Origin of the sequence: Paenibacillus nanchangensis (assembly GCF_046543445.1) — a bacterium.
GTDB classification, from domain to species: domain Bacteria; phylum Bacillota; class Bacilli; order Paenibacillales; family Paenibacillaceae; genus Paenibacillus_AQ; species Paenibacillus_AQ nanchangensis.
The window spans coordinates 1-42561 of record NZ_JBHOFD010000047.1 but is presented as its reverse complement, the minus strand read 5'-3'; the positions used below and the strand labels follow the sequence as shown (position 1 = coordinate 42561).

Genomic DNA, 42561 nt, shown 5'->3' with positions numbered 1-42561 from the left:
TAACAGCGGCAGTCGAAGACATCGTTTATCAAGTCTTGGTCCGCCGCTGCTTTTATTAACTCAACTTTTGCAGCCTGAGATCGGGCAGCGAAGGCTAGATCGGCAGCGCAGGCTGAGATCGGCAGCAGCCTAAGATCGGCAGATACGCCTTGAGATCACTGGGCAAACCGGAGATCTAGTGCTGGAGTTGACATTGAATTAGGGTGAAGCATTTCTTCCCAACCTGAGTCACAATTTCGTTCAGCCGTTCTATGAGTTGTGCCAAGGCAACCGCCCAGTGTAGGGTGTTAACTTCATCGCGCCGTAAATAAAATAGCACGCCGAGCGGTGCGTTCGCCGCGGGCGATGCGGTGTTTTTCTATTTTTTCTAGACGATTACTTCAATGCGGTTAAATCCGCGCCAGGTCTGGAGCTTAGCTGATTTTCGCTCTGCTAAAGTTGAGTTATAATACATAGGAGGGTAATAACCAAATGAGACGTCAAGCAATTGAAGTTGTAATCGATGAACTAACTCATTGTTTAATCCACCGTGAATCTGGAGAAGAAATATTGGTAGATCGATACTTCGGAAAGGGTGAAGGGGAATGACAAATAAAAGCGATCAAATTGTTGATGCTTTTGAAAAGTTGTCAGAAGCGGGCAATGGTGTCCTTGCAGTCCCTCCTAAAAACGAGGACGATCGAATTGAACGCAATCGTCTTATGCAGGAGTATTTACGAAATCGCCATTCAAAAAAGTCGGAGCCGAAGTTATCCAAGTCGGCTTGGTTTTGATAATAACAAGGATGGTAGCAGAACCTGAACAGGAAAATAAACATAATAAACAAACCTTCTCAGAGTTTCCGGGAAGGTTTTTATTGTTGTATGCTCAGCATGGGCGTCCATCTCTAGAGCCGGCAGGAGTCATCAGAAGCCATAGTGCGCAAGCTGTTGCAACAGTTTACGGAAGGGCGGGTTACACGTAAAGAAAGGGGTGGTCCTCTGCCATGGATGGCATGAAGACCGCCCCTTATTTGTGGAAGCCAATCATAGAACTGGAGTAAAATCCAGCGATTATGGATACGATATCGTTGTGTCCCGCGGCCCTGCCAGGTTCGCTGAGAAACTTCACAGGATCTGAGGAAGCTGGTGCCCTTTATAAGGACAGCGCAAGCTTGCTTCCGCAGGATTCCCGTATAATCAGTTCCGGTTCCACAACAAATGAGCTGGTTTCGGACTGGTTATTCATCAGATCATACAGCATCAGCGCGGCGAGCCGGCCGATCCGCTCCTTGTTCTGACGGATGGTCGTCAGGGGCGGTGAGGTATATTTGCAAGCCTCGATATCGTCGCACCCGATCAGCGCGATGTCCTCCGGCACGGATAACGACGCTTCTTTGATAGCGCGGCTTGCCCCAATGGCCAGCTGATCGGAAGCGGCAAAAATGGCCCTTGGAAGGCTGCCGGAAGCGATCATACGCTGCATGGCTTCATAGCCGCTGGCTTCATAGAAGTCATGGCCGTTCACGAACCAGTTTTCGTTAATGGGGAGTCCAAAACCTTCAATCGCATCGCGGTAACCCGATTCACGCATATTGGAGATATCCGACTCCAGGGTGCTGCCGATGTAGCCGAGGTCGCGGTAACCCAGCAGGTAGAAGTGCTCTACCACCTTGGAGGACATTTTGTAGTTGTCGGACATGATATAACCCGAACTTCGGCCCGATAATTTCATATCCACGCCGATACAGGGGATGAGGCTGTTATCCAGCCGGCTGATCGACGGCTCCAGCTCCTGCCCGGAAATCAGCACGCAGCCGTCCACTTGAAAGTGAAGACAGCGGGCAAGATAGTCGTTGTCTCCAACCGACTCAAACTTCTCATTGGAGAAGAACACCAGGTCATATCCCAGCAGCCCCATTTGTTTTTTGAAGGAGTTCAATACTTCTACAAAAAAGGGATGGGTAAAGTCGACGTTCAGCTTCCCGGCAAAAATGACGCCGATCAAGTTGGACTGTTTCGTGGCCGGTGTCTTGGCGGAAGCGGAGGGAGTATAGCCGGTATCCTTCATGATTTGCAGCACGCGGCTTCGGGTCTCTTCCGAAATGTCACTGTAGTTGTTGATGATCTTCGATACTGTCGAAACAGAAACTCCAGCTATTTTCGCAATATCTTTGATGTTTCGCGCCATAATCCGCCCTCCTTTTGAAAAAACAGCTCCAAAACCGACAAAATCAGCGAAAAAGTCGTCTAGCGCTGCTGTTTATAAGGTGATAAATTTAAAATTAGCAAGTTGTCCGCAGGTTTTTATATCCTTTATCGAAACTTGTTTCGTCATTTATTTTATCTGTTTCGTTGTTTTCAGTCAATGACTTGAAACTGTTAAAATGCAGAAAACGCTGTTTTATTAAGGAATTCGGCACTTCCCCTCTCGTTTTTACGAAAATTATTTTACGAAAAAAGTCTTTACAAACGGAAGGAACGGTGTAATAATGGTCTCAACGAAACCGGTTTCTGTTTCAGTTTCGAAAAAAGAAAGCCCTTTTTTCGATCGAAACCCCGTTTTCGAAGAAATGAATTCTACCAATGAATGTAGGGGGTAACAACATGATGAAGAAGCTTTCTGCGGTACTGCTGAGCAGTGTAATGATGCTTGGACTTGCCGCGTGCGGAGGCGGAAATAACAGTGCAAACGGCGGGGAAGCCACCAATGCCGGAGGCAGCGGATTGGGCAGCGCCGGATCGGGAGAGAAAAAAGTAATCAAGATCCTGCACTGGAAACAAGAAAACATCAATAAAGCGATCCAAGAAATCAACAAGAAATTCGAAGAAAAATACCCGGAATATAAAGTGGAATATACAACAACCGGTCCTGACGACGAATTCAAGCAGGCGCAGCGCGCGAGAATTACGGCTGGCGACGTTGACGTGATAGCGGATCTGTCCGGTATGCGTCTGTCCCCGAAAGACTGGACGCCTGGCGCAAAAGTGCCGGACTGGCAGCAGTGGATTGACTCCGGCCTGATGGCGGATCTGTCCGGCCAAGCATTCGTGAAGAACTACAATGCGGGCGACATTGAAAAAGCCGGCACTTATAACGGAAAAGTGTATGCGATTCCGACCGGTAAAGTGGCCATGTCCGGATTTTTCTACAATAAAGAAATTTTCGAGCAAAACGGCCTGACGGTTCCGACAACCTGGACCGAGTTCCTCAAAACGATGGACACGCTGAAAGAAAAAGGCATCGTGCCAATCGTAGTAGCAGGTAAAGACGTATGGCCGCTGAAACTGCCGGTGTTTGGCCTCCAGGCAAAAATCCTGGCTGGCGGCGATCAGCAAAAATGGATCGAAGGCGTATGGAAAGGCACCAACAAATTCAACGATCCTGATGCGGTAGAAGTTCTCGACAAAATGAAGACGCTGCAGGACAACTACATCATCGACGGCTTCATGGGTATCGACTATGCAACGGCTCCTTCGATCTTCGCAACAGGCAAAGCGGCGATGATCGCAGACGGCACATGGGACGCACCGACGATTTCCGCGGCAAATCCGGACCTGAAATACGGCTACTTCCCGATTCCGGCTACCGAAGATGCTGCGAAGAACAAATCGCTTGTCGGTAAATACGATGTTACCTGGTATGTAGCAGAAAAAGGCCCGAACAAAGAAGGCGCCCTGAAATGGCTGGAGTTCTTCTCCGAGCCGGAAAACTACACGGCCTATGTAAAAGCAGCGGGCTTCTTCCCGACACAGGACAACATCACAACGGAAAGCGAATTCATCGACAAAGAGCTGGCTCCTTACATGACGGACGATTTTGAACTGGCATACGAAATTCTGATGATCAACCGTGAGAACGTCGGCGAGCACATTGCTGCCGAAGGCGTACACACCGAATACCTGGCTCCGGGCGGCGAATTCCAGTCTTCGAAGGAACTGGCCGATGTACAGCAGAAAGAATGGGAAGCAGCGGCTCCAAAATAAGCTGCCTAACCAGCCTGATGCACCGTGCAGTGATAGGACTGAACTATTAATGACAGGAAAGAAGAGCTGGCGCGAAGGCGATTTGGAACTGTAGTAGCGAAGCGGTCGCCTCGTCCATAACTGTACTTCTTCCGTTCAGTCGATATAGAAATACACAGAGAAACAGTATAGAGAAGCAACAACATCAAAGGAACAAACCTACTGTACGGATTCGGGGTCTGCCCATGCAGGCCCCGATCATTTTGAATGAGGATTGGCGAGGTGAGAGAGTTGTATCCATTCGGAAAAGGCTTTGCGCGTTATATACCGTTTTTGCTGCTTCTGATTCCTGTTTTACTTTATGTAGTGTTTTATTTTGGGCCGTCTATCATGACGGTCGTGTATTCGTTTACCGATATTACAAACGTTCCAGGCAGTGCCATGAACTTTGTTGGCCTTGACAACTATCGCGATGTATTTTTCTCTGGAAATTCCGCCGAACGCTGGGATTCCATTATCCGGACTTTGTATTTCATGTTCATCGTAACGATCGTACAGAACGGAGTCGCTTTGCTGGTGGCGGTTATTATCAACCAGAAGCTGAAGGGCGATTATTTTTACCGTGCGGTATTTTTTCTGCCGGTCGTGCTCGGGGTTGCCGTTGTGGCGCTTGTCTGGAGCATGATGTTCGATCCGCTCAGCGGACCGGTGAACCAGCTGTATGCGCTGTTTGGATACAAAGACATGTTTTTTGGAAGCTTCACCCACGCATTTGGCTACATTATATTCGTGCAAATCTGGATGTACATGGGTTACTCCATGCTGATCTTCCTGGCTGGTCTCCAATCGGTGCCAAAAGATCTGTATGAAGCGGGTTATATTGACGGCACCACGAAATGGCAGTCGTTCAAAAACATCACGTTCCCGCTCATCGCGCCTTCGTTCACTGTTAACATGCTGCTGTCGATCATCGGGGCCATGTCCACCTTTGATATTATTTTGGCGACCACAGACGGCCGTTTCAACACCAGAACCATGGCATACGACGTCTACAAAGAGACGTTCCGCGGCAGTCTGGAAATGGGCCTGCCTTCGGCTCTGTCCGTCGTACAGTTCCTGATTATCCTTGTTTTTGTAATTGTAGCTGTGAAGCAAATGCGTAAGAGAGAGGTGGAGTATTAATGAAAGAGTCCAAATCCGCCAAAATTCTGTCTTACGTTACCGTAGCCGTACTGCTTGTGCTTTACATCGTACCGCTGCTGTTTGTGTTTAACGTCTCCTTCAAATCGTACACCGAATATTTGCTGAGCCCGATTGATCTCGTTAAAGATATCCAGTGGGCTAACTATAAGGAAGCCTGGGTACAGGGAAACTTCTCCAACTACTTCCTGAACAGCTTGCTGTACACAGGAGTTGCAACGGTGCTTACGCTGATCGTTTCGCTGTTTGGCGCGTTCCCGGTTGCCCGGAATTACGTCAAGTGGAGCGGATTTATTTATCTGTTCTTCCTGATGTCGCAGTTCCTTCCGAACCCGATGGTCGCCCAGTTTAAGCTCATGCTCACCATGAAGCAGGACCTCGGATTTATCGGTTATGACACCAAACTCGGTTACATCCTGCTGAAGACAAGCGGCACCGGCATTGTCTTTATGATGTTCGTCGGCTATATCAAATCCATCAGCCGGGAGCTGGACGAAGCGGCAGGTATGGACGGCTGCGGATACTTCCGTTATCTGATGCAGATTATCATGCCTCTGATGAAGCCGGTAATCGCCACAGGCGTCATTCTTACTGCGATCGGCATCTGGAACGACTTTGTCGGCCCGATCATGTATCTGCCGAGCGCGCAGAACTATCCGATCACCTTCGGTCTGAAAGAATTCCGCGGACAATACGGCAACAACTGGCCGATGCTTGCCTGCGGCATTATGATCGTATCCGCTCCGCTGATCGTACTGTATACCTTTATTCAAAAATACATTGTGGACGGCGCATTGGCGGGTGCGGTTAAAGCGTAAGCCAGGGAGGCTGAGAGCGTCCAAAGGATTGACTACAGAGAGAGTACGGAGAGGATGATGACCATTGGAACACAATCAAGCAAAAGGGTGGAAATTTACAGGGCCGGAAGGGGATTTCCGGCTGGAAAACCCCGACCGCAGCAGCTACCTGTATTTCCCCCTGGTGAATGAAGCCGGCATGATGTCCACGGTAACGCCCAAACTGCATGGCATGGCGACCTCGGGACATAATACGTTTTTGACGCCGCCGCTGTCCGTAGAGGACCTGCACGTCTCCCGCGCTTCACGCAATTTCTGGGTCCGCCTGGAGGATGGAAACGTCTGGTCGGCTGTGGGCGGTTCCGCCAAGCAAAACGCCGCACTGTACGGCGAAGAAGCGGATGTTTCGGCGGTTGAAGCGGGATTTTTATGGCATAAAGCCATTCGTGAGAACACTCAGCTGGGTCTTCGCGCGGAAGTGACCAGCTTTGTCCCCCACAGCGGCGATAAAGTAGAGCTTATGAAAATCGAGCTGACGAATACCGGCACATCCAGCCGGAAGCTGACGGCAACGGCTGCCGTTCCGATTTATGCCCGTTCTGCGGACGATCTGCGGGATCACCGGCATGTGACCTCGCTGCTGAACCGGATTTACACTACCGGCTACGGCGTGGAAGTGCAGCCTGCTCTGTCGTTCGACGAGCGCGGACATAAGGTCAACCACACGTCTTACGGCGTGTTTGGCGCTGGAGGTAACGGGGAGGCACCAGCCGGCTTGTTCCCTGTCCAGGAGGATTTTATCGGCGAAGGCGGCAGTCTGGACTGGCCGGAAGCGGTAGTGCTGAACGCCGCACCCGCGGCAGGCCGGGACGGCGCCATGTACGAAGCAGGTTATGAAGCGCTGGGCGGCATCCGGTTTGCGGACACAGAGCTTGCTCCGCAGGAGAGTGTATCCTATGTCCTGGTTCTCGCTATCGGCGGCGACCGGCTCGATGTGGACGGTCTCATGAACGCTTACGGTTCGGCCGCGAAGTTCGACGCGATGCTGGAACAAAACAAGGCGTTTTGGGCCGAAAAGGTGGGCACTGTATCATTTCATACCGGCGATGAGGATGCGGACCGCTGGATGAAATGGGTGACGCTGCAGCCGATTCTTCGCCGGCTGTACGGCAACTCGTTCCTGCCGTATCATGATTACGGCCGGGGCGGCCGGGGCTGGCGGGATTTATGGCAGGACTGTCTGGCACTGCTCATTATGGAGCCGGAGCAGGTACGCAGCCTGCTGCTGAACAATTATGCCGGCGTGCGGATTGACGGCAGCAACGCGACCATTATCGGCCAGAAGCCGGGCGAGTTCATTGCCGACCGCAACAACATTCCGCGGGTATGGATGGACCACGGCGCTTGGCCGTTCCTGACGACCATGCTATATTTGGATATGAGCGGCGATCTGGATTTCCTGCTGCAGGAGCAAAGCTATTTCCGCGACGTATTTATGAACCGCTGCAAAAAACGGGACCTTACCTGGGAGCCGGCCGCAGGCAGCCGTCTGCTGACAGCGGGAGGCGGCGAATACCGCGGAACGATTTTGGAGCATATTCTGCTGCAAAATCTGGTGCCGTTCTTCAACGTCGGCAAGCATAACAACATCCTGCTGGAAGGCGCCGACTGGAATGACGGACTTGATATGGGTCCCGACCAGGGCGAAAGCGTCGCGTTTACTTCTTTTTATGCCAGCAACCTGATGGATCTTTCCAAGCTGCTGCTGGATTTGAAGGCGCGCAAAGGCCTTACGCACATTGAGCTGGCGGAAGAAATGGCAGTTCTGTTTGATACGCTGACGGATGCCGCGGATTACGAGTCGGTGGAGAGCAAGCACGCTCTGCTGGAGCGCTACTACGCCGCTGCCCCGAACAAGGTGTCCGGTCAGACCATCAAGCTGGATATTGAACAGGCGGCCCGGGACCTGGCAGCAAAAGCCGAATGGATCATTCAGCATATGCGCAAGGCGGAATGGATTGAGGGCAAAGAAGGCGAAGGCTGGTTTAACGGTTACTACAACAATGATGGGGAACGCGTTGAAGGGGAAACGCCGGACGGCGTCCGGATGACGTTAACGGGCCAGGTCTTCCCGCTGATGGGCCATGTTGCCTCCGATGCACAGGTACCAGGCATTATTGCTTCCGTTGAGCGGCATCTGCTTGATCCTAAGATTGGTTACCGGCTCAACTCCAACTTTGGCGGCATTCAGCAAAATCTGGGCCGGGCATTTGGATTTGCTTTTGGCCACAAAGAAAACGGAGCCATGTTCAGCCACATGACGATCATGTACGGCAACGCCCTTTACAAGCGAGGGGCGGTCTCCGAAGGCCGCAAGGTACTGGAGTCGCTGTACCGTCTGAGCGCCGACTTCCCGCAAAGCCGTATTTATCCGGGCATTCCGGAGTACATTAACGAGCGCGGCCGCGGAATGTACACGTACCTGACCGGTTCGGCAAGCTGGCTGCTGCTGACGATGGTGACGGAGGTGTTTGGCGTCAAAGGCAAACTGGGTGACCTGTGCCTGATGCCGAAGCTGACAAAAGACCAGTTCGACAGCGAAGGTTCGGCAGCAATTCACACGCTGTTTGCAGGGCGCAAGCTGGATATCGTCTATTTAAACCGTGAACGTGCAGATTTCGGAGCTTATTCGGTCCGGTCCGTGACGATTAACGGGCAAGAGGCGGCCATTCAGCCTGTGGATGGCGGCGTGCTCGTGTCCCGCGAACTGCTGGAACAGCTGTCCGCCGAGGGCACACATCGAATTGAAGTGGTGCTGAACTAAACGACAGCACCTGACGCGTCCGCTCCGCCTGATGGCGGCGGACGCTTTTTGCTACCTATTACTCCCTATATAGACTGAATTATTGAATGACAGGAAATAAGGAGATGCCGCGGAGGCAATTTGGAGACGGAGGAGCGGCCGCGTTGCCTGGATTTCCGGAGATTTACGATCTATCCAGACTGAATTATTTATTCACAGGATGGTGGGGATGGCACGGAGGTAATTTGGAGATGGAGGAGCGAACGCGTTTGCCTTTATTTTCGGAGTTCTACCGCTAACTGAGGAATACCATTCAAGAACTCCGAAAATAACAGCAACCGGAAGTCCCAAATTGCCGCAGTGACAGCCCCGCTCTACCCGTACATCTTAAGTTCAGTCTATACTGAACACCATTGAACTCCGAAAATAACAGCAACCGAAGTCCAAATTGGCTGCAGTGGCAGCTCTGCCCCGCCTGTCCTTCTTAAGTTCAGTTTAAAGAGGGCAGAATAAGCAGCATCGTAAACCGGCGCAAAAAAGAATGCCGGCTGAACAGAACAGGAAAGGGAGTCGCAGATTATGGGTTACACGCTGTCTAACGGAGTCCTGACGGTCGAAATCAACGATGAAGAAGCGGCCAAGGGCACGCGTTTTGACCGGACGGGATTCATTACGCAGGTCACGCTTCATCCGGGCAATCACACGTTTTGTGTACCGGAAAGCTATACGGAAGGGGAAGGAACCGGAGGGTCCGGTCTGTGCAACGAGTTCGGCATTTCCCGGACAATCGGGTATGACGAAGCCGCGCCTGGCGAGTGGTTTCCCAAACTTGGGGTAGGGCTGCTGCAGCGTAAGGGAGAAGAACCGTATTTTTTTGCCGACCGCTATCCGGAACAACCGTTTCAAGTCCGCGTAAACGTCACGGCTGAAGAAGTGAACTATGAGGCGGAACCGGCGGACTGCCGGGGGTATTCGGCCAGGCTGCAAAAAACGATCCGTCTGTTGGAAAACCGGCTAATCATCAATTATACGCTGACCAATACAGGCGTTAAGCCGATCGAAACGGAAGAGTATGTGCATAACTTTGTCGGGATTAACGGGGCAAAAGTCGGCAAAACATACGAGCTTATGTTTCCCGGGCCAGCAGAGGTGTCTGCGCCCGAGTCTGCTTATACCGAGCAGCTGCTGCAAGCGGAGGATAACCGGATCAGCTGGACGGCCGAGCCGGACCGCCAGTTTTACTGCTTGCTTAAAGGCTGCGATGCGGAGGCGCAAGCTTACCGCTGGAAGCTGGTGCACAAACCAACCGGAGCTTCGGTAAGTGAAAGCGGCAGTTTCCCTGTGGCTAAAGCCGCGCTGTGGGGCGACCGCCATGTCATCTCGCCTGAAATCTTTATCCAGCTGTCTGTCCAGCCGGGGGAAAACGCAAGCTGGTGGCGGGAATACTGCTTTGAAGCATAAGAACGGATAAGACTCTGCCGTGCAATGTGAATAATTATACTTGCTGGTGTGGAGGATTATTGCTATCATAACAAACAAAGCATTTCGCATGAGGGTATTAATGCTTTCCCGTACCACAATCTCATAGGATTGGACTTGATGTCTGCTTGGAGGGGGAACGGGGAGCAATTTGGGGATTTGTGCCGAATGCCGAACTATTTATGAGGGCGAGAAAGGGTGGGGCAGTTTTGAGCAAGAGAGCGTATAACTTTAATGCGGGTCCGGCGGCGCTGCCGCTGACGGTGCTGGAACGGGCGCAGGCCGAGTTTGTTGATTTTCGGGAGACCGGGATGTCGATTATGGAAATGTCCCACCGCGGTGCCGTTTACGAATCCGTACACAATGAAGCGCAAGAGCGGCTGCTGTCGCTGCTTGGCAGTCCGAAAGGGTACAAGGTTCTCTTTATTCAAGGCGGCGCAAGCACCCAATTCGCAATGATTCCGATGAACCTGCTATCGGAAGGCAAGGTCGGCAGCTATGTCATGACGGGAAGCTGGGCGGACAAGGCGATCAAGGAAGCCAAGCTGCTTGGCGGCGCCCACGTGGCCGCCACCTCCGAGCCGAAATCGTTCCGGGCCATTCCGGAGCTGTCGGAGATTCAGCCTGCTGATAATGCCGCTTACCTGCATATTACGACCAATGAAACGATCGAAGGAACGCAATACGCCGAATTTCCGGATGCCGGATCGATCCCGCTGATCGCCGACATGTCCAGCGATATTTTGTGCCGTCCGGTCGACGTAAACCAGTTCGGCATGATCTATGCGGGGGCGCAAAAGAACCTCGGCCCGTCAGGTGTGACCGTAGTCATTGCCAGAGAAGAACTGGTTGCGGAATCGCCGTCCAATATTCCGACGATTTTGCGTTACAGCACGCATTATAAGAATAACTCTCTGTACAATACTCCGCCCTCTTACTCGATTTATATGGTCAACGAAGTGCTGAAATGGATTGAGGAGCAGGGAGGACTTGCCGGAGTTGAAGCCAAAAACCGGGAGAAGGCGGGCCTTCTGTATGACACCATCGACGGCAGCGGCGGGTTCTACCGCGGGGTAGCGGAAACCTCCAGCCGTTCCCTGATGAACGTTACGTTCCGTATGGAATCGGAGGAACTGGAGAAAAGCTTCATCAAGGCGGCCGAGCAGGAAGGCTTCGTGGGCTTGAAAGGCCACCGCAGCGTAGGCGGTCTGCGCGCATCCATTTATAACGCCGTGCCTTATGAAAGCTGTAAGGCGCTGGTCGATTTCATGCAGCATTTCCGGCAGACCCAAGGGTAATTTGCACACATACCGGCCTTCCGCTTGAAGCAGCGGAAGGCTTTTTTCGGCGTGGGGTACAATAATAATCAATACGCACAAGGAGCGAAATTATATTATGGCACTGCATATCGTATTAGTCGAGCCGGAGATTCCGGCAAACACGGGCAATATCGCGCGGACCTGCGCCGCGACAGGAACCCATCTGCATCTGGTCCGGCCTTTAGGCTTCCGGACCGACGACGCTACGCTTAAACGGGCCGGGCTGGATTACTGGCATGCCGTTCAGCTTGAATACCACGATTCGTTTGCCGAAGTCCGGGAGAAATACGCCGGGGGGCGTTTTTTTTATGCGACAACCAAAGCGGATAAACGGTATTGCGATTATACCTTTCAAGACGGCGATTTCCTGGTGTTTGGAAAAGAGACCAAAGGGCTATCCCCCGAAATCCTTGAAGCGGGGAAAGACACCCTCATGCGGATGCCGATGAGTGATAAGGTCCGGTCGTTAAACTTGTCTAATTCAGCAGCAATTATTGTGTATGAAGCGCTCCGGCAGCTCGATTTTCCCGAACTTGTCTAAAAAGAGACAAAAAATCGCAATAAAACAGCAGGTTTCGACAAAAAGGGTATCGAAAAGTAAAGAATATGCCGAAAGATAGAATATAGGGATGAATTCAGATTAACAGGAGAGGTGTCTTATCTTATGAAGCCTGCCGGCGTTGTACGAAAAGTAGATCAACTAGGGAGAATTGTTTTGCCTAAATCCTTACGTAAAAGGTACCAAATGAACGAGGGCGATCCCGTGGAGATTTTGGTTCAAGGAGACCATATCATTTTGGAGCGGTACCGCCCGAAATGCGTGTTCTGCGGCTCAATGGACGGAGTGAGCGAATACAAGGAGCGTTACATCTGCGCACAGTGTCTCGATGAAATGACGCGGCTCCAGCGTCACGCCTGATTCCGGTTTTGCCGCCGGAAGCGGCTCAAAGATCGGCCCCCATGCACCGCCGGAACTCCGGCGGTGTTTTTTTGTGAATTGATAGTTGACACGAAGCGGCATCCGTTTTATTATGAAATCGAAACGATTCGATTAAATCGCTTCCAAAGCAAGTTATTTGCCATATTCGGCCAATGGTAGCGATTACAATCATTAGAAACGATTCGATGGGGACTGTTAGAGACAGAAATAAGAGGGGAAAGGGGGCATCATATGGCTTATCTGTCTATCGAAACCGGATCGCCTACCCTGCGAATGACAACAAGCATCCATGCCATTACGCCCGACAATCCGGCAGAGGCCAATGGGGGTACACTGTACCTGCTGCATGGAGCGGGCGACAATGCCAGCACGTGGCAACGCTTAACCACCATCGAGCTGTACGCCCAAAGATACGGCTGCACGGTCATCATGCCTGAAGCTAACCGGAGCTATTATACCGACATGCGGTACGGTCTCGATTACTTCCGTTACATCACCGAAGAGCTGCCGGCCTTTTGCTCCCGTCAGCTGCGGATGTGCACCGATCCGTCCAAAACTTACGTGGCGGGTTTGTCTATGGGGGGGTACGGAGCGCTGAAGTGTGCGCTTACTTACCCGGAGCGTTACGCGAAAGCTGTTTCATTCTCAGGCGTGACCGATATCCGCCAGCGGCTGAGGGACCCGGACATGCCGGAAGAGATGCACAGCGAGATGAAGGGCGTCTTCGGAGAAAAGCTGGAGGTCACGCTGGATCAAGACCTTTACGCGCTGGCGGGAAAACGCTTAAAAGAAGGCGGGCCGCTCCCGGCCTTACTGTGCATCTGCGGTACAAGCGATCCGTTCATCGGTATGAACCGTGAATTTGCCGATTATATGCAGGGCACGCCGTACGATTTCCGGTTCGTCGAAGGGCCGGGAACCCATGAATGGCTCTTTTGGGAGGAGCATCTGAAGACGGCGTTTACGTTCCTGTACGAAAAGCAGACATAAGTAAAGTGAGGTGAATCCATTGAAAACCGCAGCCTCAAGGCTTAACAAGAAACCGAAAAGCTCCCTTGCACCCGGGTCGCTTTTCACAGAAATATGGAAAAATCGAATGATTTATACGCTGCTGATCCCTGGACTGATCTGGCTGATCCTGTTCGCTTATCTCCCGATGGGCGGCCTCTCGCTGGCTTTCAAGGATTACAAGGCGAATATGGGAATCTGGGGCAGCCCCTGGGTCGGAATGGAGAACTTTTCTTACGTCTTCCGCGACCCGGCTTTCGCCAATGCGGTCTGGCGGACGCTGTACATTAACTTTTTGAAGCTGCTGATCCAGTTCCCGTTCCCGATCTTACTAGCGCTGATGCTGAACGAACTGCGGATGCGCCGGGCATCGAAGCTGCTGCAAACGGTCTTTACGTTCCCGCACTTCCTGTCCTGGATTATCGTATCGGGGATCGTCATCAATGTGCTGTCGTATGACGGGCTGGTCAACAGCACCCTGGCGCTGCTCGGCCTGCCGACGATCAACTTCCTCGGCTCGGAAAGCACCTTTGTGCCGATGCTGCTGCTGACAGATATTTGGAAGTCAACCGGATGGGGCGCCATTATTTATTTGGCGGCAATCTCGGGGATCGACCAGGATCAATACGAATCGGCCCAGATTGACGGCGCTTCCCGGATGCAGCAAATGTTCCGGATTACGCTGCCGAATATTTTGCCGACAGTTACGGTTATGTTCATTTTGTCGGTCGGCGGTCTGATGTCCTCCGGTTTCGACCAGATCTTCAACCTTGCCAATGCGGCGACGCAAAACATATCCGAAGTGCTTGATGTGTACATCTACCGCATTACGTTCCAGTCCTCGACAGACTTCTCGTTCTCGACGGCCGTCAGCTTGTTCCGTTCCTTGGTGAACATGATCCTGCTGCTGGCTGCTGACAGAGCGGCCAAAATGATGGGCGGAGACGGTTTGTTCCGCTAAGAAAGGAGAGAGTTAGGATGCGCAAAAAATCTGGAACCAAATACCGTGTCGGTAAAATGACGGCGCTCGACTTCGTAATCTTCGCCGTGCTGCTGGTGATGGCGCTGCTGATTCTGGTTCCGTTCTGGAACGTAATTATGATCTCCTTTGCGTCCCAGAGGGAATACGCGGAAAATCCGCTGCTGATGTTCCCGAAAGAACCGACACTGGAATCCTATACAGCCTTGTTCCGGGACGGCAGTATCCTGACAGGGTACTGGAATACGCTTAAGCTGCTGATTGTGGGCCTGCCGCTGAGCTTGTTCCTGACGACCAGTATGGCCTACGGCCTCAGCCGGCATAAGTTCCCCGGTAAAAAGCTGATTTTCATGGTCGTGCTGTTCACCATGATCTTTAATGGAGGCATTGTCCCGCTGTACCTGGTCATGAAGTCGCTTCACCTTACCGGTACGCTGTGGTCGGTCATTTTTGCGGGCAGCTTCAGCGCCTTCAATATGATTTTGATGATGAATTACTTCCAGAGTCTCCCTGAGTCGCTGATGGAATCGGCCCGGCTTGACGGGGCGGGCGAGTGGCGGATTCTGTTCACCGTCGTTCTGCCGCTGGCGGCTCCGATTATGGCGACAATCACGTTATTCTACGGTGTCGCTTACTGGAACAGCTGGTATGACGCAATGATTTTCCTGCGAAAAGCGGAACAGCTCCCGCTGCAAAACGTGCTGAGGACCATCATTGTCGAAACCCAAACCAACTCCTCCAACGCGGCCAGCGTGGATGCACTCACCAAGACGACGTTCTCGATGGGCATGAAAATGGCGGCGGTCTTCGTCACCATGGTGCCGATTATGTGTTTCTTCCCGCTGCTGCAAAAGCATTTTGCCAAAGGGGTATTGACAGGGGCTATCAAGACCTGATGATACGCATAGATTTTGTCATAAAAATCTACTAATTCATGGGGGTAAATCATGAAAACGAACAGAAAGCTGACAGTTAAATCGGTGGCTGCGATGCTGATGGCGCTTATGCTGGTGCTGGTCACCGCATGCTCGTCGAACACGAATTCAAGCTCCGGCGGAGAGGGCGGTAACGCCAATGCTAATGCCAATGCCAAAGATGAAAACGGCAACTATAAAGAGAAGCTGAAAATCTCCGTTGCCAGCACCGTCGATCTTAAAGACGGCCAACTTGAAAATGAATTCCACAAGTATTGGACGGACAAATACAATATCGAATGGGATTACAACTTTATCGAGTGGGACTCCTGGGCTGAGAAACTCCGCCTGTGGATTAACTCCGGCGACCTGCCGGACGTAGCGACCTGGCAGTACGTGCACGGCGACGCAATGAATTACATCGATCAAGGCCTGCTCTACAAGCTGCCTGACGACTGGAAAGAACGCTGGCCAAATGTGGCGGCGGCTTACAAGCTGACCGGCCTTGGCGATGAACTGGAGAAGCTGACTGGCGGAACGTACGTCCTGCCTCGTCCGGTTTTCTATGAAAACAAACCTGCTGACCCGCTCCTTAACCAAATTGGCGTAATCGCTCTGCGTAAAGACTGGGCGAAGCAAGTTGGTTTTGAACTGAAGGATGTTTACACCACCAGCGAACTGATGGAATATGCCCGTCTTGTAAAAGAAAAAGACCCGGGTAAAGTGGGCAGCAAGCTGATCCCGATGGCTTACAATGCCGGGGACGCGCTGACAAACATCATTATGGCAAACAGCGAGCATTCCCGTGTGGAATCGGCCTTCTATAAAGGCGATGACGGCAAATACCACTGGGGACCGGCCGATCCTGAAACGCTGACGGGTCTGAAACTGATGCAGCAGTCTTATAAAGAAGGTCTGCTCAACCCCGAGTTCTATACCTGGAAGAGCAGCGAAGCCAGCGACAGCTTCCGCGTAAACGGCGTATCGGCAATTACAAGTCTCGGCGGCCTGGCTTCTTACAGACAAGACGTAGACAAAGCGATGAAAAAGAACCAAGGCGTAAACAGCGACGATCTTGTGCATACGGCAATTGTGCTTGGCGATGACGGCAAATACCGCAACCTGGAGCAAGCCAACTACTGGTCCGCGCTTATTTTCTCGCCGGATATCAGTAAAGAGAAGTTTGAACGGATTATGGATCTGATCGAGGAGTCCACCAGCAAAGAAGGCCAAATCATGCTGAACCTGGGCTTTGAAGGCAAGGACTGGAAATATGACGAAAACAACCAGCTGGTCAGCCTGCTGCCGGAAGGAACTTCGCTGGAAGACAAATATCCGGGCCGGTTTGAAGGACTGTATGTCCTTGGCGACGACTTCAGCTTGGTTAACCCGAACATCAAAAAAGAATACCGTGACCGTGCCGTGAAGCATTATCAAGATAAAGCGAAGCTGAGCAAAGAAGGCGGCGCGATGGCGGAATATGACTGGACCGTGCAGCTGTACGACTCCAGAGCCAAAAACCAGGCGAACTTCGACTACGCAAATGAATACACGAACCTGATCCTGCAAGACGGGGATCTTGAAGCCAACTGGAAAAAATGGGTGGAAAGCAAAATGGCGCTTGTACAGCCGGTGCTTGATGAACTGAACAAGCTGTAAGGCAATTAAACCACCACGTTAAAAAGAAACAGAGAAACCAAAGATACGGGCCGGATCGCTGGTGCCCGAAACGGGAAACCCGGTGTGCGTCAGGAGACGATCCGCACGCAGCCGGGTTTTCCCGTCAAATCGGGGAGCGGGCGATTACCGGCACAATCAGGAGTGGAGGGGATCCGTATGGACAACCGGCAGCTGGCCGACTTGGTCGGACGGATGACGCTGGAAGAAAAAATCGCCCAACTGCTGCAGCTTACCGGAGCGTTTTTTGAAGGCTCCAACGGCGAAGGCGAAATTACGGGCCCGATGGAAGAGCTGGGTGTGACGGAGGAGACCGTACGGGCGAGCGGTTCCGTGCTGGGTCTCGCAGGAGCACAATCCATTATAGATGTACAAACTGCTTATTTAGAAAAAAACCGGCTTGGCATCCCGCTGCTGTTTATGGCGGATGTGGTGCATGGATTCAAGACGATTTTTCCGATTCCGCTGGCCATTGGCTGCTCTTGGGATCTGGAGCTGGCGGAACAAAGCGCGAAAATCGCCGCCAGGGAGTCTGCGGTGTCGGGCATTCATGTCACTTTTGCGCCGATGGTGGACCTTGTGCGTGATCCCCGCTGGGGACGCGTGATGGAGTCCACAGGCGAAGATCCTTACTTGAACAGCTTGTTCGCCAGAGCATTCGTGCGCGGCTATCAAGGTTCCGACCTCAAAGAGGAACGGGAACGGCTGGCCGCCTGTGTTAAGCATTTCGCCGCTTACGGCGCGGCCGAAGGAGGCAGGGATTACAACACCGTCGAGCTGTCCGAGCGGACGCTGCGCGAAACGTACCTGCCGGCTTACAAGGCGGCGCTGGAGGAAGGCTGCGCGATGGTGATGACGTCTTTTAATATTGTGGACGGCATTCCCGCTACCGGCAACGAAAAGCTGCTGCGGGGCATCCTGCGCGGCGAATGGAATTTCGACGGCGTGGTTATTTCCGACTGGGCGTCCGTCCGGGAGATGATTGCCCACGGCGCGGCCGAAGATGACCGGGAAGCGGCCTACCGCGCGATCCGCGCGGGTGTGGACATCGAAATGATGACCCCGTGTTATACCGGCCATCTGGCCGGGCTGGTGGAAGACGGCAGTGTGGCGGAGCAAAGGATTGACGAAGCGGTGCTGCGGATTCTGCAGCTGAAGGAGCGGCTCGGATTGTTTGAGCAGCCGCTGCGGGGGGCCGATCCGGCCCGGGAACGCGAAGTCATCTTCTGCGAAGCGCACCGGCAGAAGGCGTACGAGCTGGCGGCGGCATCCTGCGTGCTGCTGAAAAACGAAGGCGGCACGCTTCCGCTGAAGCAGGACCAGCGGGTTGCGCTGATCGGCCCGTTTGCGGACAGCCACGATCTGCTCGGCTGGTGGGCCTGCGCCGGCGTGAAGGAAGATGCGCCGACGCTTGCGGCCGCGATGCGGGAACGGCTCGGCGGGCGGCTTGCCGTCTGCGGCGGCTTCAGCATCGATACGCTGACGGAAGCCGACAAGCAGGCGGCGCTCAGCGCTGCAGCCGAAGCCGACATCGTCGTCCTCGCGCTGGGCGAGGCGTCGGAGATGAGCGGCGAAGGCGCTTCGCGGACGGATATCCGGCTGCCGCAGGCGCAGCTTGAGCTGGTCCGGCTGATAAAATCGGCCGGCAAGCCGGTTGCCGTCGTGCTGTTCAACGGCCGTCCGCTTGACCTTCATGGCGTCATCGGCGAGGCCGACGCGCTGCTGGAGGCCTGGTTCCCGGGCCATGAAGGCGGCGCGGCGGTGGCGGATCTGCTGACCGGCGCCGTAAACCCGTCGGGGCGGCTGACGATGTCTTTTCCGCACTCTGCCGGTCAAATTCCGGTGTATTACAACGGGTTCAGCACAGGCAGACCGCTGCAGCCCGGCGGCGAGGCGGAACGTTATGTATCCAAATACATCGATGCGCCTAACCAGCCGCTGCTGCCGTTCGGATACGGCCTCTCGTATACGAGCTTCGAGTACGGCGAGCCGGAGCTGTCCTCCGCGGAGATGAGTCCGGACCGTCCGCTGACGGTCCGAATCAGGGTGACTAACACAGGCGAACGGGCAGGCAAGGAGACCGTACAGCTGTATGTCCGCGATTTGTCGGGCGAAGTGGTGCGGCCGCTGCTGGAGCTGAAAGGGTATGTCCGGCTGAACCTTGCCCCTGGTGAAAGCGGGGAAGCCGTGTTCACTGTGACAGAGGAGCAGCTTCGCTACCATCACTCCGATTTGAGTTATATGAGCGATCCGGGGGCATTTGAGCTTCGGATTGGTCCAAACAGCGGTAATACGCAAAAGGCAAGATTTGTGCTCCGGCATTCCTGAATTTCCCGTTTCTGCGGAAGGATGCAGGATGCTAACTAAAGAAAAAGCGCCTGTTCCGTATGCTCATGTATAAGCTCCGGCTAGGCTCATGCACAAGCTTAAGCCCAGTCAACAAGCACAAGCATACAGCGTACGGGGCAGGGGATAACACAGCAGCCCGGCTGCCCAGAAGATACAACCGGCGCGGATCATCCGCGGTCCTGGTTGATTTTCCGGATAGGAGGAATGAAGAACCTTATGACAACTCTTGCGAATACACAATCCAAGCATGAAATTCGGGCCGGCGGACTGGCGTTTGCTTTCTGGAAGAGCGGTGACCTATATCAGGCTTCGGGCGGCACAACGATGCTGAATCAGCTGCTGACGAACCCGCTGGACGGATCGCTGAACAACCTGTATCTCCGCCTGCACGACAAAGCGGGAATCCGGCATTACCCGCTGCTGGGCGCGCGTTCGGACAGCAGCGTCCGATTTGCCGGCGGCCAAGGCGTAATTTGGGAGGGGCAAGCTGAAGGCCTGGCGTACCGGGTGGTATTTGCACCCACAAACCGTGATGTCTGGTTCTGGGATGTTACCGTGCGCGGCACTCATGCCGCCGTGGATATCGTCTATGGCCAGGATGTCGGAATCGCCGATCCCGGCGCGGTGCGGAGCAACGAGGCGTATCTGTCGCAGTACATCGACCACTCGGTGTACGAAGATCCAGCCAAAGGATATGTGGTCTGCTCCCGCCAAAACCAGCCGCAAGCCGGCGCGTTTCCTTATCTTCAGCAGGGCTCGCTGACCCGGGCGGCAGGTTACACCACGGACGGGTTCCAGTTCTTCGGCTTGTCGTACAAGGAAACGGATGTGCCGGCAGCGCTCCTGCAGGAGCATCTCCCAAGTGAAGTGTACCAATACGAATTTGCATATACCGCGCTGCAATCCGAGCGCACGCAGCTGGACGGCGAAGCCCGTTTCATCTTCTACGGCCTGTTCAAGCCGGATCACAGTAAGGCGGTTACTTCTCTGGAGTATGGCGCTGAGGTGGAAGCGGCTTGGGAAGACTATGAGCGTCTTCTGCCGGAACTGGTCCGCCAGGCCGGTGAGCCCGAGACCCGGGTGCGCCGCCGGGCGGAGTTCGGCCGGCCGCTGGTTTCACGGCCGATCAGCGAAGCGGAGCTGGAAGCCCGTTTCCCTGCCGGGCGCAGACACCAGGAGGAACGGGTCGACGGGAAGCTGGTTGCTTTTTTCACGGATACTTATGAGCATATTGTACTGAAAGAAAAAGAAATTCGGGTGGAGCGCCCGCACGGCCACATCCTGATGAGCGGCAACAACGTCGAGCTGGGCTCTCCGGTGATTACAACGACTTCCTATATGTACGGGGTTTTCAACTCGCACCTTGTCGTCGGCAACACCAACTTCAACAAGATGCTCAGCGTTGCCCGGAACCCGCTGAACATTCCGAAGACATCGGGACAAAGGATCTATGTGGAACAAAACGGTGAACTCCGCCTTTTGACCCTGCCTTCCGTCTATGAAATCGGTTTTAACTACGTTCGTTGGTATTATATAATGGAAGATGATACGATTATTGTCACAAATTTCACGTGCGCGGTCGCATCGGAAGTGCGGCTTCAGGTACGGAGCGAAAGCGGTAAAGCTTACCGTTATCTGGTGACCAGCCAGGTGACCATGAACGTAAACGAATATGAGCTGCCGTTCCATTTGACCCAGGAGGACGGCGGGCTGGTATTCCGGGCGGATGCGGGATCAATCAGCACCGGTGCCTATCCGAAGCTGGAATACCGGCTGCGGGTGGAAGGTGCGTCGATGCGTTCCGGAGACGAACGCGATTTGGCGGAAGGTGTGCGCCCAGGCGACGCTTCGCTCGTGACGCTCCAGCTTCAGCCGTCCCCCGAGTGGACGCTGATTGTGCAAGGCCAGCTGGAAGGAGAGACGCCGCCGGTTGTTGCCCGGACCGCCGAAGCCGAGATCGAGGCCTACCGGACCTTTTTTCGCGGCGTGATGAACGGTTTCCATCTGTCAAAAGCCGATGCCGCCGGTGGTGAAGCGCTGTTTAAAGTCAATGCGCTGGCCTGGTGGTATACGCATAACATGCTGGTTCACTACTCTGTTCCGCACGGATTGGAGCAGTATGGCGGCGCGGCCTGGGGGACGCGGGACGTCTGCCAGGGCCCGGTGGAATATTTTATGGCCACCCATAAGTATGAGCAGGTGCGCGATATCATCAAGATGGTATATGCCCACCAGTATGAGGATGATGGCAACTGGCCGCAGTGGTTTATGTTCGACCGGTATTTTGCAATTCAGCAGGAGGAAAGCCACGGCGACATTATCGTCTGGCCGCTGAAGGTACTGGCTGATTATCTGAGAACCACCCGGGATTTCAGCATTCTGGATGAGCAGGTGCCATACACGGTCAAACACAGCTTTGGCTTCACTGACAGCACAGCCAGTGTTCTGGACCATGCCAAAAAAGAACTGGACTATATCCGCAGCCATTTCCTGCACGACACCTACCTGTCGTCTTATGGCGACGGAGACTGGGATGACACGCTGCAGCCGGCGAATGCCCAGCTTAAGCAGTACATGATCAGCAGCTGGACGGTAGCTCTGACCTATCAGACGGTCAGCATGCTGGCGGAGGCGGTCCGCGAAGCGGACAGCGCGTTTGCGGAGGAACTGTCTGCGATTGCGGAAGGCATCCGCGGCGATTTTAACCGCTATATGCTGGCGACGGATGTCATCCCGGGCTTTGTCTACATGGAAGACCCGGCGGAGCCGAAGCTGATGCTGCATCCTTCCGAAAATGAGACGGGAATTCAATACCGGCTGCTGCCGATGACCCGCAGCATGATTGGCGAGCTGCTGACACCGGAACAGGCGGAGTCGCATCTGAAGCTGATTAAACGCGAATTCCTCTGCCCCGACGGCGTCCGTCTTATGAACCGGCCCGCCCAGTATGCGGGGGGCGTAAGCACCCACTTCAAGCGTGCGGAGCAGGCGGCAAATTTTGGACGGGAAATCGGCCTGCAGTATGTGCATGCCCACATCCGCTATGTGGAAGCGATGGCGAAGCTGGGCCTTGCCGAAGAAGCGTGGAACGGGCTTGGCGTAATCAATCCAGTCGGTATCCGCGAGGTGGTGCCAAGCGCAGAGCTGCGCCAAAGCAATGCGTATTTCAGCAGCTCGGACGGCAAATTCAGCACCCGTTACGAAGCGCAGGAACACTTCGGTGAGCTCCGCAGCGGCGAAGTGGCTGTAAAAGGCGGCTGGCGCATCTACTCCAGCGGCCCCGGAATCTATATGAACCAGCTGATCTCCAATGTACTTGGCATCCGCGAAATCAGCGGCGATCTGGTTCTGGATCCCGTGCTGCCCTCCGGCCTGGACGGAATGCGGTTCGAATTCGAATATGCCGGCAGACCGGTCACCTTTGTCTACAGACTCACAGGCGCTCCGGTATCAGAGGTCCGGGTAAACGGAACGCGGATGGAAAGCGAACGGCTGCCCAACCCTTACCGTGCAGGCGGAATCCGTCTGTCCCGGAACACACTGATTGAGCTGCTTGCGGCAGAAAATAATGAAATTGAAATTATGGCATAGCGTTTTAGCAGCTTAGAGATTGTCCTGCATTTTGCATCGGTCCCCGGGAGGAACTATTATCGCAGCCTGCTAGCGGCCCCGTCTGGCTTATAATTCCTATGTTCTAACTATATAAGCGGAGGATGAGGTGCCCTATAGGCTGCGCCTGGGCGCAAATGGAGCCGGATCATGCATAATGCTAGTTGCCTGCAAACGGAGGAGCGAAAATAAAGTGGTCAGTATCAAGGATATCGCCAAAAAAGCGGGGGTTTCCATTTCAACGGTTTCGTATGCGCTAAATGGCAGCGACAAAGTGACGGATGAGACTAGCTCCCGGATTTTGTCGATCGCCAAGGAGCTGAACTATATTCCGAATGCCGCCGCCAGACAGCTGAAAAAACGGGAGTCCAAAATTCTCGGCGTATTTCTCACGGATTTCCGCGGGGATGTATACGGGGATTTGCTCCATGGCATGAAAGAAGTCAGCAACTCGCTTGGCTATGATCTGATCGTCTGCAGCGGCAAGCAGTCCCACCGAATGCTGCCCGAGCGGATGATCGACGGAGCGGTCGTGCTGGATCAAATGTTTGAGAGCGAAGAGCTGCTGCAGTACGCGGACCGCGGGCACAAAATTGTGGTGCTCGACCGCGAGCTGGAGCATCCGAATATCAACCAGGTGCTGCTTGACAACAAAGCCGGCGCTTCGCTGGCAATGGAGCATTTAATCGAGCGCGGGCACCGCAAAATTTATGTCGTCACCGGGCCGGAAGGCTCGTTCGATTCCATCCAGCGGATGAAGGCGGTCCGCATGGTCGCTGAACGGACGAGCGGACTGGAATGGATCGAGATTCCCGGCAACTTCGAGAAAAGCGGGGGCGAACAGGCGGCTGACGTCATCATTGGCGAATACGAAGGTCCGGTCGCCGTGTTCTGCCTCAATGATGAGATGGCGATCGGTTTATGCAACCGTGTAGCCGAGACGAAATACCGCATCGGTGAAGACATTCACCTGATCGGCTTCGATAATATCGAGCTGGCGCGGTATGTTCAGCCTAGACTGGCGACCATCGACTATTCGAAGCGCAAATGGGGTGCGCTCGCCTCGGAGCAGCTGATCAAGATTATCGGCGGCGAGAACGTCGAGCATGAGCGGATTTACGTCACGCTGATTCCAGGCGAATCGGTTGGTGACGCCCCGCATTCGCAGTGAGCAGCATAGTGGCTGAGCGGCATAATGAAACGGAAACAGAGCCGTCCGCGTACGTAACCTGTACGCGGACGGCTTTTTGGTATAACCGGTAAGGCCCAGCTATTGAGGAGGGGCAGCAGGCGCATCAGCGGCTGGAGCCGGAGGCTCAAGGACTTCAGGGAGACTCGTGGTGATTCGGGGAGAACCAGGGAGACTCGAGGAGACGGAGGGAGATGCAGGGAGACTTAGAGAGATTCAAGAGACTCAGGGAGCTTCAAGGAGCCTCACGGGGACTCAGGGAGATTAATAAAGGAGTCTCAAGGGGACTTAGGGAGATTCAAGGGGACTCAGGGAGCTTCAGGGAGCCTCAAGGAGACCTATGGAGATTCAGGGAGCCCCAGGGAGACTCAAGGAGGTTCAGGGAGACTCTTGGAGATACAGGGGGCTCAGGGAGACTCGTGGAGATACAGGGGGCTCAGAGCCGCAGACAAGGAAAAAGCCTCCCTGCCAGGGAGGCTCGGCCCATTAAAGGCCCTTGGTCTTGTCGTCGTTATAAGCGGCGGTGAGAATGCCGGTCATGAAGAGCACCAGGACAAGTGTGACGATCCAAAATGTTAAGGAAAAAGACACGGGTAGCACCTCCTGGACAGGATAAGAATGCGTTTTCTTCCATTATACCCGCCGCTGGGAGGAAAATAAATTAAATTTAAAAGAATGCCGTAAGCTTATTTGAAAAACAGGAAATGGGTCGGCACCGGACGGAGCCGTCCGCCGGACGGCTTGTTGACAACCCGGCCGTTAACGATCAGCGACGAAGAGCCGCCGCCGTCCAGGTTGTAGGCGTCGAGTACGCCCATCAGGTACAGCTTGTTCTGCAGCTCCTCCAGCGTGGCGCCGGAGCTGCCGTTCTCATTATAACCATCCACTACGACAACCAGCATCTGGTCGTCTTTGTACCGGCTGATGACCGTGCGCGGCGCCCGCTTCGGAGACTGCTGCCACTTCTGCGGGATGGGCTGCTTTGCACCGTTCTTGAGCAGCACCGGCACAAAGGTGGCTCCAAACTGCGGCTCCAGCTGGTCCAGCTGGTACTTACTGAAAAACTTGCCGCCGATCAGCCTGCCGGATTTATTAAGTCCAACGAAGCTGAGGTCCTTGTAGCTCGACTCGAAGCCGGTGAGGTATTTGCCCCCGAGCACCGTGGTGCTGAGCGGATACCGCTTGCCTTCCTTGTCGGCAAAACCGCCGGCATTGATGCCCGCCACCGCGCCGTAGCGCATCACGGCCTGCATTGTGGTTTCGGATTCGCCGAACTTGTCCTTTCCGAGCGACATCGTCATAGCGGAAGGATCTTTCAGCCGGATTTTCATCGCGTATCCGCGGTAGGTGCCCGGATTGAGCTTAAACAGCTCGATTGTGATTCGGTCGCTCTGGATCCGCTCGTACGGAATGCCCAGCTTCGAAGTAATCCGGCGGTTATAGATGACGGCCGGACGGGCGACTTGAGCCTTAGCCGTCGCGACCAAGGTGTTCATCGCTGCGGTCGTCTCCCGGTACAGCTTGGCGCTGGTGCCGATGGAATCAATCGTTTCCGAGGCCAGCGACTGCGCGGCCGCAAGTCCCGCTCCAATCTTCGCAATCTGGGGCGAGGGCCCCCCCGCGGGCCGGTAATTCAGGGCCTCCAGGTTTACTTGAAGCGGAGGCCGGTAGAGCCATAGACAGAGCAGCATGCCGATAAAGGGGGCCGTTGCGATCATAAAAAAACGGTTCACTCTTTTGACAGGCGTCATCATTTGAGCAGGTTCATCTCTTTCTTCAGGGCGTCCAGCTGTTTCTTGACTTCGCTTAGCTGCGTATATAGCTGATTGCTGTTATCCGTCTTGGCGCTTTGGTTGTCCTTCGTGAAGGTTAACAGCTCATTAAATGTCTGTACTTTGGTTTGGAGCTCCTGGATTTCCGCGGAAAGTTCGGATAAACGCTGCTCATAATCGGTCTGGAGTACGGCAAGCTGCTGCTTGCTCTGGGCGGCAAGCTGGTTCAGCGTCTGCTGCTGCAGGTGGTTGGTATACAGGTAGGCGCCATACACGCCAAGGCCGATCACCACAAGCCAAAACAGCAAAAACCATTTCACGGAAGGAGCGCTCCGTGCCGGGGTCCGGCGGGAATACTGGGGAGACGTTTCCGTTGACGGCTGCATTTCAATCACCTCAAACTCTTTTTTATCAAGTTTCCATTCTATCAAACTTCCATAATTTTCGCAAAAGTGAAGAAACCGTGGTTGTTTTTGTAAAAAGTAATTGCATCCTGCAAAAGTCCTGCGATACAATTTCTATAGTTTGGAATTTACTTTTTTATAACGGACGTATACAAGGCGAAACGTTTTGGCTGCATCAGAGAGCAAGTATTTTCCTTGCATGCGTTTATAGGGAAACTGCTGCGGCAGTCTCTACTCTGGGTATATTTTATACATAGCAGGAGGTTCAAGAAGCAATGACGAAGGTTTGGCAGGTAGTTATTGTGGGATGCCACCCTACAAGCATGCTGGGTACGAAGCTGATACTGGAGGAGGAAGGAGAACTGGCGGTTGTCGGCATGGCGTCGAACTGGAGCGAAGGGACGGCGCTGGTCCGGGAGAAGATGCCGGAGCTGGTGCTGATGGATTACCGGATGCCGGAAGGAACCGTCGAAAGCGTGCTTGGCGAAATGAAGAAAAACGCGCCGTTTACGCATTTTGTCATCATGACGGACAATGACTCCATGGAACTTCTCCAGCCGCTTCTAGTATTGGGTGCGAGTGGAATTTTGTCCAAGCAGGTATCCCCGCATCAGCTGCTTCAGCTAATATCGGGACTTCGCGAAGGGTTTATTTCCCTGCCGCTGGAATGGCTGAACAAAGGCATGTGGCCGCTGGCCGCGCCGCGCGGAGGAGAAGGCATCTCGAAGCTGACGCCGACCGAGGTCTTCATTATGGAACGGATTGTGCAAGGTATTACGTATGACAAAATCGCCCAGGAGATTGAGGTCAGCCGGCGGTCGATCGATAATTATCTGCGGAAGATTTATGTCAAACTAAACGTTTCAACCCGGGCCCAGGCGATTGAGAAATTCGCGTTGTTTTCCCGCCAGGGCAAGCAGTTATACGCTTAAAAAAGCTTCCGAGTGCGGCATAAAGCCGGGCCGGGACGAATAGTCTGGGTACCAGGAAAGGGGGACGCCGCATGAAGTATCAATTTGCCTCCCGCGCGCATACGCTGCTGTCTTCTCCGATGCTGAGCATCCGGACGCAGCGGCGAAGACGTTCATTTATTTCGCTGGCGGAGGAGCTGCCGGCCGAAGAGCTGTTTCCGCTGCCGCTGCTGGCCGAGGCGGCTTCCACCGTTATCACCGATGACGCCGAAGCGCTGCAGTACGGCGATCCGGCCGGGTATGCGCCGCTCAGAGAGTGGCTGACGGAGGATTGGCTGAAGCGCAAGGGCGTGGCTGTCACGGGCTCCGGGCTGCTGCTGACGGCCGGCAGCCAGCAGGCGCTGGACCTGCTTGTCCGGGTCTATATCGACCCGGGGGACTGCGTGCTGGTGGAGGACCCTACCTCGCCCGGCTGCCTTCAGACGCTGCGGATGCAGGGGGCGCGGATCATTCCGGTCCAGGGCGATAAAGACGGGCTGCTGCCGGAGCATTTGCGGGAGCAGATCGGGCGGCACCGCCCGAAGATGCTGTTCTGCGCTCCCAGCTTCAGCAACCCGAGCGGTGTGCTCTGGAGCCTGGAACGCAGAAAGCAGGTGCTGGAGCTGTGTACGGAGGCGAATATACTGATCCTGGAGGATGATTCCTACGGGGATCTGCATTTCAGCCGTTCCGAAGTCCCCCCTCAGCGCCTGTACCCGCCGCTGTATGCGCTGGAGAACGTCAGCGACGGGGGGCATGTGCTCTACATCGGCTCGTTCAGCAAGACGGTGGCCCCGGCGCTGCGGACAGGCTGGGCGGCCGGGAGCCGCGAGCTGATCGCCATGATGGCGGCCGCCAAGCAGATGGCCGACTGGCAGTCCAGCTCGCTGAACCAGCAGCTGCTGCATCACCTGCTGAGCGTGTCGGCTTTTGACCTGCGCGAGCATATCCAGCTGCTGAACCGGGAATATGCCACACGCCTGAAGCTGATGACGGAGCTGCTGAAGCGCCCGGCCTGGAGAGACGCAAGGTATGAGCTTCCGGCAGGCGGCATGTTTTTGTGGGTGGAGCTGCCGGAGGGGATGGAGGTGCAGGCGCTGCTGAACTGCGCGCTGCGAAAGGGCGTCGCGTTTCTTCCTGGGCCGCTGTGCGGCGCGGACGACCGGTGGAAGCGGCACATCCGGCTGAATTTCAGCCATCCCGGCCGGGACGAACTGCTGCTGGGAATGAATCTGCTGGGTGAAGCGATCCGGGAGTTCACCGCCCGGAGTTAATGCAGGCAGCTTGGAAAAGGGCAGGAGGCTGCTGTGGAGGTTTGCGGTCATAACTCTTTGGTATGCGCGGAGGGTGCCGTCAGTCCTTCTGGCCCGATTGGCCTTGGACTAGGCATCGCCGACTTTACCATATTCAACAAAAAAACCGTTTCTTCAGCCGAGTGGAGGAGTAATCCGGCCATCTGGGAGAAGAACGGTTTTTTTGGTTTGGGGGAGGTTGGTATAGTAACCGTATCGGCAGCAGCCTATAAGGGGTCCGTTTAGCGGTTCTAACCATGGGTATACGCGGCCCATGCCATCGGTCCTTATGACCTGAACGCCGCACGGGTTAGGGCAGTGCAGCATCCCGTCAATCGCCGCCGGGCGGCTCCCCGCGTCCTGCGGCGGTGACGGCGGCGTATTCCAGCAGCGCGGCGCGGCCCGCCGGAGTCAGCGCATATCGTCCGCGGTTCACCCGGGTGAACCAGCCGTAGTAGTTGCGCTGAAGAATCGCCGCCGCGGCGGGCACGCCGCTCAGCCGGCGCAGCTCGGCGGGCGAGACGCCTTCGGCCGCGGGCTTGGCGCTCCGCAAGGCGCCAGCCTCGTACGCGGCCGGTTTTGCCTTGCGCTTTCGGCCGCGCTTGCCGGGCCCGGTCTGCGCGGATGCGGCGTCCGGCCGGGATGGCGCATCCGCCGCCAGTCCAGCTGCCGCTTCGCCATGCGCCGCAATTTCCGCGGCGAGTCCAGCTGCCGCTTCGCTCTCCGCCGCTTCGCTCTCCGCAGCCTCCGCAGCCAGCGCCGCTTCCGCTCCCGCCGCCTCAAGCGCCAGCGCTACGCGCAGCGCCTTCTCGCGGTACGCGGTGATCAGCGGCACACGCGTGCTGCCGCCGGTGTTGTAGTCGCCGCTGCGTTCGCGGAACTCGTGCAGGAGCCGCTCCCGTCTCCGCGCGCCCCCGCGCTTCGGGCTCGGCGGCTCTTCCGGATCGGCGAGCACCTCCACAAGCGGCGCCTTCGTCTTATAAAACGTGACGGTGATCAAGCCAAGTCCCAGCCGCCGGCACAGGTCGCACAGCTCGTTCCAGCGCCGCCCGCCGGTTCGGCCCTTGTCGCGCGGGCGTTCCACTGCCAAATAGACGACAGGGCTCATGCGCAGCCGCTCTACGCCCTGCAGCAGCAGCGACAGATTGAATGTTTTTTTCATCTCCACGATCAGCGGCTGCTCCAGATCCTCACGCACGCCGACGAGATCGCAGCGGTTCACCTCGGCCTTGACTTCATATCCCCGGCTCTCAAAAAAAGCCTTCAAAGGAGCATAAAGCTCCGTCTCCCGCCTTACCGACATGACGTCTCCTTTCCGGTCTCTCCATGCTGATGCTCTATTATAGCACAGCAAAAAAGGGGTCAACTATTCCCCCTCCGGCGCATAGTTATGTAATACACTTTTTTAGACGTTGAACCAAAGGACGGTTTGGCTGATAGACGGCAGGCCCAGACGGATGAAAATTAAGCAAAGCAGGCGCAGACGTCAGGTGAGGAGGTAGCAGGCTATGGATATTTTTGAACGGATTGCATCATATCGGGCGAAGCATGAGCGCATGGCTTGGAGCGGTACGTTTAAGGACTACGTCGAACTGTTGAAGCAGGACCCTTCCCCCGCCAGAACGGCACACGCCCGCATTTACGACATGATCAAGTCGCACGGGGTGGAGGAGACAAACGGCCGCAAACGGTATAGGTTTTTTGAACAGGAGATCTTTGGACTCGACCGCGCGCTGGAAAAACTGGTGGAGGAATATTTTCACTCGGCGGCCCGCCGGCTCGACGTGCGGAAACGGATTTTGCTGCTGATGGGACCGGTGAGCGGGGGGAAATCCACGCTGGTTACACTGCTGAAAAGAGGGCTGGAGCAGTACTCCCGCACCGATGAAGGCGCGGTTTATGCGATTGAGGGCTGCCCGATGCACGAAGACCCGCTGCATTTGATTCCGCTGGAGCTGCGGCCGGAACTGGAGCGGGAGCTGGGTGTCCGGATCGAAGGCAACCTGTGCCCGTCCTGCCAAATGCGGCTGAAAACCGAATATGATGGCGATATTGAGCAGGTGCGCGTACAGCGGGTGCTTTTGTCGGAAGAGGAGCGGGTCGGCATCGGCACGTTCAGCCCGTCGGACCCGAAATCGCAGGATATCGCGGATTTGACCGGAAGCATTGATTTTTCCACCATTACCGAATACGGATCGGAGTCCGATCCCCGCGCCTACCGGTTCGACGGCGAGCTGAACAAAGCCAACCGCGGACTGATGGAGTTCCAGGAAATGCTGAAGTGCGACGAGAAATTTTTGTGGAATCTGCTGTCGTTGACCCAGGAAGGCAACTTCAAAGCCGGCCGGTTTGCGCTGATCAGCGCGGACGAAATGATTATTGCCCACACCAACGAATCGGAATACAAGGCGTTTATTTCAAATAAAAAGAACGAAGCGCTGCAGTCGCGGATGATCGTCATGCCGGTTCCTTATAACCTCAAGGTGTCCGAAGAGGAAAAAATCTACGCCAAGCTGATCGCGCAAAGCGATATGAAGCATGTGCATATTGCGCCGCATGCGCTGCGGGCGGCTGCGATTTTTTCAGTGCTGACCCGGCTCAAGGAGAGCAAAAAGCAGGGCATGGACCTGATCAAAAAGCTCAGAATGTACGACGGTGAAGAGGTCGAAGGCTACAAGGAAGCGGACTTAAAGGAGATGCAAAACGAATTCCTGGATGAAGGCATGTCCGGCGTCGACCCCCGCTATGTCATCAACCGGATTTCCAGCGCGCTGATCAAGGGTGATTTACAGTGCATGAACGCGCTTGACGTGCTGCGGGCAATCAAGGATGGGCTTGATACGCATGCGTCGATCACCAAAGAGGAACGGGAGCGGTATCTGAACTTCATCGCCATCGCCCGCAAGGAATACGACACTTTGGCCAAAAGCGAAGTGCAGAAGGCGTTCGTTTATTCGTTCGAGGAATCGGCGAAAACGCTGTTTGAGAACTACCTCGACAACATCGAGGCGTTCTGCAACTGGACCAAAATCCGCGATCCGCTTACCGACGAGGAGCTGGAGCCCGACGAGCGGCTGATGCGGTCCATTGAGGAGCAAATCGGCATTTCCGAAAACGCCAAAAAAGCGTTCCGCGAAGAAATCCTCATCCGCATCTCCGCCTACTCGCGCAAAGGCAAAAAATTCGAGTACAGCAACCATGACCGCCTGCGCGAAGCGATCGAGAAAAAGCTGTTCGCCGATCTGAAGGATATCGTGAAGATCACGACCTCCACCAAGACACCGGACGAGGCGCAGCTCAAGCGTATCAATGAAGTGAGCCGGCGGCTCATTGAGGAGCACGGCTACTGCCCGATTTGCGCCAACGAACTGCTGCGGTATGTGGGAAGTTTGCTGAACCGTTAAGAGCGGTCGGCTGACGTAAAACAAATGGTTAACTAAATAGCAGACGGCTGCTGTATAACAAATGACTAGCTATATAGCGGACAGGAGAAGGGGGCGCGTGCGCTCCCTTTTTTGCAATTTTGACCGGTAGTCCGAATTCGCCGTCGTGACAGCTAAATTTCGCCTGAGCTGAGCACAGTCGACATTGAGAGCAAGAGCAGAAGCAAGAGCAAGAGCAAGAGCAAGAGCAAGAGCAAGAGCAAGAGCAAGAGCAAGAGCAAGAACAAGAGCAAGAGCAAGAGCAGGAGCATCAAGGGCATCAGACAGTAAGGAGTTCGCACTGTTCCCCGGTGGCAGCTCAGCGGCACTTTGCATTTGTGCGTTTAAGCATTTAAACGCTTAAACGCCTATGAACGCCGCTTGAAAAAACGGTCATACAAAATCAGCGCGGTCAAAATAACTAGGACTTCATACAGAAACTTTGGGACAAACAGCAAATAGTCCATTTTTCGCCTCCGTGTAAAATAATGGGATATGCTAGAAATTATATCCTTCACTATCGTTTGCGGAAAGGGGACTGCGGGCGGAAACGGCTGCTCAAGTATTTAATAAACGCTTTACTGGCAAGGCTTTGAGGAGGACGATAGCAAACTAAAACTTTTTTGTACGACATAATGTGATAAATTTTTCTTCCCTCTCTATGTTATGATTAATTGTACTTGTCTGGGACTTGGGTAGCAGTCATAGGCTGCCTTCAGGCAAGCAATATTTGCACATTAATGGGGGAGTCATATTGGTAGTTAAGCAGTTGGCAACAAAAATTGTAGCCGTCGCGCTGACGGTAAGCCTGTCCGTACTGCCTGTTGTGCCTGGGACCAAGGCCTCGGCCGCAAGTGTTTCGGATATCACGGGCAACTGGGCGGAGAAGCAAATTACGCAGTGGATGGATTCGGGTCTAATCTCCGGTTATCCCGACGGGACGTTTCAGCCGAACCGTCCGGTTACCCGGGCGGAGCTGGTGGCGCTAATCAACAAATCCTTCGGATTCACGGAGGAAAAGGAGATCAGTTTTAAGGATGTAGATCAATCCAAATGGCATTATACCGAGCTGAAAAAAGCCGCCGCCGCCGGTTATATCTCCGGCTATGCAGACGGCACGTTTGGTCCGGACAAAAAAGTCAGCCGCCAGGAGTTTGCGGTTATGGTCGGCAAGCTGCTGCAGCTTCAGGGCTCTGGCTCGGCAAACGGCTTCCAGGACCAAGGCCAGATGGCCGCTTGGGGCAAGGAAGCGATTGGCGCTGTGCTGGATAACGGCATCATGTCCGGCTATGACGGCAACAAGTTCCTCCCGAACGCACCCGCTACCCGCGGAGAAGCTGTAGTAATTCTTGACCGCTCCCTGCAGCTGCGCGGCGACAAGACCGCATACAATCAACCCGGTACATACGGTCCGAAAACAGGCAGCCGTACGGTGAATCACAACGTTGAAGTCCAGGCAGCCGGGGTAACTCTGCAGAACATGGTGATCAACGGCAACCTGCTGCTGGGCGAAGGAATTGGTGAAGGCGAAGCCTACCTGAGCAATGTCACCGTTACAGGAACGGTTATCGTATCCGGCGGCGGCGCGAACAGCGTGCATATTCAAAACTCCAAGATCGGACAAGTTACAGTAAACAAGAAAAGCGGTAATGTCCGTGTTATCGCCGAAGGCACAACGAACATCCGCGAGGTTGCTCTGCAGTCCGGCGCCATCATTCAAACTGCCGGCAGTGCGGAAGTTGCTGCGGTGAACCTGCTGAAAGAGCTTCCTCAAGGCGCACGTATTAGTCTGGAAGGCAGCTTCATCACCGTGAATGTGGCGGCCAAGAAGATTACGCTTGATATTCCGGGAGGCCAAATCCAATCTCTGAACGTTGCAAAAGAAGCCGAAGGCGGCACAATCAGCCTCAAAGCAAAAATCGCTGAACTTGTTCTGAACGCGGCGGCTGAAATTAAAGGCGGCGGATCGGTCGGCAGCGCCATCGTTAACGCTCCAGGCGTCAGTTTTGAGCAAGCGCCCGGGAAGCTGGCAGCCGGCAAGGATGCTGCGAGTATTAAGGTCAAAGTTGGCGGACAAGAGCAGACTGTAAGCAGCGTTCCTGCTCAAGCGACCGTTTCACCCGCAGTTGTTGTTGGCGGCGGTGGAGGCGGAGGCGGCGGTGCCGCTCCAGATCCTGTCAGCTCCGAGCCTGCAGCCACGCCGGTACCAACAGCAACGCCAGAAGCTTCCCCATCGGCATCGCCTGCAGTACCGACGCCGACACCAACGCCAACGCCGGAGGCTTCTCCGTCGGCGACACCTGCGCCTACGCCAGTGCCGGGGAAGGTATCGGGTAAAGTAGTTTTCCAAGACGGTTCATCTGTTCTGACGGGAATCCTTCGTCTCAGAGATATGAAGGATATGTCGTCAACGGCTAAGCCCTATGATGTTAAGGTCACTAATGGATTATTTAATATAGACCTTAGAGACAGCACTTATCGGGTATATCAAGTGATGAATGAAACGACTGGTGACATAACGGCTTATAGTGATTTCGTATTTGAAGTAACTGGCGGCAAGGTAAACCCCGATCCGCTTGTAGTTAAGGTAAATAAGGTGAATGTCACAGGCACAGTTACATTTGAAGACGGGACTCCGGTCAAAAACGGCAGATTGGAAATAGTTCCTTTAAGTAAACCGGATGGAGTTATTCCTTCTCAAAGCTTCTATGTCATGGACGGTAAGTTTAATTTGTCTATGCCCGATGGAAACTATAGTATCCCAGCTCTTTTTGACTATGATACACAAAGAACATCGCGTATGGATTTTAATTTCTCGGTAAATGGTGGGAAAAGCGATCCTGAGGCGCTCAGTATTGTCATCAAAGAGAAGCGGTTGACAGGAACTGTTGTTCATGAAAACGGAACTCTTGTTAACAGTGGGAAGATAGAGATTTGGAACAAGAACAATGGGGCGATAAGAACCGTTCCGATCAAAGCCGGCAGATTTGATATTACTTTGCCTTACGGAACTTACACAATTGACCTTTTCGACTCGGAATCTCAGGAATACCGCTATGGTGTGCATACTCTGACCTTAACGCAGGAGACTCCTCCAAAGCTTTCCGTTGAATTAGTGTATAAGAACCATAACGTTGCCGGTACCCTTATGTATAAGGATGGAACTAAACCCGCGGAAGGACAATTAAAAATTCGCAGGACCGTGACGGGGGCAACATATGCTTACAATTATGCAAAAGTAAAGGATGGGGCTTTTAGTTTTTACACGGAAGATGGAGACTATGAGATTTATGAATATAGTAACGGATCATTTTACAGAGCACTATCTTACAAATTCAGTGTCGCTAACGGTAAAATAACTCAGACTAAGCCTCTCGTTATCGAATTACGCAACTCGGTTCGGGGTGTGGTTCAATATGAGGACGGAACTCGTGTTGGAGATGGACGGGTTGAAATTTGGTCTGTTAGTGAAGCGACATATAGGACTGTTTATCTTACAAATGGTGAATTTAAAATGGATTTGCCTGATGGTCAGTACAAAGTTTCGAGTTATTATGACTATGACTTAAGTACGACCACTGAGTTGACTTATACGTTTACCGTTGAGGATAGTCTTACAGAGCCATCTCCTTTGGTCATTCAAATTCATAGAAATGTGTCAGGTACGGTATATTATGAAGACGGAACACCGGGAAAATCGGGGAAACTGTATATCCGTCAAGTTGTATCGGATGATGTATATAAGTATACATCCGCTCCAGTACAAAATGGAGAGTTCAGCCTCCGTCTAACTGATGGAAATTACGAAGTTTATGGTTATAGTGATGAAGACGCAAGTAATAGCCGAAATTTCTCTTATAACTTTAAAGTGATAGATGGAGTAACCTATCCATCCTCCTTACAGCTGGTCCTCAAAAGCAACAATGTATCAGGAAACATTGTTTATGCTGGGGGCGATCAGGAGCTCACGGGTAAGCTATCATTACGGAACACTGTAACCGGAGCAGTTTATTGGGACAACTTTGGCGTTAAAGACGGCTTCTTTAGCTTTTACCTCCCAGATGGTTCATATCAACTATTTAGTTACAGAGGCACTGAAAGTTGGCCTTTGTCTTATGCATTTACGGTAACCAATGGGAAGTCTAACCCGGAGAAACTGCAAATCTTTTTGAAGAAGCTCACTGGACTGATTCTCTTTGAAAATGGAACGTCTTTAGAAGAGAACGGAACGCTAAATATCCGAAGATCGGCAACATCTGTCACTTATGACACTTACGAGTATGTACCCGTGATAGCTGGTCAATTCCAGGTTAATTTGTCTGAAGGGGATTATGAAGTTGTGAGCTATTCTCCCCGAAATTCAGCATCTGAACTTATTGGATTAAGTTTTACAATTGCTCAGGGAGAGGTATATCCGGACCCATTAAAAATTGTTCTTAAAAATAGAAATGCGCTTTAATGTTCAGTATATAGATGGAGAAGTGGTCACCGACAGGTGGCTCACCTCACAATTCATCATCACTATCGATCGTCCATAACCTGCTTCAGCCTGCGGAGACACGTGATATGCGTGCTGCTCTGCAGGCTTTTTTTCAGGCTGCTTATATCATTCATGGAGAAAGAAGCAGTCGTAAACTTTTCACCCCCAGCTCCAGACCCACCCCTGCCTAGTGCCGAAGACCAGTTTTTCAAATGTAAGCGCCATCCTCTTGCATCCAGAGATATTGATCACTACCCATCTTTGCTTCCATTATTTACAATAATCCTTGCGCATTCTCATACTAAGTGGAAGAAGGGTTACGATGACTCCAAGTAAAATGATTAGCCGCTTTGCCGTCGTCTTTCTGGCCGTCGGGTTGCTGTCAGGCTGCGGCGGCGACAAGCAGGCAGCGAACACGGCGAACTCAGACAACAATCAACACGCTGCTACGACAGCGAAAGCGAGTGACCAACCTGCTGAAACGACAACCCCACAATCGGAAGACCAGCCCGCTGCCACAACGTTAGCCCCTGACAGCCAGTCAACGGCTGCCACGCAGAAACCAGCTGAGTCTCAACCTGACGCATCCGCATCGGCACCGGGAGAAGGCCAAGCCTCCACCACCGAGCACTCAGGCGGCAGCCAACCTGCTGCGGCTGGCGCTCACCAAACCCACTGGTCCTACGAAGGAGAAACTTCACCGGAGCATTGGGCGGAGCTGGATGAGTTGTTTGCGCCCTGCGAAGTAGGGAAAACCCAATCGCCTGTAAACATTGAGCACACCAAAGTACAGGAGAACGCGAAGCTAAAGCCAATTGAGGTACACTACAAGCCGTCCAAAGTATCGCTGGTGAATAACGGCCATACCATTCAGGCTGATCTGCAAAATGCGGACAATCACATTGTAGTGGAAGGCAAAACGTATACGCTGAAGCAATTCCATTTCCATCTGCCAAGCGAACATGAGGTGGATGGGCAGCATACCGATATGGAGCTGCATTTTGTCAATAAAAGCGATGATGGAAAAACCGCTGTGCTGGGCATTCTCATTAAACAAGGGACAGAAAATGCGGAACTAAACAAGCTGTGGTCGCATATCCCGACTGAAGCTAGTGAAGAGGCGGTGGAGATCAGTGAGGATTTTGACATGAATAAGCTGCTGCCTCAGGATTTGCATTCGTTCCGCTACCAGGGTTCGCTTACTACACCGCCTTGTACGGAAGGGGTGCAATGGATCGTACTGGAACAGACGATGCCATGGTCCAAAAAGCAGATCGATACGTTCAAAGCCATTTTTGCCCATGACAACCGGCCGGTTCAGCCGCTGGGCGACCGGAAAGTAGAAGTGGATGGCTAGACTAAAAAAGACCCGCAGACACTGGAGCAGCAGGGCACATTTCCCTGATCCGTGTCGCGGGTTCTTTATACGTATACCTATGACTACCGTGTCAACAGCTGAGCAGTTAAGGACAGTAATAAAGATCAGTAAAGAAGATCAGTAAAGAAGATCAGTAATAAAGAGCAGTAATAAAGAACTCCGGTTGCAGCTTAGCCCTACACCGCCGACGCTACAAAAACTTCCGTTGCACCTTTCCCCCGTCATAGCTGAAAAGCGCCTGTTTTTCCTCCACCACCGTTTCGAGATGAACCGTCCGGCTCCACAAACGGTACAGGTGCGGCAGCGTGCGTTCCAGATATTTGAGATCCAGCTCGATCCCTTCATACCGATGCTGGATGTACAGCTCGCCGCGGCGGCCGTAATCACCGTCCTGCACCACCAGGTAAGGGAACCCGCCGTTTACCCGGGCCAGCACCAGCTGGTCGCGTACGTTCTCCCAGGCTTTGTCTGTGATTTTCCACTCCGGTCCTTTTTTCTCGAACACATAAAGATCCAGGTCGGTCACCAGTTCTTTCGTCAAATAGCTGCGGATAAATGAAATATCGGAGTCGAGCTCGCGGACTTCAAACATTTTGTCCCGGTCCCAGCGCTTCTCAATGTCTTCAAAAATCTTCAAGCCAAGGTAATAAGGATTCAGGCTCTGCCGCGAGGGCTGAACCACAGAGCTGTTCAGTTTGGCATATTCGATTGTCTCCTCAGGCGTCAAATCGAGCTCTCTCACAATGCGCTGGTGCCAGTAGGAAGCCCAGCCTTCATTCATGATTTTTGTTTCCATCTGCGGCCAAAAATACAGCATCTCATCCCGCAGCATCGTCATAATGTCCCGCTGCCAGTCTTCCAGACCCGGCGAATACTGCTGGATGAACCAGACAATGTCTTTCTCCGGCTCAGGCGGAAAAGACAGCTCGGAGTTTCCCGTCTCCGCCGCCTGCTCGGATAAGGTGTCAAGCGCCCACAGCTCGTCGTAAGGTCCAGGCGGCTTGGCGGCGGTGGCCTCCTGGCGGGCCTGGCGTAGGCGCTTGTCATATTGGGTGCTTTTGTCGGAGATACCGGGAGGGCGGATCAGGCTGGGGTCGATATGCTCCTGGATCGCAAGCACGGCGTCAATAAACCGTTCTACTTCATCCGTGCCGTAGTTGACGGCATACCCGGCAATTCGTTCGGCGGTGGCTGACATGCTCTCGACCATATCGCGGTTGGTGGCGGAGAAGCGGGCATTGTTTTTAAAAAAATCGCAGTGGGCCAGCACGTGAGCCACAATCAGCTTATTTTGAATAAGCGAATTGCCGTCAAGCAGGAACGCGTAACACGGATTGGAGTTGATGACCAGCTCGTAAATTTTGCTCAGCCCGAAGTCGTATTGGGACTTCATTTTGTGAAAATTTTTGCCGAAGCTCCAGTGTGAAAACCGGGTTGGCATGCCGTAAGCGCCGAACGTATAGATGATATCCGAGGGACAGATTTCGTACCGCATCGGGTAAAAATCCAAGCCGAATCCGGAGGCAATTTCGGTGATTTCCGCAATGGAGGCTTCCAGCGCCGCTAGCTCGTCGTGGTTCATGAAGGGACCTCTCTTTCCTCAGTTGGTCTGGCTATGCCGGGCAGAATCCCGAGGCAAAACCGGCAGTTTTGGTCTTTTAAAAAGTATATGAGAACCGGGAGAAGGGGAGTACGGGAAAGCGGAAGTGGAGCAAATAAACTTTATGTGCGAGGTGGAGGGGGAACGCGTTAGGGCATTGGTTTTTGCCTGTGTAAGGGTTACTTGGAGGGAATAAATGAATCGGAGGAGCGGCAATAAAAAATGCCTAATCCATAAGAGAAGTCTTATGGCTAGGCTATTCGTCGTCAGGATCAATGCGCCAAAAGATAATGAGACACCCCTTCCTCAGCCAATACTGATTTGGATCGTCTGAAGACGTTCATGGGGTCTATCTTATAATCGCGCCTTCGGGCAAGAGCTGTCCGTGCGTAAGTGCTCCAGAACACTTTATAACGTTCAATCATTCTGATGTTTCAATAATTGTGCAAATGCCTCTTCGCTGTCACTGTAAGTGGAAATTCCGTGCCCGCGGTCGTTCATGGCCTGATGAAGCTGGGATAGAACACTCTCATCCTTAAAAATAAAAGAAGTTATCCTAGCTTTCTGTTCTTCCGTAAGTATGTGACGTTCTTTTTTTCTTTGCAGAGTCACGCTATAGCCAAAATTGTCTTCGATAAGCTGGACCAGGTCTTTCAGCTCTACATATGATTTTCCACAAAGACTATGATCCAATTGTTCCTTAGAAATGGACATGGAGAAGCACCACCTCTTTCATATTATAACTTATCAAAACGAACAACAGAGAGATGGGCAGCGCTGGGCATCGTATCTACTACTGTATTTCATTGGCTCGAAAGCCACGGACTGAACGAATTATAATCTGCAGCTGATCATTTGCGGTGTGGGATACAAATATGCCATCTTTAGATTGCAGCAATTCCTTGGTTGCTTCTTCCGGATCTTGAATGGCACGGATAAGGGCGACATCATCTACAAACTTGATATTACCTACAGTACGAGAAGCAAGGATTTGCAGCTTAACGTATTGATTGGGGTAAATCTTTCGAACATCTTCCCACTGCATGGCTAGCACCTCCAGTCGGGTTTGTCCTTTTATTTGCAGAACCCGAAGTTGTATCGGGACTTCATTTTGTGAAAATTTTTTATATGAAAATGCACTAAGGAGCAGGAATCGGCTGGATAATCTCCCCATAGTTTTTCGTTACATAATTAAACGATTTTCTTGAGCCACCTGCTGTATTGTACGAGGCGTAATGCTTTCCGCTATCATACGCAAAATTGTCCTCGAACAATTCTGAGAAATAATCAGGTTCTTTGCCCCCTAAGATTTTATATAAATCGAGCATCACTTCTTCAAGTACCAACTGCCCCACTGCTTCCGCTTTCGACCCATTGATTTCAACTACTGTAATCACCCCGCCATTGTCATAGGCATATTTAGACGCATCATTTTTGGCGAAGCTGTACACGTAGTATTCTTTTTTGTCATTTTCTCTTTTACTCGCATCTTTAAAAGGAAAATGAATGGGTAAGGATATTGCTGCTAAACGCGCTTCATGTAACTTGGTTGAGGAGAATTTTGATGGATCTAGAGTATAGTCCTTCCCGTTGATAAACAAGATTCCGCGAGCGCTCTCGTAAAAAACAGAGTAACCGAATGCCTCGCTAACAAAACGAGCAGGGACCATGATGCGTCCACTATAGTTTCCCGCCTCGCTGTCCATCTCGACAGGCCGATTATTTTTATAAGCAGTACGTTGTCCTTGTATCATTTTAAAAACATCGCCTGTTGAGCTAGTTATTGTAGCCTCATTGGATTTTTGGTTCCAAGAGAATTGCAGACCAAATGAAGCTAACAATCGAACCGGGATCATCACCCTGCCAGCCTGAATGAAAGGACTGCTGTCTGAAGACACAAATTTTCCGTTGATGTTAACATCGATGGGGCGGCTAACAGGTGCTGCAGAGGTGGGGTTGGGAATAGTGAAAATAAAAAGAAGCCCACAAAGCATACTAAGAGATATCTTCTTTCTGAAAAGATGAATCATATTAAACCCTCCTTGTGTTTTACTCGTAGGAATGCCCAGAAAATCGCATGAAAATAGACCATCCGCGCAGGCATACTCTTTTGTAAATAACTAATGGTTATCGGCACTCTTAATGTAAGCTGCATCATATGCAATAATAACCTTTGTTTCAGCCGTCGTCTTAGAGGCGTCGTAGACTACTTCGTTATCAGTGAAGGCTGGTGCTGAAATTTGAGCTTTTTTATACATCCCATCAGGTGTGTAAATGACATCAGGATGGGCCAAACGCTCAGCAGCAGCAGGGGGGACTATCGCTTCTTCTACATCCGACACTTTTAAATTTTGATGGATTCCATTGGTATCATCAGTATTTAGAACTCCAACTAAAATTAAGGAAACGATCAGGATTTCATCATTCCGGTTAAGATGGGTTTGCTACGCATGGTTTACACTACCTTTCAAATTTCTTAGGGGATTTGGTCGTTGGCAATTCTATTACTTAAAATTCTATTCCAGTATTACATTATATTGGAATTCGTGCCTTTTTCAAAGACCAGTACTGGATTCAATTTGATTCTAGCTTTTTTGGTTCCCCATGATGAGGAGGCATGTTAATAAACTTGATGGGGAAAATGCCCAGTCCTATTACTGCTACGATAGACGATTCAACAATAAAGTTAACTCATAATTCATATGATGTTTATCTAAACGGTAAAAAGGTGGAATTAAACCAAGCCCCTTCACTTTCACGCGGAGATGATTTGGACTGCTGCCAGCTTTTTGTTACTGGATTTTTTCTCGGTCTTTTCTCCTAAACCCGGGATCGTTTCAGGACAATCAGCCTCTCGTCATTTTAGTAGAATTTATGATAGGATGGTTATTACTGGAAATGGGTGTGTTCCCTCTGTTATTGTTCATAAAACAAGGGAAAGTGCCGTTTTTTATGAGGAAAATGGGGTTGGGAAAGGTACTTGAATTACTGGTTTCTGACAGCCAGTAGACCTTTCATACATAAGGTCAAGGAGGCACAAAATGCAGCAAAAAGTC

28 protein-coding genes and 2 pseudogenes are annotated in these 42561 nt (G+C 52.9%); 21 read left to right on the top strand and 9 right to left on the bottom strand.

The annotated features are described in order from the left end of the window. Positions 1 to 584: 584 nt before the first annotated feature. Complete coding sequence (locus tag ACE6ED_RS26690) at positions 585 to 773, top strand: hypothetical protein (RefSeq protein WP_410830489.1); 189 nt, start codon at positions 585 to 587, stop codon at positions 771 to 773. A 361-nt stretch (positions 774 to 1134) separates the two neighbouring features. Here the strand turns inward: ACE6ED_RS26690 and ACE6ED_RS26685 are convergent, their stop codons facing one another. Continuing rightward, a complete protein-coding gene (locus ACE6ED_RS26685; RefSeq protein ID WP_410830488.1) occupies positions 1135 to 2169 on the bottom strand; it encodes a LacI family DNA-binding transcriptional regulator in 1035 nt (344 codons plus the stop codon). A gap of 416 nt (positions 2170 to 2585) precedes the next feature. Here ACE6ED_RS26685 and ACE6ED_RS26680 point away from each other — a divergent pair, with 416 nt between their 5' ends. The 15 genes from ACE6ED_RS26680 (at position 2586) to ACE6ED_RS26610 (ending at position 24189) form a co-directional block, all read left to right on the top strand. After that, the gene (locus tag ACE6ED_RS26680) at positions 2586 to 3965 is read left to right on the top strand and encodes an ABC transporter substrate-binding protein (RefSeq protein WP_410830487.1); all 1380 of its coding nucleotides are present in this window, start codon (positions 2586 to 2588) and stop codon (positions 3963 to 3965) included. A gap of 270 nt (positions 3966 to 4235) precedes the next feature. Continuing rightward, positions 4236 to 5126: a carbohydrate ABC transporter permease gene (locus ACE6ED_RS26675; RefSeq protein WP_410830490.1), complete on the top strand. Its 891-nt coding sequence runs from the start codon at positions 4236 to 4238 to the stop codon at positions 5124 to 5126. Beyond that, positions 5126 to 5962 (top strand): carbohydrate ABC transporter permease, encoded by an 837-nt coding sequence (locus tag ACE6ED_RS26670; protein WP_410830486.1) that lies wholly within the window; start codon positions 5126 to 5128, stop codon positions 5960 to 5962. The genes ACE6ED_RS26675 and ACE6ED_RS26670 overlap by 1 nt, the downstream gene beginning before the upstream one ends. Positions 5963 to 6026: 64 nt before the next feature. Further along, positions 6027 to 8765, top strand: a complete 2739-nt coding sequence (locus ACE6ED_RS26665) for a GH36-type glycosyl hydrolase domain-containing protein (RefSeq protein WP_410830485.1) — start codon at positions 6027 to 6029, stop codon at positions 8763 to 8765. A gap of 558 nt (positions 8766 to 9323) precedes the next feature. Further along, positions 9324 to 10205 (top strand): hypothetical protein, encoded by an 882-nt coding sequence (locus ACE6ED_RS26660; protein ID WP_410830484.1) that lies wholly within the window; start codon positions 9324 to 9326, stop codon positions 10203 to 10205. A 227-nt stretch (positions 10206 to 10432) separates the two neighbouring features. Then, complete coding sequence (gene serC, locus ACE6ED_RS26655; protein WP_410830483.1) at positions 10433 to 11521, top strand: 3-phosphoserine/phosphohydroxythreonine transaminase; 1089 nt, start codon at positions 10433 to 10435, stop codon at positions 11519 to 11521. 97 nt (positions 11522 to 11618) lie between these two features. Next, positions 11619 to 12083, top strand: a complete 465-nt coding sequence (gene trmL / locus ACE6ED_RS26650) for a tRNA (uridine(34)/cytosine(34)/5-carboxymethylaminomethyluridine(34)-2'-O)-methyltransferase TrmL (protein WP_410830482.1) — start codon at positions 11619 to 11621, stop codon at positions 12081 to 12083. A 123-nt stretch (positions 12084 to 12206) separates the two neighbouring features. After that, the gene (locus ACE6ED_RS26645) at positions 12207 to 12461 is read left to right on the top strand and encodes an AbrB/MazE/SpoVT family DNA-binding domain-containing protein (protein ID WP_410830481.1); all 255 of its coding nucleotides are present in this window, start codon (positions 12207 to 12209) and stop codon (positions 12459 to 12461) included. Positions 12462 to 12713: 252 nt separating this feature from the next. Next, entirely contained in the window at positions 12714 to 13472 is a 759-nt protein-coding gene (locus ACE6ED_RS26640; RefSeq protein WP_410830480.1) for an alpha/beta hydrolase, read from the top strand. A 106-nt stretch (positions 13473 to 13578) separates the two neighbouring features. Further along, positions 13579 to 14451 carry an ABC transporter permease gene (locus ACE6ED_RS26635; protein WP_410830479.1) on the top strand — a complete coding sequence of 291 codons (873 nt, stop codon included), beginning with the start codon at positions 13579 to 13581 and terminating at the stop codon, positions 14449 to 14451. Positions 14452 to 14468: 17 nt separating this feature from the next. Then, positions 14469 to 15365: a carbohydrate ABC transporter permease gene (locus ACE6ED_RS26630; protein ID WP_410830478.1), complete on the top strand. Its 897-nt coding sequence runs from the start codon at positions 14469 to 14471 to the stop codon at positions 15363 to 15365. A gap of 51 nt (positions 15366 to 15416) precedes the next feature. Further along, on the top strand, positions 15417 to 17042 hold the full coding sequence (locus ACE6ED_RS26625; protein ID WP_410830477.1) for an extracellular solute-binding protein: 1626 nt from the start codon (positions 15417 to 15419) through the stop codon (positions 17040 to 17042). A gap of 177 nt (positions 17043 to 17219) precedes the next feature. Continuing rightward, positions 17220 to 19388, top strand: a complete 2169-nt coding sequence (locus ACE6ED_RS26620) for a glycoside hydrolase family 3 N-terminal domain-containing protein (protein ID WP_410830476.1) — start codon at positions 17220 to 17222, stop codon at positions 19386 to 19388. A 237-nt stretch (positions 19389 to 19625) separates the two neighbouring features. After that, on the top strand, positions 19626 to 23000 hold the full coding sequence (locus ACE6ED_RS26615) for a GH36-type glycosyl hydrolase domain-containing protein (protein ID WP_410830475.1): 3375 nt from the start codon (positions 19626 to 19628) through the stop codon (positions 22998 to 23000). A 211-nt stretch (positions 23001 to 23211) separates the two neighbouring features. Further along, the gene (locus ACE6ED_RS26610; protein WP_410830474.1) at positions 23212 to 24189 is read left to right on the top strand and encodes a LacI family DNA-binding transcriptional regulator; all 978 of its coding nucleotides are present in this window, start codon (positions 23212 to 23214) and stop codon (positions 24187 to 24189) included. Positions 24190 to 24893: 704 nt separating this feature from the next. On the opposite strand, the gene ACE6ED_RS26605 is transcribed toward ACE6ED_RS26610, so the two are convergent. Continuing rightward, the gene (locus ACE6ED_RS26605) at positions 24894 to 25961 is read right to left on the bottom strand and encodes a phosphodiester glycosidase family protein (RefSeq protein WP_410830473.1); all 1068 of its coding nucleotides are present in this window, start codon (positions 25959 to 25961) and stop codon (positions 24894 to 24896) included. Next, positions 25958 to 26365 (bottom strand): hypothetical protein, encoded by a 408-nt coding sequence (locus ACE6ED_RS26600; protein WP_410830472.1) that lies wholly within the window; start codon positions 26363 to 26365, stop codon positions 25958 to 25960. The genes ACE6ED_RS26605 and ACE6ED_RS26600 overlap by 4 nt, the downstream gene beginning before the upstream one ends. Before the next feature lie 293 nt (positions 26366 to 26658). Here ACE6ED_RS26600 and ACE6ED_RS26595 point away from each other — a divergent pair, with 293 nt between their 5' ends. Next, entirely contained in the window at positions 26659 to 27315 is a 657-nt protein-coding gene (locus ACE6ED_RS26595) for a response regulator (protein ID WP_410830471.1), read from the top strand. A gap of 71 nt (positions 27316 to 27386) precedes the next feature. Next, complete coding sequence (locus ACE6ED_RS26590) at positions 27387 to 28607, top strand: aminotransferase-like domain-containing protein (protein WP_410830470.1); 1221 nt, start codon at positions 27387 to 27389, stop codon at positions 28605 to 28607. A 349-nt stretch (positions 28608 to 28956) separates the two neighbouring features. Here ACE6ED_RS26590 and ACE6ED_RS26585 read toward each other — a convergent pair. Beyond that, positions 28957 to 29214 (bottom strand): annotated as a pseudogene (locus tag ACE6ED_RS26585) (DUF2161 family putative PD-(D/E)XK-type phosphodiesterase); the annotation flags it as partial. Between the two features lie 273 nt (positions 29215 to 29487). Then, positions 29488 to 29733: pseudogene (locus ACE6ED_RS26580) on the bottom strand (DUF2161 family putative PD-(D/E)XK-type phosphodiesterase); the annotation flags it as partial. Positions 29734 to 30133: 400 nt separating this feature from the next. On the opposite strand from ACE6ED_RS26580, the gene ACE6ED_RS26575 reads away from it, so the two are divergent. The 3 genes from ACE6ED_RS26575 (at position 30134) to ACE6ED_RS26565 (ending at position 37884) form a co-directional block, all read left to right on the top strand. Then, on the top strand, positions 30134 to 32029 hold the full coding sequence (locus ACE6ED_RS26575; protein WP_410830469.1) for a PrkA family serine protein kinase: 1896 nt from the start codon (positions 30134 to 30136) through the stop codon (positions 32027 to 32029). A 772-nt stretch (positions 32030 to 32801) separates the two neighbouring features. After that, on the top strand, positions 32802 to 36506 hold the full coding sequence (locus ACE6ED_RS26570) for an S-layer homology domain-containing protein (protein WP_410830468.1): 3705 nt from the start codon (positions 32802 to 32804) through the stop codon (positions 36504 to 36506). Between the two features lie 343 nt (positions 36507 to 36849). Continuing rightward, entirely contained in the window at positions 36850 to 37884 is a 1035-nt protein-coding gene (locus ACE6ED_RS26565; RefSeq protein ID WP_410830467.1) for a carbonic anhydrase, read from the top strand. Positions 37885 to 38095: 211 nt separating this feature from the next. Here the strand turns inward: ACE6ED_RS26565 and ACE6ED_RS26560 are convergent, their stop codons facing one another. The 4 genes from ACE6ED_RS26560 to ACE6ED_RS26545 form a co-directional block, all read right to left on the bottom strand. Beyond that, positions 38096 to 39487 carry a SpoVR family protein gene (locus tag ACE6ED_RS26560; protein WP_410830466.1) on the bottom strand — a complete coding sequence of 464 codons (1392 nt, stop codon included), beginning with the start codon at positions 39485 to 39487 and terminating at the stop codon, positions 38096 to 38098. 435 nt (positions 39488 to 39922) lie between these two features. Continuing rightward, a complete protein-coding gene (locus ACE6ED_RS26555; RefSeq protein ID WP_410830465.1) occupies positions 39923 to 40219 on the bottom strand; it encodes a hypothetical protein in 297 nt (98 codons plus the stop codon). A 79-nt stretch (positions 40220 to 40298) separates the two neighbouring features. Further along, positions 40299 to 40550 (bottom strand): hypothetical protein, encoded by a 252-nt coding sequence (locus tag ACE6ED_RS26550; RefSeq protein ID WP_410830464.1) that lies wholly within the window; start codon positions 40548 to 40550, stop codon positions 40299 to 40301. 94 nt (positions 40551 to 40644) lie between these two features. After that, on the bottom strand, positions 40645 to 41535 hold the full coding sequence (locus ACE6ED_RS26545) for a copper amine oxidase N-terminal domain-containing protein (RefSeq protein WP_410830463.1): 891 nt from the start codon (positions 41533 to 41535) through the stop codon (positions 40645 to 40647). Between the last annotated feature and the right edge of the window lie 1026 nt (positions 41536 to 42561).

Bases quoted from the DNA above. Each gene is read 5' to 3' on its own strand.
- ACE6ED_RS26575 (WP_410830469.1), top strand. From the start codon at position 30,134: ATGGATATTTTTGAACGGATTGCATCATATCGGGCGAAGCATGAGCGC.
- ACE6ED_RS26645 (WP_410830481.1), top strand. From the start codon at position 12,207: ATGAAGCCTGCCGGCGTTGTACGAAAAGTAGATCAACTAGGGAGAATT.
- ACE6ED_RS26595 (WP_410830471.1), top strand. From the start codon at position 26,659: ATGACGAAGGTTTGGCAGGTAGTTATTGTGGGATGCCACCCTACAAGC.
- ACE6ED_RS26545 (WP_410830463.1), bottom strand. From the start codon at position 41,535: ATGATTCATCTTTTCAGAAAGAAGATATCTCTTAGTATGCTTTGTGGG.
- ACE6ED_RS26630 (WP_410830478.1), top strand. From the start codon at position 14,469: ATGCGCAAAAAATCTGGAACCAAATACCGTGTCGGTAAAATGACGGCG.
- ACE6ED_RS26590 (WP_410830470.1), top strand. From the start codon at position 27,387: ATGAAGTATCAATTTGCCTCCCGCGCGCATACGCTGCTGTCTTCTCCG.
- ACE6ED_RS26685 (WP_410830488.1), bottom strand. From the start codon at position 2,169: ATGGCGCGAAACATCAAAGATATTGCGAAAATAGCTGGAGTTTCTGTT.
- ACE6ED_RS26550 (WP_410830464.1), bottom strand. From the start codon at position 40,550: ATGCAGTGGGAAGATGTTCGAAAGATTTACCCCAATCAATACGTTAAG.
- ACE6ED_RS26680 (WP_410830487.1), top strand. From the start codon at position 2,586: ATGATGAAGAAGCTTTCTGCGGTACTGCTGAGCAGTGTAATGATGCTT.
- trmL (WP_410830482.1), top strand. From the start codon at position 11,619: ATGGCACTGCATATCGTATTAGTCGAGCCGGAGATTCCGGCAAACACG.
- ACE6ED_RS26620 (WP_410830476.1), top strand. From the start codon at position 17,220: ATGGACAACCGGCAGCTGGCCGACTTGGTCGGACGGATGACGCTGGAA.
- ACE6ED_RS26600 (WP_410830472.1), bottom strand. From the start codon at position 26,365: ATGCAGCCGTCAACGGAAACGTCTCCCCAGTATTCCCGCCGGACCCCG.
- ACE6ED_RS26660 (WP_410830484.1), top strand. From the start codon at position 9,324: ATGGGTTACACGCTGTCTAACGGAGTCCTGACGGTCGAAATCAACGAT.
- ACE6ED_RS26670 (WP_410830486.1), top strand. From the start codon at position 5,126: ATGAAAGAGTCCAAATCCGCCAAAATTCTGTCTTACGTTACCGTAGCC.
- ACE6ED_RS26625 (WP_410830477.1), top strand. From the start codon at position 15,417: ATGAAAACGAACAGAAAGCTGACAGTTAAATCGGTGGCTGCGATGCTG.
- ACE6ED_RS26560 (WP_410830466.1), bottom strand. From the start codon at position 39,487: ATGAACCACGACGAGCTAGCGGCGCTGGAAGCCTCCATTGCGGAAATC.
- ACE6ED_RS26605 (WP_410830473.1), bottom strand. From the start codon at position 25,961: ATGATGACGCCTGTCAAAAGAGTGAACCGTTTTTTTATGATCGCAACG.
- ACE6ED_RS26635 (WP_410830479.1), top strand. From the start codon at position 13,579: ATGATTTATACGCTGCTGATCCCTGGACTGATCTGGCTGATCCTGTTC.
- ACE6ED_RS26565 (WP_410830467.1), top strand. From the start codon at position 36,850: ATGACTCCAAGTAAAATGATTAGCCGCTTTGCCGTCGTCTTTCTGGCC.
- ACE6ED_RS26640 (WP_410830480.1), top strand. From the start codon at position 12,714: ATGGCTTATCTGTCTATCGAAACCGGATCGCCTACCCTGCGAATGACA.
- ACE6ED_RS26690 (WP_410830489.1), top strand. From the start codon at position 585: ATGACAAATAAAAGCGATCAAATTGTTGATGCTTTTGAAAAGTTGTCA.
- ACE6ED_RS26615 (WP_410830475.1), top strand. From the start codon at position 19,626: ATGACAACTCTTGCGAATACACAATCCAAGCATGAAATTCGGGCCGGC.
- ACE6ED_RS26555 (WP_410830465.1), bottom strand. From the start codon at position 40,219: ATGTCCATTTCTAAGGAACAATTGGATCATAGTCTTTGTGGAAAATCA.